Genomic DNA, 42,529 nt, shown 5'->3' with positions numbered 1-42,529 from the left:
CCGCCAGTCCGGCCCGAACTTCGGCGAAACGGCGATTGCGCAAGCCGATTTGGACGACTTTCTCGCCGCCGTCCGGGCCGGCGACCTTGACGCGATAGGCGTCTCCCAAGTCGCTGTCGTTGCGGCGGTCGCGGGCGCCGAGCACGTTGATCGGTATTAGCGGGACTTGCTCGGCCTTGCCCAGCACGAAAAACATCTGGGCGCTCATGCCGGTCATCAATTGCCGGTCGCGGTTGTCGACATCGACCAACACGTTATACAGTACGACGTTGTTGATGACTTCCGGCGTCGGCAGTATTTGCCTGACCGTGGCTTGCCAACGCCGCTCGCCCGAGCCCATCGTCGTGAAATATACCGCCATGGCCGGGCGGAGCCGCATCACATCGGCTTCGGCGACTTGGGCGCGTACCGTCATCGTGTCCAGTTTCGCCAACTGCAGGATCATCGGCGTGGTTTGATTGGCGTTTAACGTTTGGCCCTCGCGGGCCTTTTGATCGACCATCGTGCCGGCCATCGACGCGTAGATTTTGGTGTATCCCAAATTGGTTTTATCGCCGTTCAGCGTCGATTGCAATTGCTCGATTTGCGCTTCCAGCGCCGCGACGGTGGCGTCGGCGTTTTTCAACGTGAATTCGCTGTTTTGAAAATCCTGGACGCTGACGCCGTGGCTGACCAGCAATTCCCGGTTGCGTTCGTATTGCTGACGGGCGAACAGTGCTTGCGCTTGTTGACCGCGCAATTGCGCTTGCAGGTTCTTGATATTGGCTTCGTCGGCGGCGACCCGAGCCGCGTAAATTCGCGGATCGATCTGCGCCAGTAGTTGGCCGGCCTCGACATTGTCACCGATTTTGACTTGGATTTTTTGTAACTGACCGGTGACTTGGGCGCCGACATCCACGTATTCCTTGGGCTCGAGTTTGCCTTGAGCGGTGACGGTTTCCTCAATGTCCCCGAGCGTGACGGTCGCTAACGCGGGGCGGTCGGCATCCGTGGACTTATTAGTGGGCGTCAGCCAGCGATAAGCCGCGATCGCGGTAGTCAACAGCAACAGCAAAATGATCGCGGGCCGACGTTGACGGCTACGGTTATTCTCCGGGTTTGGCGGCATGGCAACGGTATCGGTTGATTACGGTTGGTACTAGTAAACATTCCGACCGGCAGTAGTGGCGATGGCTTCGACAGCGGTAGGTGGGTAAATCTTCCCGAGCCTGAACAATTCGGCGGCGGGATCGCGGCTCGCTAGTGAGCCGGTGTTCAGTTTAGGTGTTGCGCGGACGCTTGGCAAGACGGTCGAGCCGTAGCTGGGTGTAAAGCTTGGTAAAGGTGGGCGAAAATCATTGGCGCGGTCAACGCGCCGTTTCGAACTCGAGTGGGATGGGAGGAGTCTTCACTCCGTCATTAGGGTGGGGGCGGTCCCTTGCGACGGCCGCCCCTCTTTGGAGTAGCGACTAACCCGTTAGCCGGCCGAACGTGCGGATCGCGAGCGTTTCATGGAACCGACAGCCAGCAATCCGGAGAACATCAGCAGTCCGGAAGCGGGCAACGGCACTTGGCTGACCAGCGGTGTTTGAGTCAGGCTGACCGCGCCGGCACCGACGAAGGTCAGACCGGTTACGAAGGCTTGCGGATTGTTGGGATCCAGGCCCGCGCTGACTTCGATGCCCAGAATTCGGAAGCGGCTGACGCCGCCGGGTTCGAAGAAGTACTCAATGCCTGCGGTCAATGCCGCCGCGAACACGTACTCCGTATTCTCCCAAAGGTACAGATCGTAAATTCCGTCCCCGAGATTGGTGGGCAACAGAACGGAAGCAATGTTGGGACCGGATGTGACTTCGTAGTCGTAACCGACCGCTACCTCAGGGTCGATAAAGATGGGTTGTTCCGGCTGAACATTGAAATCGAAGACAAAAGAGCCGTCTACGACAACCGGCAACAACGGGTTGGACGGCGTTGCGCCGGGCGTCAAACCGTTGCGGATGCTGAACGACCAGAAGCCGGGATCGCCGTTGACGACATTGGTGTTATTGGCAATATCGAGAATATCGCTGGTGAACGAACCCGGCAGCGTGAAGTAATTGACGTTGTCGCCGGCGTCGAAACCGGCTTGCGCGGGGGTGCCGCCTAGGCCGTTGTTGCCGTTGCTGGCGTCGCCGGTGGTCCATTCCAGCCGGTCGTAGCGAAATTCGACGTCGAAGTCGCCGTTTTGCTGGTTGCGCAACACCAGTTGGAAGTTATTGGTTTTGTCGGCGTGTTCGCTGTAGTAACCGACGTTGTTCCAGGTGACGATGGTCGTATTGCTGTTCGGCGCGCCGACGTAAACGTTGCCGCAACCGTCGCAACGCGTATCGACATCGGCCCAATAGGGCGCGATCATCGGTTGTTCGGAGATCGGGAAACTGCTGGGCGTGAATTCGGATAGCGGCGACTGAAACGTGATATTGCCGTTGTTGTTCACGTAAAAGTTGTTGAACACGTTTCCGTAAAAATTAACGGCAAACGGCAGATTCAACATCGAACTCGATTCGTCATCGTTAGGGGTCAGGGCTATCTCGCCGAATGTGCCGTCCGCCAGCGTCAACAACGAAACGGCGTTTGCCGAACCGGGTACCGCTAACGTCAGGGACAGAATTCCGCCGACTATCAGTGCTTTCATTCCACTCTCCTTGCTGCAATTGTGATGGACTGGTGTCGCGCAAGTGTTTGCTCCCGATTGTTTTCCAGCTCTTCGCCTTGTATTTATGACAATCGTGTGACAATTATTGCGACGGTTCCATTCTATCGAGCGAAATTTTGTGATGTCAATCAAAATTTTTGATAGAAACTCGGCTGGCTGGCTAGGTGCGCGCTGCGGCAAGCGGTTCCGGTAAGCCTGCATTGGATGTTGACGGTGCGCGCGGACATTTCCGCATTCGTCCGGCCGGACGCTACACTTAATAGGTATCCCGTTGGCACAATTATCGCTTTTACTGGGACAATAGCGTTTTTCACCGGCAAGCGACAAAAATATGACGGACAAATACGGCATCGACAGTCATAAATTGGTGTACCACCCCAAGCGCGTCGCTCAATGGCTGGACGGCAGGCAGGACTGGGAACTCGCCAAATCGGTCTACCCGATCTACATGGAAATCTCGCCGGTCGGTGCCTGCAACCATCGTTGCACTTTTTGCGCGGTCGATTACATCGGCTATCAGGCCAAGCGATTGGACGTCAACATTCTGGCGGATCGTTTGGCCGAGATGGGCCGGTTGGGCGTCAAAAGCATTATGTACGCCGGCGAAGGCGAGCCTATGCTGCACAAGGAGATCAACGAAATCGTCAAAGCCACCGTGGATGCCGGTATCGACGTGTCGTTCACCACCAACGGCACCCTGATGAACACTAAATTTATCGAGCAATCGTTGCCGCTGACTTCGTGGATTAAAGTCTCCTTGAACGCCGGTAGCGCCGAGAACTACGCGGCGATACACCGTACCAAGGCGGCCGATTTCGACTTGGTGCTGAACAATTTGCGAGCCGCCGTCGCGCATAAACGCGCCTATGGCCTGACTTGCACGCTAGGCGCGCAGATTTTGCTGTTACCCGAAAACCGCGGCGAAATCGCCATTTTGGCCGGGATTTGCAAGGACATCGGCCTGGATTATCTGGTGGTCAAACCCTATTCCCAACACCTGTTCAGCGAGACTCGGCTCTACGAAAATCTGCGCTACGACGATTTGCTGGGCATGGCCGAAGAACTGGCGGCCTTTAACGGCGACGGCTTCAACGTGGTGTTTCGCGAACAAACCATGAAAAATTACAGCCAGTCGGACGAGCAACGTTACCAAACCTGTCACGCCACGCCGTATTTTTGGGCCTACATCATGGCCGACGGCGAGGTTTACGGCTGCAGCGCCTATTTGACCGACTCGCGTTTTGCCTACGGCAATATTGCCGAACAAAGTTTTCAGGCGATCTGGGAAGGCGACAAGCGCCGGGCGAACTGGCATTACATCGGCCACGAACTGGACATTCACGAGTGCCGCAAGAACTGCCGGATGGAAGCGGTCAATCAATATTTGGACAAACTGGCCGACAACCAACCCGCCCATGTCAATTTCATTTAAGGACAAATCATGAAGGTTATTGTTACCGGCGGCGCCGGGTTTATCGGCAGTCATCTCAGCCGCGAGCTGTGGCGCCTGGGCCATTCGGTCCAAGTCATCGATAGCCTGATCGGCGGCCGCAAGGAAACCATCGCCGATTTGCTGGGCCAGGACCGCTTCGCGTTTCAACAGGCAGACATTCGGGAATTTGCCGCCATCGCACCCTTATTCGACGGCGCAGATTGGGTGTTTCATCTGGCCGGTTTGGCCGACATCGTACCCTCCATCGAAAAGCCGCGCGCCTATTACGAAACCAATGTCGACGGCACCTTCAACGTACTGGAAGCTTCCCGCGCCGCCGGGGTCAGGCGTTTTGTCTACGCCGCTTCGTCGTCCTGCTACGGCCTGGCCGAACAGTTCCCAACGCCGGAAACCGCGCCGGTCAAGCCGCAATATCCCTATGCGCTGACCAAATATTTGGGGGAAGAATTAGTGCTGCACTGGGCGCAGTTGTACGGCCTGCCGGCGCTATCGCTGCGCTTGTTCAACGTCTACGGCCCGCACGCCCGCACCACCGGGGCTTACGGCGCGGTGTTCGGCGTGTTTTTGGCGCAAAAGCTCAACGGCAAGCCGTTTACCGTGGTCGGCGACGGCACCCAAACCCGCGACTTTACTTACGTCACCGACGTGGCCAATGCCTTTATCGCCGCCGCCGAGTCGGGCTTAGCCGGCGAAGTGATGAACGTCGGCAGCGGCGGCACTTACAGCGTGAATCAATTGGTCGGCTTGTTGGGCGGCCCGGTGGAATATATTCCCAAACGACCCGGCGAGCCGGACTGCACCTTCGCCGACACTTGCAAGATTCGCGAGAAACTGGGCTGGCAACCGCAAGTCAGTTTCGAACAAGGCGTCGCCAACATGCTGGCGCACATCGATTATTGGCGGGAAGCGCCGCTGTGGACGTCGGCGTCGATCGCCGACGCCACCGCCGATTGGTTTAAATACCTGGATAAATAGGAGGTCGCGATGCCATTAGTACAAGCCGCGGGACAATTCGCCGAACTGATGGCGGGCTGCCGTTTCAACGCGGCGGACGGGGCTGCTTTGGACGGCGAAGGCGTTGTAGCCGACGTTTTGTCCGAATTCGCGCGGGTCAAGCAGCAACAGGCCAAAGTCATCATTTTAGGTAACGGCGGCAGCGCGGCGATAGCCAGCCATGTCATCACCGATCTGCGTAATGTCGGCGGTTTGTGCGCGTTGACCCTGCACGAAGCCGCGCCGCTGACCTGTTTTACCAACGATTTCGGTTACGAACAGGCTTTCGCCAAGCAAGTCTCGGCCTTCGCTTATCCGGACGATGTGCTGATCGCGATCAGCAGCTCCGGGCAGTCGGCCAACATCGTCAACGCGGTGGCGGCGGCCAATGCCAAGGGCTTGGCGGTGCTGACCCTGAGCGGTTTCAAGCCCGACAATCCGTTGCGCCGGTTAGGGCGCTGGAACGTCTGGCTGGACAGCAACCATTACGGCATGGTCGAGTTGGCGCATTTGTTCGTGCTGCACCACATTACCGATCAATTGATTAAAAAGTAGGCTTATGTCCACGTCCAAAATCGTCTCGATCGAGCAACTGGCCCAGCGTTCCGCCGAATTGAAGGCGGCAGGCAAAACCGTGGCGCTGTGTCACGGCACTTTCGATTTATTGCACATCGGCCATATCCGCCATTTACAGGCCGCCGCGCGCGAGGCCGACGCGCTGCTGGTCAGCGTCACCGCCGACGAATACGTCAACAAAGGTCCCGGACGGCCGGTGTTCAACCAATATTTGCGCGCCGAAAACATTGCCGCGCTGGCTTGCGTGGATAGCGTGGCGATCAACCATGCCGTGACCGCCGTCAACGTGCTGGATGCGGTCAAGCCGGATTTGTACGTCAAGGGCAGCGACTACAAGAGCACCAGCGACGATTTGACCGGCAATATTCAGCACGAGCAGGACGCGGTCGAGCGCCACGGCGGCAAGGTGTTTTTCACCGACGAACTGACCTCCAGTTCCACCCGTTTGCTGAACGAATATTTCGAGGTGTTCTCGCCGGAAATTTCCGCCTATCTGGACGAATTCAAGGAACGGATTTCGGCCAACGCGATGATAGAGCAGCTGAAAGGTTTGCAAGGCCTGAATGTGCTGGTGGTCGGCGAGGCCATCGTCGACGAGTACCATTACACCTCGGCCTTGGGCCAGTCCGGCAAGGGCAACGTGTTTTCGGTCAAATACAACGACTACGAACGCTTCGCCGGCGGCGCGATCGCGGTCGCCAACCACGTGGCCGAGTTTGCCGGCAACGTGACCTTGTTGTCCGGGTTGGGCGCGACGAAAAGCCACGAAGACTTCATCCGCACTAATTTGAATCCCAACATCGATCCGGTGTTTTTCTTTAGCCAGGATCGGCCGACCATCGTCAAGCGCCGCTACGTCGATGCCGACATCGCCAAGTTGTTCGAGGTGTATTTTTACAACGACGCCCCGTTGCCGGTGGAAGTCAACCGCAAGATCGTGGCCTGGCTGGAACGGCATTTGCGCGATTTCGACGTCGTGATCGTGCCGGACTTCGGCAACGGTTTCATTTCCGGCGACATCGTCGCGGCCTTGTGCGCCGGCGCCAAGTTCCTGGCCGTCAACGCCCAAGTTAACAGCGGCAATCGCGGTTACCATTTGATCACCCGCTATCCGCGCGCCAATTTCCTGTCGATGAACGAACCGGAATTGCGTTTGGCGGTACACGACAGAGGCGGGGCGATCGAGGAACTGGCCGGACAGTTGGCCGACAGGCTGGCGGCCAGCCACATCGCGATCACCCGTGGCACCAAGGGCGCGTTGCTGCTGGATCAAGCCAAGACCCAGTACAAGATTCCGGCCCTGTCGTCCAAAGTGGTGGACCGCATCGGCGCCGGCGATGCCTTCTTGTCGCTGGCCGGCTTGTGTCTGGGCGCCGGCTTGGCGCCGGACGCGGCCTTGTTCGCCGGTAGCGCGGCGGCGGCGCTGGACGTGCAAATCGTCTGCAACCGCGAGCCGGTGCGGGCGGTGGCTTTGTTCAAATACATCACCACCTTGCTCAAATGAACGTGCCGACAACCGCCGAACTGCAAGATTTGTATTACCGCATGCTGCGCATCCGCCGTGCCGAAGAGGCCATCGCCGCCCGTTACGCCGAGCAGCACATGCGTTGCCCGACCCATTTGTGCATCGGCGAGGAAGCCATCGCGGTCGGCGTTTGCGCGCATCTGACCGAGAGCGACAAGGTCTTCAGCAACCATCGCGGCCACGGCCATTATCTGGCCAAGGGTGGCAGTCTGGTCGGCCTGATCGCCGAACTGTACGGTTTAGCCGCTGGTTGTTGCGGCGGGCGTGGCGGTTCGATGCATTTGAGTGATTTATCGGCCGGCTTTATCGCCTCCACACCCATCGTCGGCGGCACGGTGCCGGTCGCTGCCGGCTACGCCTGGGGCGAACAGCGCCGGAATTCAAACAACGTCGTGGTGGTGTTTTTCGGCGACGGCTGTTTCGAGGAAGGCGTGTTGCACGAGACCATGAATTTCGCGGTGCTGAAAAATCTTCCGCTGGTGATGGTTTGCGAGAACAACCAATACTCGGTGATGACGCCGTTATACGAACGCCAGCCGGCTCGCGACATTTATCAAATTGCTGCCGCCCACGGCTTGCAGGCCGTCAGCGGCGACGGCAATAAAGTCGAACACGTCCATGCGCTGGCGGAAAACGCCATCGCCGCCGCCCGCAACGGCGAGGGCCCGCAGTTCCTGGAATTGCATACCCATCGCTGGCCGGAACATTGCGGACCGAACGAGGACGACGAGCTGGGCTACCGCATGCCCGGCGAACTGTTGGCCTGGAAACAGCGCTGTCCGCTGTTGCATACCGGGCGGACCTTGGCCGATGCCGGCGTCGGCGCCGAGGTATTGCTCGAAATCGAGCAACGGGTCGGCGCCGAAATCGCCGAAGCCTTCGCCGAAGCCTTGACCGGCCCGGCACCGGCGTGGGCGAGCATGGAGCGGTATCTGTATGTCTGAGACCTTGACCTTGAGTTACGGCGCGGCGATCCGCGAGGCCTTGGACGACGGGTTGGCGCGGTTTCCGGACTCGCTATTGATCGGCGAGGGCGTGCCCGATCCGAAAACCATTTTCGCCACCACCCAAGGCTTGCGCGAGAAATACGGCGCCGAGCGGGTGCTGGACATGCCGCTGGCCGAAAACGGCATGACCGGCATCTGCATCGGCGCGGCGCTGGCCGGCATGCGGCCGGTGCTGGTGCATCAGCGCATCGATTTTGCGTTGCTGGCGATGGATCAACTAGTCAACAACGCGGCCAAATGGCATTACATGTTCGACGGCAAGCAAAGCGTGCCGCTGGTGGTGAGAGTCATCATCGGCCGCGGCTGGGGGCAGGGGCCGCAGCATTCGCAAAGCTTGCAAGCGATGTTCGCCCAGGTTCCCGGCCTGAAGGTGGTGATGCCGACCACGGCCGGCGACGCCTACCATTTCATGCTGGACGCGATCGCCGACGACGGCCCGGTGTTGTTCGTCGAACACCGCTGGCTGCATCATGTGATCGGCCAAGTCGATAAAGACCGGCCCGCAGCCGGCTTGAGCGGCGCGGCGCGATTGCGCGAAGGCCGCGACATCAGCATCGCCGCGTTCTCGCATATGACGATTGAAGCGCTGAAGGCCGCCGCCGTACTGGCCGAACACGGTATCGAAGCCGACGTGGTGGACATGCGCTGCCTGACGCCGCTGGATGTCGATACTGTCGCACGCTCGGCCGCCGAAACCGGCTTGTTGCTGGTGGCCGATTGCGCGCCGGAAATGGCGTCGCTCGGCCATACCTTGATTTCGCGCTTGTATCAACGGCAGCCGCACCCGTTAAAACAAGCGCCGCGCCTGATCGCCTATCCCAACCATCCGGTACCGACCACGCATTATCTGGCCAACCATTACTACCCCGGCGCGGAGAGCATCGCCGAGACGGTGTTGGAGTTATTGGATCGCCGGCCGCTACTAGACAGCATCCGGCGGCAATTGCATTCCGATTTGGCCAAGGATCAGCCCGACCGCAGTTTCGTCGGCCCGTTTTAACTTATTCGAGAACTCGCCATGTCCAAACCCGAGCAAATCAACCGATTCGGCAATGCCGCAGTCACTTCCATCCCGGAAGACGCGCCGTTGTTCAACAAGCCCGGCCACAAGCTGCGCACCTCCAATCAGATCGTCGATCGCAGTGCCTTGTCGCAAGACTATCAGGTCATCGACACTAGCCAGTTAAGCCGTTTGCCGGGGCAGAAATTCAAGACCGTGTCGCACGACGGCCAGGAAGGCATCGTGCGCCTGGAGGCCGGTTGCGAACACGAGCCTTCGGTGCCCAACCAGTTCACCGGCCCCAGCTTCCGTACTCAGCGCGAACGCTTCCGCTTCGACGGCCACAAGATGATGCATCACTTGGACCGGGTGCAGGCTTGGCAAAACGGTGAGCGTTTCGCGCCAGTGCATATCGACATGGGTTTGACCAAGTTTTGCAACACCGCTTGTCTGTACTGTTACGCGGTAGTGCAGAACATGACCAAGGGCGCGATGATAGGCCGCGATGCCTTGCTGAATTTCGTGCGCGACTGCGGCAAGCTGGGCGTGCGCTCGTTGGGCTTCATCGGCGACGGCGAGCCGACCCTGAATCCGACGCTGTACGACGCAACCGTGTTGGCCGGCGAATTGGGTATAGACACCGCGATGGCGACCAACGGCATCGCCTTGGATATGAGTCGCGCCCACGACTTGCTGAAAAACATGAGCTACATTCGCTTCAATTTGTCCGCCGGCACGCCCGAAGGTTTTCGCCGGGTGCATCAGTCGGTGGAAGGCAATTTCGACTTGCTGATCGTCAAGATCCGCGAACTGGTCAAAATCAAGAAAGAAAATAATTACAAATGCACGATAGGCCTGCAAATGGTCCTGATCCCAGAGTGCTTCGACGAAGTATTGGCCGAAGCCAGGCTGGGCGCCGAATTGGGCGTGGATTACTTCGTCATCAAGCATTGCTCGGATTCCGAATACAAGGAAATCGGCATCGACTACGACGCCTATCTTAACGTCAACGACCTATTGAAACAGGCCGAAGCACTAAGCAACGAGCACTACGTGGTGCAGGCCAAATGGAACAAGATCAACGCGGCCGGCGAAACCAATCTGTACAAGGACGGCTACCGTAAATACGACCAATGCTTCGGCACGCCGTTTCTATTGCAGATTTCCGGCAACGGCAAAATCTATCCGTGCGGACCGTTCTTCAACAAGGAACGGTTTTACATCGGCGATCTGCACAGCGATTCGTTTTACGATCTGGTCGCCAACAGCGAGCGCTACTGGCAGGTGCACAAAGACGTCTCCGAGTCGGTCGATGTACACAAAGATTGCGCGATCGGCTGCCGCCAGGATTATGTGAACAAATTCCTGTGGGATTTAAAAAATCCGCCGGAACATATTAATTTTATTTAATATCGACCAAACCGGGTGCGCGATGAATCAAGTGAGCGAGACGCAAAGCCAACACGATTCGGCGAAGGATGCATTTTTTATGAATATAGAAGATGCCTACCTGACCGCACTTAAACAAAATCCGGTGGTCGAAAACGGCCGGACTCGGCCGCAATATTGCTATTACGACGGTCCGCTCACCGACATTGTATTGCAGAACTTTATTCAGGTACCCGCCGACAATTTTAGCGAATTCTTTTCGCATAATCATTTGCCGATACCTGAGTTAATTGCTATTTCGCACGAGGGCGTCGTGCATTTCAACGAGATGCCGGCCGATATTATCGACGAAATTCACCAGCAGCGTACGCAATATAAAGTCGTCGATTATATTCATGCGGACAGTTTTTTCGCCGATCCGTTATTAGCGTTAAATGTCGCCAAACAACGGAACCGAATTTATTGCGGACATCCGACGATAGACGGTTTGCAAATCTGTTATTACCGCGGGGAACTACCCGAGCACGGCATAGAAAATCTGCTGCATTTGGAATTGGATCAAGCCATCGAATTCTTCGTCGATACCGCTTACCGGTTGCCGACGAAAATCGAATTGCCGGACGAGTTGGAAGACGAGTTAAAAACCTCGATTCGGAGCGGATTCGAGACGATCGTTAACGAGGTTAAGCAACGGAGGCGGACCTTGATTTCGCAATTGCTGGCGCAAGCGAAACAAGTAACGCCTAAATTTCACGACGGCGAGCCACTGAAAATCATGCTGCCGTCGAGCCGATTGACCACGGTTATGCAATATTGCTCGCGGGCGGTCGCCAAGGCCTTCGAAAAGCGCGGATACCAAGTATGGTTTTACATGGAAGACGGGGAAATGGAAACCAATAACCTGATTAAGTTCTACCGAAACTATATCGAATTTAATCCCCACGTTATTTTTTACGTCAATCAATTAAATAATTTGGCGCTTAACGATAATGTCACGCATATCTCTTGGTGGCAGGACAGCATGCCGCAAATTACCGAACATAAAGCACTACGTTGGCGAGGCAATGACTATGTGTTTTCGATTTCGCCGGTACTCGACCGCCATTTGGCGTTAACCGGTGCGAAAAATATCGTTCGCCAACATTTCGCGGTCGATGACGAGATATTCAATACCGATGGCGACATCGGGCGGCAAAACAAAGTGGTATTCGTCGGTAGTTCGTATCTCAACTCGGTCGATTTAAGTCGTCCGGAGCAGCGCGAAATTGTAGAGGTTTTTATCGATAAAATAGATAACGGCGAGATTGTCACCGAGGCGATGGCCGGGGAAATCGCGGTACGCTTTGGATTGCCGCCCGCCTTCGTATTTTGGAATTTATTGCATTACGCAATACGCGATTATTCGGTGAAATGGCTGTGCGAATCCACGGCAATGCCAGTAGAAATTTACGGGCGCTACTGGGAGCAAGATCCCGATGTGGCCGACCATTTCAACGGCGAGTTGAAACACGGCACGCAGGTTGCCGATGTGTATCGTTCGGCGCGTTACGCGCTGGTGTCCCATCCCTTCGAAATCAATTCCCAACGGTTGGCCGAAGCCGCGGCCTGCGGCTGCATTCCGCTGGTCTACGATTGCCGAGACGTGGCGGAAAAGCCGCACTGGGACGACGCCTGTTTGTTTTTTAAAACCCGTCGGGAATTGCTGGAGATATTAAAAACACAAGCCCGGCCGGCGCTTTCACCCACGGTTATTGCCGAACGGTTTACTTATACCGCGGCCGTCGATAACTTTATTAAACACAGCAATATCGGTGAACTTAGCCAAGCCAAGCAGAGCCGGATTTCAATGTTTGTCGGCCGCTAATCCAACCTTAAATGACGCCATGGCCGTTAGACCGGATTGCTATTTTCTCGATCTGAAATTGGCTTTGCTAGAAGCCGAGCGGCAAAACCGTTGCGTCGACGAAGCCGGCGTGGAGCGCTTGCAATATTGTTATTACGACGGGCCGCTAAGCGATAGCCTATTGCCGAATTTAATTTATGTTTCGCAATATCAATTTAGCGAGTTTTTTGCGAATAACACGCTGCCGATACCGAAATACGTCGTCGACCAAGACGGTCGGGAGCATGATTTAACGGCCGATCCCGGCAATATGCTTGAAGAAATTCTGGTATTGCGAAACGCGGACAATCACCGGCCGAATCATAAGGATACCGACTTTTTTAATGCCTTGGAGGCCTTGAATACCGCAAAGCAACGCAATGTTCGGATTGCCGACGACGGTAGTACCGGTTTGCAGCTTTGCTATTACCACGGCGAAAAACTGGCAAGCGATTTGGAAAATCTGATCCATGTGGATTTGGACCGTATCCTGGAGTTTTTGGTATTCAGCCGATTGCGTTTGCCGGAAGAATTGCGAGCGGACCCCGAGTTAATGGCCGACTACCAACAGGTGCTGGATTCGGTGTTCGAAACCAGGGCGCAATTCACTGCTGAGTTGGAACGGCAAGCGCTGGATCAGCAACCGGATTTCGCCGCCGATCGGCCGTGGCGTGTTCTTATCTACGCGGCCAATTCTTCGTCGGTATTATGTCCACTGGCGGAAACGCTGGCTAAAAGCGGATACTCGGTGATGTTATATGTGGTTAGCGATACCCTGCATACGCTAAACAGGGTTGATGCGCTGAATCAATATGTCGAATTCCGCCCGCATATTCTGATTCAGGAAAATCAATTGGATAATGGTTTTCTGGCGGATGATGTCATTAATATGGTTTATTGGCTGGCCGACGATGTGGGATTCGAATCCTTGGCGTCGCTGCCGTTTAGAAAAAACGACTTTAATTTCTGCCGGGCGGAAACCGTTTTCCAACATTTAAAACGTTGCGGGGCCGACAATGTTGTTCGGATCGAGCCGGAAGCCGACGAGCTGACTCTACCGATACTGTGGTGTAATTTCAATCATGCGCGGCCGAATTCACGTCGCGAGATACTCGAACTGCCGATCGCGTTGGAAGGGCCGGCGGAGGACATTAATCAATGCGCGGAACGCTGGTCCGGTAATTTGCAGGTCCTGAAACAATGGAGGCCGACACTTTATGAAGACCTCAGTGTTTATTTAGCCGATCGCCAAATTAACGTATTTGTCGGCGAAGCCATCGCGGGCGAATTTTATTCGGTCGCGGTATTTGCCGGCGAGCAGCGGCTTTACCAATTGGATTTGCCGAAAAAAGCCGAAAACATCAGGAATATACGCGCCCAGGCGAAGGTGGCTCAACGCTTTAACGTGCCTTGTTACGGCTTGGCCGGCATCGGCGACGGCGGCGAATTAGCCGCAATATTTTCCGCCACATCGACACCGATCGCGGAAATGCCGAATCTCGAGATTCCGATTTATCTGGTCGATGCCGATTTCGGCGGCTTGCTGGCTACTATGTTAGTCCGGGATATTCGAGACGTGCTCGCCGAGAATAGAGTATGGTTGTGCTTTCAAGCGTCCGGTTTTAGCGAGTTTGTCGCCGAATTGAATGCTAAGCAATCGATTTTGCCGGAAGTGACGATTAATGTTAGCGCGACGGAAACCGAGTTTCAGCAAATTCAGCACGCGGTGGACGAGGCCAGGGACAATAGAAGCGATTCCCACGCGAAATTGCTGGCGATAATCGACGACTACTACCGGCAAATGAGTTTGGAAACTTGGCGCGACAAATTCCGGCCTAACCCGGCAACGCCAATTCGAGTGATGGGCTTTGCCTCGCGATTTACCAGCTTTTTGCAATATTGCATGCGGGACTTGCTGGATGGTTTCGCCAGAGCCGGCGCGGAAATTCAGCTATCCACCGATACCGCCAATTTCCGCCGTAACGGCATGGAAAGTATCGTGGCGCAAATCGCCGAGTTTAAACCGGACCTGATACTGTCCATCGATCATTTTCGCCACGAATTTGCCGGCTTGCCGGAACCGGTGCCGTTCGTCAATTGGATACAGGATATGTTGCCGTCGATCACCCAAAATCGCCGCGCCGTCAAATCCAGGGATTTTACCTTCGTATTTTCCAAGGATTGGTTGGCGATAAATCGCAATCCATTATATGCCAGTTTTCCGGTCGAATATTTACCGCTCGGCTTTAACGACGCCTATTATTATCCGATCCAAAACCGCGCCTACCAATACGACTTCTTGTTTATTACCCATCTGATCGATCCGGCAAAAACGCTGTCCCCGTTTCGATCCGGTCAGGGAAGTTTTAATAATTACGACTCGACCGAATTGAGCTTACTGAAACAGCGGAAACTGACTGTCGATATTTTAAACAGGATATACCGGGTTATTTTAGAATATACCGATCAGTTGCCTATCGATCAATTTCACCGCTTTTGTCTAGATAATCAAATCGGTAAATTTAAGTTGGTGGAACAATTATTGGGCGACCACGGTATAACCATCACGATTGACGTTATTAATCAATTAATGGCCGGCAGCGGCAGTCGATTCCATTATCACTATTTAACCGAAATGAAAACCCGCCCGATCGCCGCGTTGCTCGATGCCGGGCTGAGTATTGAGCTAGCGCTATACGGCAGAAATTGGGATAAATTTGCTAAGTTTTCGCCTTATGCGCATGGCGTCGCCGAAAACGGCGAAAATATCAACGAATTAATGAATCGCTCTAGGATTTGTTTTAACGGCAGTCCAGGCACCAGTTTGCACATGCGCGCGCTGGAAATCATGGCGGCGGGTTGTTTTATGCTGTCCCGGCGTATTTACAAGGATGCCGCGCCGCTGTCGGAATATTATTCCGACGATGAGGTGGCTTATTACGCGGATGAAAAAGACTTGATCCGGCAAGTCGAGTTTTATCTGCATAACGAGGGCGCCCGCGCGGAAATCGCCGACAAGGCTTATCGAAAAACCTTGAGCTTGTTTTCCTATCGGAGTATCGCGGAACGTATTCGAGATTCCGTTGCACTGCGCTTGTCCGAGCCTGTTTAACTGCTAAATCAGGAATACGCTATGTTAATGAGTCGGACCGAGTTCAAGCAAATGCTGGGCATACGCACGTTACCCAGTCTACATTTGGAAGTGTCGTTGGGCTGTAATATCAGTTGTGCGATGTGTACGTTTCACGATGACTTGAAGAAATTCCGGTGGATGCCAGCCGATCGGCTGAAAACCGTAACGCAAGGTTTTGATGGCTTTGGCTTGGTGCATATTGGTGACGGTAGCGAACCGCTGATCAATCACGATATTTTCGAAATTATCGCTTATTTACGGACGCACGATATTCCGGTATCGCTGCAAACCAATGCCAAACTGATTCGTAATGCCGGTGATGCCGAAAACTTGGTTAGGTCCGGTTTAACTTTGTTGTCGATTTCGTTGGATGGTGTCACCGATGTCACGGTCAAAAAAATCCGCGGGGGTTTGGGATTCTCGGAGATCGCCAGAGCCATAGACTTAATCAACGAAGCGAAACTTCGTTTGGGATCGGACACCCCCTATCTGGCGTCGAATGCGGTCGCGATGCGTTGCAATCTCGACGAGCTTCCGCAACTTGCGGCTTATTTGTTAGATCATCAATTTCGCAGTTTCAGGGTCGGTTTTCTAGAGTTACGCAAACCCAACGATCAACTGGTCGGAGAATTGTTAATCTACGAAAAGTTGAGAGCTTATCAGGTAGTAAAAGAGATTAAATCGATTATTGAGGCCCACCAAAATAGCATGAGTTTTAATGACGGGTTATTCGATACGGACAACAGCCAATCACGCCGAGATACTTGCACCGGCTATAAGGACCGGTTTTATGTCGATTGGTCAGGGGCAATGACAACCTGTTACGGTAAGAAATATTTAGGAAATATCTTTGAACAAGGCTTGAGCGCATTGATTCTGTCCGAAGAGTACAAAGGCTACGTTCGGGAAGTGACGGCGCCAAATAACTCGACCTGCGCGTTGTGCCGGTTTTGCGAGGTGATGAGCTTCGATAGGATATCCGATCATTTCGGCCGCCGAGCAGTGGAGCATTATTCGATGGACGCAATTATTCAGTCTATTGAGTACGCGAATCAAGGCGGCGAAGTTCGAGAGTTCTGGTTGGCTCAATCGGCTTTGGCTTAGTCTCGTTACGCTTTATAGGGCAATCGGTTTTTGAATAACATTTCGATTTTCTTGCCCAAGGATACGGCTTTTTATCGACGGCTGTACTCGCATTTGTCCAAGGCGTTTTTGCAAGCCGGGTTTAGCGTAAGCGGCTTATGCCGAGTTCTTGACAATCAGGAGATGTCGGATTGGGTAAAGTCGTATCGGCCGAAGTTTATATTCGAAATGAATCGGGTCAAGAACGAAATACCGGTGCTGCACGATTTAAAAATTCCGCACATCACATGGATCGTGGATTTTCAAGGCCGTAATGAGCACTCGATTTTAGGTAGCGATATTACTTATTTTTTCGATTCTGGGTGGGACGATAATTACTCGACCGGCGGGTTTCAAGATTGGTTACCGCCAGGCACCTGCGTCGATACCTATAAGCCGATCGACGAATATGTACCGATTATCGAGTTCAGTTTTATCGGCCATATTCCTTTACCCTGGAGTCAATCGGAATTAAATCGACCGATTATTGGCGAAGGTGCTGTCGATACCGGTATGCTTTTCGGCGAGTTGCTGGAGATTTTTAACCGACGTATGAATGAAATCAGCTATTTCGGTCAAACGCATGCGTCCTTGTTGAATATTATCGATAATATCGTTTTTCAACGTTCGGGTTTACATACCGAATTAACGCTGGATATGCGTTACGATTTGTTGGAACGGGTAAAGCGCGTTAAAAATCGCACGCAGATCATCGCGTTTCCACTGTCGAAAACTCGGTCTGTGGCCATATACGGTTCGGAACACTGGCGGGCCTGGCCAGAGTATCAAGGGTATTATCGATATTATATCGATGACCCGACTGAGTTAAACAGAGTGCATCAAATTAGCCGGTTTAATTTGCACGACGGGGTTGGCTTTCATTTTCGGGCCATCGATTGCATGGCCTCCGGCGGATTGTTGTGCTGGTATAATGAAAACTCCGGCGACAAGTACAACCGCTTGGGTTTGGACCCGCACAAGCGGCGCGGTTTGCATAGTTTTTTCGATAATTCCAGACATTATGTCGAATTTTTGTGGCACCAGTTCGATGAGGCTTATGCGCATGCCTTGGCGCTTGATTATCGGCACGGAAAGCAGCGCCTGGAGACGATCGACCTTATCCGACAGAATCATACCTGGCGACATCGGGTCGAAAAAATTGTTCGTGATTTTAACGCCTTATAGCCCATCCTAGGCGTCGTGACGGATACTAGCGTTTCGCTGTTTTTCCCGCGTGACAATGCGTGGTACCGCCATCTGGCCGGCCAAATTGCCGGCGGATTCGCCGGCCGCGACGTTCGCCTATCCTGGCATTGCGGCCCGCTGAGCGAGGCGGAAATGCTAGCCTGGATCAAGGAGCGCGGTACGCGCGTCATTTTCGATATGAATCGGCCCAGAAGCGATTTGCCTTGCTTGCCCGCAGACATCGTCCATATTTGCTGGGTCGTGGATTTTAACGGCAGGCCGATCAATGACTTTCATGGCAGCGAGATTACTTATTTATTCGGCCCCAAGTGGCTGGAAAAATACCCGCATCATGCTTTTTATCGTTGGTTTGGACCCGGCGCGTGCCCGAAGAGCTACTACCCTAGCGTCGCCGCGCCGACCGGCCGCGCCGCCTTCGTTGGACATATTCCGCGGCCCTGGCGGACTGAGGAATTGGCGAGGGACATTTCCCAATCCGGCCCGCCATTAAAGTTTGGCGAATTTCTGCCGCATATAGAACAAGCCTTGCTGGAACATCGGGCGAGTTTGAAAGTGCATGAAGACTATATGCGTTTGCTGTCCGACTTGGCGTCGAGTGTGTTCGGTGTCGAATTAGCTTCCGACCGGACCTTGGCATACGACATGACCGGCCGGCTGATACGGCTGGTGAATCGTCGGGAATTACTGGATGCGCTGGTCGATTTGAACTTGCCGCTGGACATTTACGGTCCGGAAAATTGGCGCGATTGGCCGGCCTATCGCGATGATTATCGGCGTTTTTTGAATGATCCAGGCGATATGCGAGCGGTATACGAGTCGTCGATGAATTTCCATGAGGGAAACGGCATGCATTTTCGGGTAGTGGACTGTATGGCGTCGGCCGGTTTGATATTCGTTCGAAAAGGCGAATACGACGAAAAGCCCGGTGGAATTAAAACCTTTTTTACGCCAGGTGAGCATTATATCGAGTTCGATATCGATGATTTATCCGATAAGGTGGAGTTTTATCGCGACAATCCAGGTGAGGCGGATCGAATCAGAAATAGTGCCGCGAGAGAAATTCTGAATCATCACACTTGGCGGCATCGCGTCGATTCTATTTTCAACGATTTAAAAACGATAGGCTATTCGTCCGTGTAATTCGATGAATATTCAATTTACCTTACCCTAGTTCCGGGATCGCCATTGTTCCAAATTAACGAATCCAGTCATGTGTTTTATGTGCTAGCTTGGGGATATGCCGGCGACCATTGGTTTAGCTGGTTTGCCAAGGCTTTAAACGCACATCCGGAAATATTCGCGCTGATGGCTCACGAAGGCTCGCGACCGAAATATTTAGCCGAGCGTAGCCGATCCGAACGTCCGCCGCTGGACGCCTTCACGGCATTTTTGGAAGATATGGGTACCACCTATCAAGCGATCGGCGATTGTTGGTCGTATCGGCCTTGGCATTTTCGCGACGTGATCGACCAATATATCGATAAAGTTCCGTTGCTGTTTCTGGCTCGCCATCCCTACGCCTGGCTGGAGTTTTACGTAAGTTGGCGGGCCGGTAACATGCGCATGCCGGACGGCAGTTTCGGACCGATAGAACACGAATGGTCGATAGCCCAGCACGATTATTTCAAGGCGTTGGGGCTTAAAGCTTATCGAAAAGACGATGTCGAAATATGGTCGGCCTATCAGGGGATGTATCAATTAAATCGTCACCGGGTCGATATCGATACCCGCATCCGGCGAGTTGCTTTGGAAAGTTTGGTGACCTCGCCGCGCCATTTCGCGGAGATTGTGGCGTATTTAACCAAGAATCGCGTCGAGTTTTCCGAGGCCTTATTAGCCGATATTTATCGCTGGGTTTACCGGCCGTTCCGCGGCGAGGCGCGGGTGTCGGCCAAGCCGGATAATCTGTATCGGGCTTGGCCGGATTGGAAAAAACTGGCGTTCGAGCGGATTGTCGAACCGCAAACCCTGGCGTTTTACAGCGATATAGGCGGGTATGAATACTTTAAATAAGTCGGATTCGCCTATTGTGGTTGGAACGCCATTGAAATGCGGCACGTGGATGATACGCCAAATCATATCCGGCATGACCGGGCTAACGTGGTTCGAGCCGGCGCTGGTTAAAGGTATCGATCCGAGCGACCCGGCGAATATTGTATTTAAAACCGACGCCTTTTATTCGTGGCATTTCGTGCCGGTAGCGGAAATTCAGCGAAAACTCATCGAAAACGGTGCGCGCAGTATCTTTGTGGTCAGGAATATCTATGCGATGACCTTATCGATGTACCATCATTTTGCCGATAATATCGACTGGGAAATTGGCCGCAGTGCCAATAAGTCCGACTTCTTCGGGAGTTTGAGCAAGGATGAAGGCATTTCCAGGATTATTTGTCGCAGGCAGTCGGATGGTTTTAACTGGCAGGGTATCGGCGGGCAATTATTTCAAATGCAAAAAATGCTTGAGTTCGCGGCGGCCGGGTCAGCTTTAATATTGACCTTCGAACAATTGGTCGAAGATAAAGCGGTTTGCGTGCGGCGATGCGCCGAGTTTTTAGGGGTGACGCTGACCGAACAACAAGTCGAGGCTATTTGTCTGGATTCGGCGTTTTCGACGATGCAAAAAAAAGCCGAAAGCGACGGCGGCGGCTCGCATTTTAGAGCCGGCTTGACCAAGGGGTATTTCGATTCGATTTCCGCGGAGAATAAAGAGCTGATTCAGGAACAACTAGACCGCTCCGCGCCGGAATTGGCCGGATATGCCGCCAAATTGGGCATTCCGTTTATCACCGACTGGCATAATGGATACGAATGGGCGTGAGAAGCGATTTTTTTGAAGAGATATTTTTCTCGTCTTTCGAGAAATTGACTGTCGTTAGCGAAGAGGCTAAGGATGTGCTCGGCGGCTCGTCTATCGAATTATTAAAAGAAGAGGGTATCAATCATCAAGTTATCAAACAGTGTTACGGCCTATTGCCGGAAGAATCCGAGCCTAAAAACCGGCGTTGGTTAATCGATGGGGTTTCCGGACTCAGTATTGCATTATTGCAGGCGTTGAAACCGCTGCATCGGAATCTGGGTGTGTTGAGTGCGTCCCATCGGTCCAATACCTTCATGGGCACCCCGGTGGTGCGCGAGATCGGCGACGGCGATATATTGGTAAACGACGTATTTTCCGGCGAACGGCTGGGCCAGCAATATAAGACCTTGCTTAAACAGCACCGCCGGAAATTGGAAGAAGCGTTGGAGCAGGCAACCGGTCACGATGGCTCGGTCATAGTTTTCGCGGCGAAAAAGGTTTATTTCAATCAATTGCGGCTGAGCAAGGTATTGCGCGATTGCGGCTATAAAACCGTGGCATTGGTATTCGACCATAACATGGTTAAACATCAAGCGGGTTTCTTCGACGATATTATTTATACCGATTTCATCAGCTTCTTAATGCTGCTGAATTCGGTCGATCGCAAACTATTGCTGCATACTCAGGGCTGGCTGTTTCGATATCATATTCCGGTGTTGATCGATACGTATAAGCCCAAGCATTGTCGGCAGATTATCGAGATTATGGACAGCCAATCGTTTTACCTGCCGGAGGCCACAGTGTCGAAAATTCCCGATACGATGAAAATGGCCTGGGGCGAAAATGTCATCGAAAACCATCAATTGCAACTGGCCTGCGAGAATTATATTGTTCACCATGCCGATGGCGTGATTTTTAATGGCGACGACGAATATCGGCAGCCCTTGGTCAAGCGCGATTCACCGCATTTACGGAACAAGCATTTGGCGTTCCCGGCCTTACCGGTCAAGGATTTTTTCCACGCCTCGAATATCGTTAATCAAGAGAAAAGGCTAGTGTTTGTTGGGGGGGTGCCACCGTTTTCAGCGAATAGGCCGCATGAATTATTTGGGGACTCGCAGTTGCTGGGACTGGTCATGAAATTAATCGCCAGGGGATGTTATCTGGATATTTACAATAATCCGTTGATCGCCGCCGAGGAGGAGTACGCCAAGTTATATCCGGATTTTGTCGAGTTAGCCAAGCGCCACCGCAATTTCAATTTTTTTATTGGCGATATGCCGCAACATATCAATCAAAAAATCGCCCATTACGATTTCGGTTTAATGGTTTACGATTTTGGCGGTATTTATACCGGCGATTTGCATTTCAAACATTTGATACCGACCAAGTTGTTTAATTATTTGGAAGCCGGATTACCGGTTTTGGTTAGCGATCGCTTTAGCGCGGTTTGCAGTATCGTTAAGGAATACCGGATTGGCGTGATTATTAATCAACGCGAAATCGAGTTTTTGCCTGAGATTATCGAGATGTTGGATGTGGCCGAGCTGAAGCAGAATGTCGTGGCGGCCCGCGAGGAATTACAAATGCATAACAATATTCATCGATTGACCGGCTTTTACGAACAAGTGATGGCCTGAATGGCGGTTTTTTTAATTTTGCGGGTTCGCGGGTTGCCGGACTGATGTCGATCTCCACGCTGATCGTCGTGCCGGCCCGCGCCGGTTCCAAGGGGTTGCCGGATAAAAACATCCGGCGGCTGGGCGATAGGCCGCTGCTGGCGTGGACCGCCGGAGCCATCGCCGAGGCGGACTTGCCCGATTGCTTGAGTATTCTATCGACCGATTCCGAGCAGTATGCCCAGATCGGCCGGCAATACGGTTTGCCGGCGCCGTTCATCCGACCGGCGGCCTGTGCGACCGATAGCGCGTCGGCGTTGCAAGTTGCGCAACATGCGTTGCGATGGTTTCGCGATCAATACGGCTATTTGCCGGAGCGCCTGATGTGGCTGCAACCGACTTCGCCGTTTCGTTCGCCGGATGCGCTTCGGCAAGCCGCGCGGATGATGGCGGAGCCGGATGTCGATGCGGTCGTGGGTTGCAAGGAAATCCATCGCGACCCGACCACGCTGTTTCGCGCCGACGACGGCTATCTGGTGGCGTTGGACAGTCGGCAACCGACTCAGACCAGCCGGCAACAAAGTCGTCCATTGCTAACCCCGAACGGGGCGATGTATCTATGCCCCAGCGAATATTTGCTGGCGCGGCTATCCTTTTATCCGCCCAACACCCGGCCGTTAATCATGAACGCGGTGCAAAGCCTGGACATCGATACCGAGGAAGACTGGGCCATCGCCGAGGCGTTTATTAAACAAGGTTTGGTATGAACAAAGTGTTAGTGACCGGCGCCGATGGCTTCATCGGCTCGCATTTGACCGAAATGCTGGCGGCGCGAGGCTGCGAGGTGCGGGCGCTGGCCCAGTACAATTCCTTTAACAGTTGGGGCTGGCTCGACGACGCGGCGTGCAAGAACGACATCGAAGTGGTCTGCGGCGACGTGCGCGATCCGGCGTTCTGCCGGGCCATTTGCCGGGACATCGACACGGTGTTTCATTTGGCCGCGTTGATCGCGATCCCGTATTCCTACCAGGCACCGGACAGCTATGTCGATACCAATATTCGCGGCACCTTGAACATCTGCCAGGCCGCCCGCGATGCCGGCGTACGCCGGGTGATCCATACCTCGACCAGCGAGGTTTACGGCACCGCGCGATACGTGCCCATCGACGAAAAACATCCCATGCAACCACAATCGCCGTACAGCGCTTCCAAGATTGCCGCCGACGCGATGGCGATGAGCTTTTTCAACGCCTTCAATCTGCCGCTGACCATCGCCCGGCCGTTCAATACTTACGGTCCCCGCCAATCGGCCAGGGCGGTGATTCCGACCATCATCACCCAAATCGCCGCCGGCAAAAAGCAAATCCAGCTGGGCGACGTTTCGCCGACTCGCGATTTCAATTATGTCGAAGACACCTGCCGGGGCTTCATCGCACTGGCCGAATCGGATAGTACCATCGGCGAGACGGTCAATATCGGCTCGAATTTCGAAATCTCGGTCGGCGATACGCTGAATTTAATCAAGCGCATCATGGCCAGCGATGTCGAATTTCTGGTGGACGAACAGCGTTTGCGGCCGGAGAAATCGGAAGTCAATCGGCTTTGGTGCGACAACGCCAAGCTCAAGGCCTTGACCGGTTTTGCGCCGCAAGTCGGTTTGGAGGAAGGCTTGCGCCGGACCGTGGCTTGGTTTGGCGAGGCCGACAATCTGAAAAAGTACAAAACGGATATTTACAATGTTTGAAGGTTTGCTCGGTTTCGTGCGGGAGATTTACCAAACCGACGCCTTCATCCCGCTGCACGAGCCGCGTTTCGGCGGCAACGAAAAGCGCTATTTGAACGACGTGATCGATAGCACCTTCGTGTCCAGCGTCGGACCTTTTGTAGGGGAATTCGAGCACAAGATTGCCGAATACAGCGGCGCCAAGCATGCGGTGGCGACCGTCAACGGTACCGCCGCGCTGCATATTGCCTTGCTGTTGGCCGGCGTCCGGCCGGGCGACGAAGTGGTCACCCAGGCAGCGACCTTCGTCGCCACCTGCAATGCGATTGTCTATTGCGGCGCCGAGCCGGTGTTTGTTGATATCGATGCCGCGACCTTAGGTCTGGCGCCGGCCGCGCTGGCCGAGTTTCTGGAACGCGGCTGCGAGCGGCGGGCCGGCGTTGTTTACAACAAAACCAGCGGCCGGCGCGTCGCAGCCTGCTTGCCGATGCACGTCTTCGGCCATCCCTGCGACATGGCGGGTTTGCTGAAAGTCTGCGACGGTTATGGCATACCGGTCGTCGAAGACGCGGCGGAGGCCTTGGGCAGCCGCATCGGCGAGCGCCATTGCGGCACCTTCGGCCGGCTAGGCGTGCTTAGCTTCAACGGCAATAAAATCATCACCACCGGCGGCGGAGGGATGATTTTGACGGACGACGACGATCTGGCTCGGCAGGCCAAGCATCTGACCACCACCGCCAAACTGGCGCACGCCTGGAAATTCGAGCACGATCAAATCGGGTACAACTACCGGATGCCGAATCTGAATGCCGCACTGGGTCTGGCGCAACTGGAACAATTGCCGGCCTTCATCGACAGCAAGCGGGCTCTGGCCGGGCGTTATCTGGATTGGGCGCGCGCCAATGGCGCCGAGATTGTCCAAGAGCCGGCCGGCGCCCGCTCCAATTACTGGCTCAACGCGCTGTTACTGGACGATGCCGCGCAACGCGACGCGTTTCTGGAATATAGCAACGCCCACGGCGTGATGACCCGGCCGTTGTGGGCCTTGATGCCCGACTTGCCGATGTACCGGCATTGCCAAACCGACGGTTTGAGCCAATCGCGGCGCCTGGCGGAACGCTTGGTCAATCTGCCCAGCAGCGTGGCGATCTGATGGCCGCGCGTAAAATTTGCGTCGTCACCGGCTCGCGGGCCGAATACGGCTTGCTGTATTGGCTGCTCAAGGAAATTCAGGCCGACCCGGATTTGACATTGCAATTGGTCGCGACCGGCATGCATTTGTCGCCGGAATTCGGTTTGACTTGGCGGCAAATCGAAGCCGACGGTTTTAGCATCGCCCGCAAGGTGGAAATGTTGCTGTCGTCGGACACGCCGGCCGGCATCAGCAAGGCGATGGGCCTGGGCTTGATCGGCTTTGCCGATGCGTTCGGCGAGCTGAACCCGGACATCGTGGTCGTGCTCGGCGATCGCTTCGAGATTTTCGCCGCCGCGCAGGCGGCGATGAACCAGCGGATTCCGATCGCCCATATTCACGGCGGCGAACTCAGCGAGGGCGCGGTCGACGACGCGATCCGCCATGCCTTGACCAAACTGTCGCATCTGCATTTCACCGCCGCCGAAGTCTACCGGCAACGGGTCATTCAACTCGGCGAACAGCCGCAGCGGGTATTCAACGTCGGCGCGCCGGGTTTGGACAATATCGTTCGACTGCCGTTGCTGGATCGCGCCGGGCTAGAACAAGCCATCGACTTTAAATTGGCCGAGCGTAACCTGTTGGCGACTTTCCATCCGGCGACCTTGGAAGCCGAAACCGCTGCCGAACAATTTCAACAGCTGCTGCAAGCCTTGGATGCGTTTCCGGCGGTTCGCGTCATTTTCACCTACAGCAATGCTGACGCCGGCGGCCGGGTCATTGCCGGGTTGATCGAAGACTATCGGGCGCGCTGGCCGGAGCGGGTCGCGGCCTTCGTCTCGCTCGGTTCGTTGCGCTATTTGTCGGCGATGCGCCACGTCGACGCGGTGGTCGGCAACTCGTCCAGCGGCCTTCTGGAAGCGCCGGCCTTCAAGATTCCGACCATCGACATCGGCGACCGCCAACGCGGCCGGCTGTGCGCCGCCAGCGTATTGCATTGCCCGCCGCAAGCCGAAGCCATCCGAGTCGCGCTGGAAAAAGTCTGGTCCGGCGAATTGGCCGAAACTATGGCTAATCTCGATCAACCCTACGGCACCGGCGGCGCGTCGGCCCGGATCAAGGACTTGCTCAAACGCAGCGATCTTGACGATTTGCTGAAGAAGCGGTTTTATGATATTGGGGAATAAACGTAAGCGATTGAATAACCACAAATCGAAACCGTAGTGTAAATCCGCGAAACGATCAGGCAATCAAACAAGGAGATTGCCGATGACAGAGTCACCCTTATCCGAAGCCACGCTGACCATCGCGCAGCGACGATGGCTTGAACATTTCAAACAGCAGCACTCAGGCTTGAGCATGGTGGCTTACGCGCGTCAACAGGGTTTGGCGATTAGCACGTTCTACGCGATGAGTCAGCGTTTGTCGGCTTGGGCGGCATCAGGTGCTTGGCCACAGCGACCATTGTTTCAAGCAGTCGCATTGGTTGAAGCAAAACCGCTTGCGTCTGGCCCGCTGACGTTAGCGTTCGATTTGCCGGGCGATTTGCGTTGCCAGGTTGGTGCAGATGTAGCGACGGGCGCGGCGCTGTTACAGACACTGGCTCGGCAAGCCTCATGATGCGGCCTCGGGATGAGCGCCTGTCGGTCTATGTCTGTACTCAGGCGATGGATTTCCGCAAGGGTATGGCCAGTCTGGCGGTGCTGGTGGAGGCGCAGTTGGGCTTGAATCCGTTTACGAAGAGCTTGTATGTGTTCCGCAACCGCTCGGCGACGGCGGTGACCTGTTGTATTGGGAGCGCAACGGCTTTTGCTTGTGGCAGAAACGCTTGGAGCAGGAACGATTTTGTTGGCCCAAGGGGAATGCTTCCGGTACGCTGGCGTTGACGAAGCAGCAGTTGAATTGGCTATTGGAGGGCTATGACATCAACCGGATGACGCCGCGTAAGACGCTGGATTTCAAGTCGGTGATTTGATGTTTTTCCATTGAGCTTCAATGGCTTATGGGTTTTCCATGCGGTATAATAGGCCCCCATGGAAACCGATCTGAAACTGCCCGACGAGATGGATGCACTACGCCGTTTAGCCGTCGATCTTGCCACGGAACTTGCGCAGTTGAAATCGGATTACAGCACGGTGTTGGGCAAGAGCGCCGTTTTGCAAGAGCAGATCAATCTGCTGCTGCACAAGCGATTGGGTGCCAACAGCGAAAAATACCGCGCCGAGCAAGCCGATCTGTTCAACGAAGCGGAAGCCTATGCCGAGGAAGGCGGCGAAGCCGAAAACGAGGACGCCGATTCCGCGGTAGTGGAAACCCCCGTTGCAACGGCGACCGCGACCGAGCCAACGGCACCTCGCAAACCCGGCCGCAAAGCCTTACCTGCCGAACTGCCCCGCGTCGAGATCGTCCACGACCTGCCCGAAGACCAACGTCTGTGTAGCGAAGGTCACGCCCTGAAGGAAATCGGCGAAGAGATCAGCGAACAACTGGACATCATCCCGGCCAAGGCGCAAGTGTTGCGCCATATTCGCAAGAAGTACGCTTGCCCTTGTTGTCAGGCATACGTCAAAACCGCGCCGTTACCGCCTCAGCCGGTTCCCAAGAGCAACGCCTCGTCCGGCCTCTGGCCTATGTCGCCGCCTTGCCGCTCAATCGGCAGAGCAAGCAGTTTGCCCGGATCGGCGTCGAATTGAACCGCGCCACCTTGGCGACCTGGATGATCCGCAGCGGCGGGTTGATTCAGCCCTTGATCAATTTGTTCGAAGAACATCTGCTGAATTATCCGGCGCTGCAGATGGACGACGACCCACAGGGATGTGGGAAGTGCAGAAAATGCAGGAGCATTTTTCTGCCCCGACCCTGCAGGTCCTCAAAGAGCCCGACCGCGCGGCCGAAAGTCAGTCTTACCTCTGGGTCAGGCGCGGTGGCCCGCCCGGCCAGCCGGTGGTACTGTTCAACTACGCGCCCAGTCGCAGCCAAGCCGTTGCCGACCAACTGCTGCAAGGCTTTTCCGGCACCGTTCAAATCGACGGTTACACCGCCTATGCGGCCGTGTGAGCCAAAAATGGTTTGCGCCACGCCGGCTGCTGGGCGCATGCCCGGCGCTACTTCGATGAAGCGCTGAAAGCCACCGGCAAAGGTCAACCCAAAGCCGGCAAGGCCAGTAAAGCCTTAGGCTTCATCCAAAAGCTTTATCGTATCGAGACACAGATCAAGCATCTGCCAGCGGCGGATAAATACCGCATCCGCCAGGAACAGGCTGTGCCGTTATTAAACGAGATCAAGGTCTGGGCCGATGTATCCTTAACTCAAGTCGCCCCGACCAGCCTGATCCAAAGCCTTGGCTTATTTGGGCAAGCAATGGGCCTCGCTCACCGTCTACTGTGAAGACGGGCGGCTGGACATCGACAACAACGCCACGGAACGCGCCATTCGTCCTTTCGTGATTGGTCGCAACAACTGGATTTTTTCCGATACTGTGGGCGGCGCCAAGGCCAGCACCAACCTCTACAGCCTGATCGAAACCGCCAAACTCAACGGATTGGAGCCTTATCGCCATCTGCAGCCTATTTTTACGGAACCGCCCAAAGCTCAGACGCTTGCAGACATCGAGAAACTGCTGCCTCGGGCTGTCGATCCGGCCTATATTAACGGATTGAAGTGAGCGGGGTAGATGGGGTTTATGGATCGTTTACGATCGCCGGTGCCGACAACCCGCTGTCCGCGCCGATCTACCTGGTCAAACTCGACACCGTCAACGCCAAAACCGTCGGCGACCAAGACGTCACGTTGACCCTGCCCAACGTCGACGGCCACAAACCCGGCGCGCAAGTGGAAATGTACTCCTACGACCACGACCTGGAAGAATTCGTGGCGATTGGGTTAGGGACGGTCAGCACCGACGGCAGTATCATTAAATCCAATGACGGCGTGGGAGTGATTAAGTCGGGCTGGCATTGTGGGTCTCAGCCGGGAGGGGGGCGGTGTACGCTTAATTGTGGGGAATGTCAGAGTTGTGATACTAGTTGCACTTGTTACTGGGATAACAGCAAAACGCCGACGACTCTGACGAATATCCCTCGGGATGTGGACGGATAGTTCACTTTGCACGGTTTGTTAGCAAGCCAAAGGCCGGCGGCAAATTCCAATCATAGTGGTGGTACAGCTTTTGATGCGCGCGTGACTTTGCCTGCCGATCAAAATGTTGATGCGATTGCAGGAACAGTTAATTTAACTGGGTTTGATCCTGTGCATGACCGTGTTTCTTTTGGTCTTTGATAGAAGTAAAAGTCACATCTTAAAACGCCGAGATTTTGTTGATAAATATTGTTGACAATGGAAGGTGGTTTTGGTTTATGTGGATTTTAAAATTTATTTTCTGGATAGATAATGTGATGCGCTATTTTTATGTTGTTTTAATATGTTGTTTGTTATTTTCAGGATTTTGTCGTGTTTGTAGCGCTGAGTCTTCCAAAGAGGAAATTGTTAGAAGTAATGTTGATACTCAATGCATTGAATCGGGTGGTATTATTGGTATAGGCGTGGTTAAAGCGTCAAGCTTAAGTTACCGCTACTCTGTGGACAGTAAGTCTAAAGCTCCATTAGTTCGCCTCGTTTTCGGTGATGGATTAAATATGGATATGCCAATTGTTCCTATACAAATGCCTACCATAATAAAAGTGCCACATAAATGGTTGGGTAATATCGTGTATAAAGAAGATGGAAAGCATATGATTGTATATTTCTCAAATAGTTCTGAAAAATCCGCTGTAAAAGCTGAGGATCTAGTGTTTGAAATTGGTGTTCCGAAAATAAATAAGGATATTAAAATGTTTCGCTATGAGGATGGGTCCTTAGTTGTTGCTGTTGATTATTTAAATTTACCCTATTTAGCATATTTTAAAGATGGTTCATGTGTTTGGGGCAAAGCCCATAAAATGGATTTCGATGGCCCGCAGATGGTTAACCCGTAACCCGTAACCCGTAACCCGTAACCCGTAACCCGTAACCCGTAACCCGTAACCCGTAACCCGTAAGGCGAGTACTCCATGGGATGAGCCGCCGAATGTTGGCTTCAACTGTACTCGTCTGTTTCGGGTAAGTAGCTGGCTCCGACATGGCGGAACGCCTGACGACTTCCGCCAGAAATATGAAAATATATTGGGTGTGGTCGGATTAAGTTAAAGCCGTACCCCGTAGATGGGTAGAGACTATAGCTGAAATCCATCAGATAAGGCCGAAATCATTTGTTTAACTTAAATATGTTTTTTGGTCAGATGTCGATTTTGACATTGGGTTTCGGTGGGTTTGATGTTCTCGTGATGGGTTTCGCTCCGCTCTACCCATCCTACACGACTGGTTGTATAGGTGGTAAACCTTCGCCAAAAGATAATGATGATAAAGACTTACTGAGTTGCAAATGAAAGTATTAGTCATGAAAATATTTTTCCGATTTCTAGTTTTTATTGTTTTTCCACAGTTAGTAAATGCTGAAATTTTAACGGTTTCAAATATTAAAGAGTTTTCTGATTTGAGGAATGATTATATTGTTCGTAATGTTTTTTTTGCTCCAGATAAACAGAAATTATGGATTACGTTAGATGAAAACGAAAGAAACAGTTCGAAATTGATAGGTAAAAAAATATGGAGAGTTAATGCTTCTGGCGTTATTGAGTCAGACTCAATCTATAGTGAGATTAAGAGCAAGTATCTAAATAATGAAACTCAGGATTTCAGTGTAGAGTCTGTGATTGAAGATGGTCATGTTTCTATTTATTTAATTAAAAAAAGTTCTGGTTATTTAATTATTCGAGATGGATTTCCTGTTATTAGGCTTGATTTGTTTAAATTGTTTCATATGCCAGTATTTCAGAGGCTGTTAGTCCTGAATAAAGGCTATTTGTTGATTGGAAGTTCCGAGGGTAAAGGTGCGGCGCTGAAAACAGGCTTGGACGGAGCCATTGAATGGGAGCGTTATTATGAGTCCAATATTGATGTTCATAATGGATTGTTTGCAAAAGACGGAAAAATAGTTTTGCTTGGTTCTGGTTTTAGCTCGCAAGGTAAAGATTCAATCTGGTTTGGTTGGTTGTCATCGGATGGCGAATTAATTAAAAGCAAATTCATTGAAGGACGCAATGCGAGTTTTGAATTAAATCAAACTGGTGATGTTGTAATTGCGTATGAGAATTTCAAGTCTGGTTCATTAAACAGAGTTGTCAGTTTGTTCGGTTCTAATTTTAAGGAGAAATGGGAGAACGTTGTCTTTTCGATAAAAGCCAATAAAGTAGCTGATATGGCAGGGGGTGTAAGTTTTTATAATGATCGAATTGTTGTCGTTTATGGATTGCCGGAAAATGGCATGAGGCTTGATATATTAGATGGCAGAGGTCGAAAGTTAATTGAAAAGGAATTTGTAGAGAAAGGAATGATATTTAACCTTTCGACTAAGATTTTTTTATTTAAAAACGAAAATGGTCTTTTTGTCGTTCAAAATAATTCGAAAGCTGTTATTGAAGGAGGTAAATTTATTTTGTATAAAATCATTAGTCTTAGCGATCTACGGCTGTAACTGATCTGGGTATGATGGGGGTATGTAGGATAGTTAACCCGAATATGAGTAGGGGCTATAGCTCGCGTAGGGCGCATTGGCAATAGCGTAATGCGCCGAATGATTAAAAGTCAACATGCGGCGCAATACGGTTTCGCCTCTCGACGCCCTAAGATTACGCCTTGCGGCCTTTTCTAGCAAACGAAATGCTGCCGCGCATTGCTCAACTTCAGTAGCAAAAAACTGCGTCCCTTAATAATTTATTTTGGCTGGATTAATGGATATTTTAAATAAACTATTTTGTTTAGACGGTGGCTCAAAAGATCGTATTGACTTGATGCAAAATGCATTTATTTCTGTTCTGGAAAACTCGACTTGGTATTCATGTCAAGAGATATATGGATTGCCAGGAAATGAGGAGTTAACTCTAATGGCAGGCAACATGGTGCAATACGTAATTACTAGGCCGGATGTATTATACGCAAATGAAGAAACTCTTTATTTATAGCGAAAAATATTCTAAGGCAAATGCTTTTAAGTTAGCAAAGGAGTATTCAAGTGATTTTATTTTCGAGTCCGCATATTCGTCTATAAAAGAAAAGAATTTATCTTTCCTCTATTCGCATAGAGATAGATTAAGTGCGGCTTGCCTATTTCGTTATAAATTTTGCGTTATCCATGAAGAGTTGTTTCTACTATCGCTTATTTCTCAGTGGGTAAAATTATCAAACCTAATAAATGAATTATCTGGCAATTCAGAGTGTCAAGTTGATACATTGCTTGATGCACTTAAATTTTTGGAATCCTGGTCGGATAGCCAATAATGAATAATAGGGCTAGAGTAACATTGTATTTAACTTTTCTCTGATCCCCGTTGCTGAGTGCTATATGGAATTTAGATGAAGATAAATCACATATTTATATTGTTGTCGCTGTTGTTTACAGATGAGCATTTGTTTGCAACGGAGATTAATAAGGATATTTTTTTTATTAGTTCGACACCCACGCCTTTGAGTGAAGGGACGTTTCCAACGCGATTATATTCGTATGATAACAATGAGCAGGCGCTGAATTTGTGCCGTGAAGTCGTATCTAAACAGCTTGGTGCGGAATTTCTGAAAGTTTATTACGATGAAAGATTGATTGTAATTGGCTCGCCTCCAGTTAAGCCGGATACGGTTAACATTCTTGAAATGGATGACCCGATGAAGGAAAAACGTATCAAAACTGCTGTTTTTGACAAATGTTTGGTATGTTCGGAATTAGAAACCCATTTGGTCAAGTTGCCTAATAAACAGTTGGCTTATACTTATTTTCTTGGCAAGAATGATTCCGATGTAACAATGTCATGGGGGGTGATTGACGGCAAGCAGATTGATTATCAGTTGAATAGTAAAGCCGAAATAAAGGCCGGTGGTATTCCTGGTGGAGCTATTCCTGGTGATTTTTTTTATATTAAAGTTGAGTCTGATTCTAAATTGTCAATTTTGGTGGGTCGTGAAAAATTGAATACCAATTGGAGGCTTCCAGAAAATATTGTTTTTAGTCAAGGCGATAATGTTGTTGCTTACGTCAATACAAATAATATGCTGGTATTAAGTTCAAGAGAAAATAAGCAAAGAAATACCGCTGAAGAGCTGGGGAAAAGTACCTGCTATGTTTTCAACAAGCTTTCCTCTAAATGGAAGATTATTGGTTTTCCGGGAGGGAGAACAGAGGTGCGAGGTTTGAATGAGTGGCTTGTGGGCTATGTGGCAGATATAGCTAGGAAAACACAAAGCCCTGGATCTGATAGAAGAAGAAAACATATGGCAGAAACCGGCACGCCGATCGATTGGCGATTTGATAGCGCTAATGTTTTTTTCTCGGGAATTTTAATGTTGCACAATATCAATACAGGCAAAGAATATAAAATAATTACTAGTCAAGGGGATAGTGAAATTCTCTGGGTAAGCGATTCATATGTCTACTATAGAGTTAACGATGAGCTAATAAAGGCTAGAATTCTCGATCAGACAATCGACACAGGTCAAGTTTTAGCTAAGGAGGATTTTATAGCGGATATTCATTGGGCTTTTGAAGGTCGATAGAATGAGTTTCGCATCGTTACGCTCGCCTCCATGTTTCCGCGATGCATGGCATCGGAAATAACTGATTTGTATAGCGGAAAACGACGGATAAGTGCTTAGCAATAAGTCAGCGAGCGCGATTGACATCTCTAGGAGCGCATGAATTGGTAATAAACATAATAGATGTGAACTTTTGCAAGGTGCTTATCAGGTGGTAATTTTGTCAGACCATTTGCATTCGATGCGGACATTACCCGAATCCGACGATGATTTTGGTTTGTGCCGACACCAAATATAATCTGCATTTATATGACGATTGTAATAAATGGTCGAAATCAAATTAGGCGGACACAAAAAGCAAACGTAGATTTTGCCGGCGGCGCTTGCTTCGACAAATTCGGTACTGGTTTGGGCGTGTGGCATTCGGTACTCGTGGCGTTACTGCTGGGAATGGTAGGGTAAAGGCCAGCGATTGCCAACGGCTTGGATCAAAACTGCGTCGTCAATATCCTCAACCGAACCGTGCAAGTTGGCAAGGATGGCGGATGGTCGATGCCGAGCGTACAGTCAACTCGGCCGGTCCCCTCGGCGCCGGTGCGTTGGGGGAGGTAAGTCATTGGCGGGCGGCGAGTCCGTTCAGTATACTGAGACCGTCGTCGGCTGGGGCCGACGGCGGCGGCATCGGGAAGGGGCCGCCTTTAATCGTCCCAGGACGGATTTAACCAGACCGGGAAGGACACCATGTCCAGTCTACGCATCGCGGCGTTCGCCACTCTCGCGGCGGCCGGTATCGCCGCCGCAGGGTTTCATTGGCGGCATTCCGAATCGCCGCCCACCCAGCTCAAGCTTTACGGCAATATCGATATTCGCCAAGTCGAACTCAGCTTCCACGATTCCGAACACGTCGCGCAAATTCAGGTGCAAGAGGGCGAGAGGGTCAAGCGCGGCCAATTGTTGGCGGTGCAGACCCTGGAACGTTTCCAGTATGCCTGGGATGCGGCGCAAGCCCGAGTCGAGGTCCAGCGCCACGTGGTCGATAAGGCCTTGAACGGCTCGCGGCCGCAGGAAATCGGTAAGGCCGGCAATGACGTCAAGGGCGCCGAAGCGGCATTGGTATTGGCCAAGAAGGAATTGGAGCGCATGCGCAATTTGGCGGAACGCAAATTGACCTCGGTGGAGTCGGTCGATCAAGCCAAGGCCGCCTACGACGGTGCCCGCGAGACCTTGCAAGCCCTGAAGGAACAATACCAGTTGACCGCGATCGGCCCGCGCCGCGAGGACATTCAAGCCGCCCAAGCTCAACTTCGAGTCGACGAAGCCGAATTGCTGTTGGCCAAGAAATCCTGGGAAGACGCTCATCTCTACGCGCCGGCCGACGCCGTCGTGCAAAACCGGATTCTCGAACCCGGCGACATGGCCAACGCCCAGACGCCGGTGCTGACGTTGGCCCTGACCGAGCCGCTGTGGGCCCGAGCTTACGCGGCCGAGACCGATCTCGGTAAATTGCGCCACGGCCTGCCGGCCCGCATCGTCAGCGACAGTTTTCCCGACCGGCATTACGCCGGTTGGGTCGGATATATCTCGCCGACCGCCGAATTCACGCCCAAGTCGGTCGAGACTAGCGAGTTGCGGACCAGTCTGGTCTACCAGGTGCGGGTTTACGTCTGCAATGCCCAAGATCAACTGCGCTTGGGTATGCCGGTCAGCGTCGAGATCGATGTCGACGCTCCGCCGGCCGGACAGCCGGGCTGCGCCGAGCGGCCGTGATCTCGCCGACGAACGCCCCGGCGCTGCGGTTCCAAGGCGTCGATAAATCGTTCCGGGCCGGCGACCGCGAAGTGGCGGCCTTGCGCCGGATCGATTTCGAATTGCCCGGCGGCGGCATCACCGCGCTGGTCGGGCCGGACGGCGCGGGCAAGACCACCTTGTTGCGTCTGGCCGCCGGTTTGTTGCTGCCGGAAGCCGGCAGCGTCGAAAGCTTTGGTAACGACACCGCGACGGCCGGGCCGCTGTTGCACGCCACCACCGGTTACATGCCGCAGCGTTTCGGTTTGTACGAAGATCTGAGTCTGCGCGAGAACCTGACGCTGTACGCCGATCTGCACGGTATCGCCCAGGCCGACCGACCCGAGCGCTTTGCCGAATTGCTGGCGATGACCGGGCTAGGCAAATTCGAAAGCCGCTTGGCCGGACGCTTGTCCGGCGGCATGAAACAAAAACTGGGTTTGGCTTGCACCTTGCTGAACCGGCCGCGTTTGCTGTTGCTCGACGAACCGTCGGTCGGCGTCGATCCGCTGTCCCGCCGCGAACTGTGGCATATCATCGACGCGCTGGTCAGCGACCACGGTACCACGGTCCTGCTCAGCACCGCCTACATGGACGAAGCCGAGCGCTGCCAACATGTTATCGTACTGGATCATGGTGGAATACTCAGACAGGGCGCGCCGGCCGCGCTGCACGAATTGGTGCGGGGGTGCGGCTATCGTCTAACTAGCGCGGTGTTGTCTAGTCGGCAACTGCGTCAACGCATCGTGGGCCAGCATGGCGTCATCGACGCGGTAGTGCAGGGCGATGCGGTCCGGGCGGTCATGGCGCCGGGTGCCGCGCCGGACTGGGCCGGCTGGTTTACGGCAAGCGACTGCGTGACGGCGCGGGCGGTGCCGGCGCGCTTGGAAGATGCCTTCATTTGGCTATTGACCGAGCGCGACGGCGGCCACGGCGTCGTCGAGAACGTTTGCCCGTTGGCGGTTACCGGCCCGGCCGCCGCGCCGGTCATCGAGGTTGAGGCGGTGGATCGCTGGTTCGGCGATTTTCAGGCGGTCAAAAAACTTTCCTTTCAGGTCGGACGCGGCGAAATTTTCGGTTTGCTGGGCGCCAACGGCGCCGGCAAGACCACCACGTTTCGAATGTTGTGCGGCTTGCTGCCGGCCAGCAACGGCAGCCTGAAAGTGGCCGGCGTGGATTTGCGGCGGGCGGCGGCCCAGGCCAGGGGCCGTTTGGGTTATATGTCGCAGAAATTCTCGTTGTACGGGCAATTGTCGGTACGGCAAAACCTGGATTTTTTCAGTCACGCCTACGGCTTGCGCGGCGGCGCGCGCCGGGAACGCATCGCTTGGGCCCTCGGCGAGTTCGGCTTGACCGAGTTCGCCGACACAGACAGCCGCGATTTGGCGCTGGGCTACAAGCAGCGTCTAGCGCTGGCTTGCGCGCTGATGCACGAGCCGGAAATCCTGTTTCTCGACGAGCCGACTTCCGGTATCGATCCGTTGGCCCGCCGCGAATTTTGGGCGCGTATCAACCAACTGGCTGCCGGCGGCGTGACGGTGCTGGTGACCACTCATTTCATGGAAGAGGCGGAATATTGCGACCGCCTACTGATCATGCGCGAGGGCGACATTCTGGCGGCCGGCACGCCGGCGCAAATCGTCCGCGCCGGCGGAAGCGAAGCGGCCTCGAATATGGAAGAAGCGTTTATACGCTTGGTGGAAGCGGCCGGCGGTGGAGGGGCAGCATGACGGCGACCCGGCAACGGCTGATCGGTTTGATCCGCAAGGAGTTCCTGCAGGTCTGGCGCGATCCCAGTAGCCTGGCGATCGCCTTCGTGATGCCGGTGTTCTTGCTGCTGTTGTTCGGCTACGGCGTGTCGCTGGACGCCAAGCGGGTGCCGATCGGCTTGGTGGTGGCGGCCCCAAGCGCCGAGACCGCCGCGCTGACCGCCGGATTCGAGCAGTCCGAGTATTTTCGCAGTCGTTATTTTCCGGATATGCCGGCCGCCGCCGCTGCGTTGCAGGCAGGCGAAATCAATGCCATCGTCAACTTGCAGGACGACTTCGACCGGCGCTTGCACGGTACCGAACCGGCGCCGATACAATTGATTCTGGACGGCGTCGATGCCAATACCGCCCGGCTGGTCAGCGGTTACGTGCTCGGCGTTTGGGACCGCTGGCTGAACGCGCGCGCCGAAAGCCGCGGCTTGCGGGCGGTACGGCCGGTGCAATTACGGAATCGGGTTTGGTACAACAGTGCGCTGCGCAGCCGGAATTTTTTGGTGCCGGGCTTGATCGCGGTGATCATGACCTTGATCGGGGCCTTGCTGACCGCGCTGGTGGTGGCGCGGGAATGGGAGCGCGGCACGATGGAGGCCTTGATCGCTACGCCGGTCAGCGTTCGCCAGGTTTTGCTCGGCAAACTGATACCGTATTATTTGCTAGGCATGGGCGGTATGCTGCTTTCGATCGCGATGGCGGTGTGGCTGTTCGAAGTGCCGCTGATCGGTTCGTTGTGGGTGTTGCTGGTGTGCGGCTCGTTGTTCCTACTGGCGGCCTTGGGCATGGGCTTGGTGATTTCGATTGCCGCGAAAAACCAGTTTGTCGCCGGCCAGATCGCCATCATCATCACCTTTTTGCCGGCGTTTTTGTTGTCAGGCTTCATCTTTAACATCGACAGTATGCCGACCGTCGTCCAGTGGGCGACCTATTTGATCGCCGCCCGCTATTTCGTCGCGATCTTGCAGACGGTGTTTCTGGCCGGCAACGTCTGGGAAGTCGTCGTCCCCAACGCGCTGGCGCTGGCCTTGATGGCGGCACTGTTCATGGCGCTGGCTTGGTGGCGGGCACCGCGCCGCTTGGAGTGAACGATGTTTTGGCGGATTTACGCAATGCTGGTCAAGGAGTTCCTCGATCTGGTCAAGGACAAGAAAAGTCGTTTCGTGTTGATCGCGCCGCCCATCGTGCAATTGTTCGTGTTCGGCTACGCCGCCACTTACGATCTCAACCAAGTGCCGATCGCGGTGTACAACGAAGACGCCGGCATCGCCTCGCGCGAGTTGATCGCCCGCTTCGGCGGCGCGCCGGCGTTTCGGGAGGCGCGCCGCTTGCGGCGCGATGCCGAAGTCGCCGAAGTGCTGGATACCAAGCAAGTATTGCTGGTGTTGCATATCGGCCGGCATTTCAGCCGCGACCTGCTGAGCGGCCGCCAACCGGCCGACGTGCAAATCCTGCTGGACGGCCGCGATTCGAATACCGCCCAAATCGCCCAAGGCTACGCGCAAACGGTGATCGCCGATTTCAACATCGCCTGGGCCAGGGACCACGGTTTGCCGCTGCCGGCCGCGGAGTTGCGGACCCGAGCCTGGTTCAATCCCAATCTGGAAAGCCGGTGGTTTATCGTGCCGGGCATCGTCGGTCTGCTGACCTTGGTGGTGACGATGTTGGTGACTTCGCTGTCGGTGGCGCGCGAGCGCGAGCAGGGCACCTTCGACCAATTGCTGGTGACGCCGCTGACGCCCAGGGAAATCGTGGTCGGCAAGGCCGTGCCGGGCTTCCTGATCGGCGTGTTCGAGGCCACCTTCAGCATCGTCATGGTGGTGCTGTGGTTCCGGGTGCCGCTGCTGGGCAGTTTGACGGCCTTGTATATCGGCATCGTGTTCTACGTGTTTGCGATCGTCGGCGTCGGCCTGATGATTTCCTCGCTATCGACGACTCAGCAGCAAGGCTTGCTGGGCGGCTTTCTAGTCATCGTGCCGGCGGTGATCCTGTCCGGCTATGCCACGCCGATCGCCAACATGCCGGAAGCCGTGCAAACCCTGACCTTGCTCAATCCGCTACGCTACTTTCTGGTCATCGTCCGCGGGGTATTCCTGCAAGGCCTGGACAGCCCGGCGCTGCTGCATCAATACTGGCCGATGGCCTTGATCGGCTTGGCCTCGCTAACCTGCGCGGGTTGGCTGTTTCGCAAGCGGATGTATTGAGGGGGCGAGTCTGGTCGTTTAAATCCGGCATCGGCATTGAATGGGGTGCCTGGCGAGTACTTGAAGTTTGAATAAGGAACAGGATTGTAGCCGTTGATGTTTTCGAATAACCAATAGCGCTCGGTGAATGGGAGTCTAGCGTTGACAGTTAATAACTGTAATCGACCCTAAGCAGGTCAATGACGATGAAATTGAATAGACAAAAAATGCAGATAAGCTGTCTTCAATTGTGAAATTAGCTTGCCAAATCGCTCGTTTCGAAGTCAACATAGCTCCGATTATGCTATCGCTAATCGGAGCTCGATTAGTTAGAGGTTCACCATGGCACGACGGAAGGAACTCAAAAACATCGCATCCGGGTTATATGGTTCGTTCATAAGCCGCAACAACGATGTAGGTGGCTATTGGGGTATTGGAAAACTTTGTCTTCTTGCGCAACAGAGTGGTGTTCAAATAGTTCGCCTTGATCTCCTTACGAAATCAATATTCCCAGCAAGTTCAGAGTTTTCAAAACTGGTTTCCGGCTACAGATCAATCCTAAATAAGCATCTTTCTGCGAAGGGCATTCCGGGAAACTGGTTAGCCTCCGCGATCATTGAGCTCGATTTCAAGCCTGAGCACCCTTCCGGAAAGCACATTCCAATTGCAACGTGGGGTAGTCTATTCAAGCTTGTGGTGAACATTTCAGACGACATGAAGAAAAATCATACTGTTTCCGGCTACAGTTTTTGCGGGCCACATAATCCGAGAAAGGAAGCCAAAAGTGCAGGTACGGAACGCTTCTAATTCGGCGCTCAACCTCGCTCCTTTCAGTTGCTGGATGCAGCGGGATAAAGCTGCGCAGAGCCGGTTAGCTCCACTACATGGACTATCCCTATCTATGCAAGGACTTTGTTTGTCGTTTAGGCTATACGGATGACTGATGAAAAATGCACGTTTCACTTAGCCTCATTTAGAGTGCCGTCGAAAAATCCGGACTCCGACGCCTTAGATGACATGGTCGCTACGGCAAACCAGTTTAGGGACGCGTCGATTAGGTGCTTTAACTCAACCGTTCCAATTGCTGAGCAGAACCAGCTGTTAGTGTTTCCCCATGTCGTTTGTGGGTGTTTTGCTTGTGAAATGTATCTGAAATTTCTGTTAAAGAAGGATGGCAAAAAAGCTCCAAGAAATCACTCTCTGATCGAATTATGGGCTATGCAGTCAGACATAATTAAAAATGGATTTCAAGCTAAGTATTTAACAACAAACATCGATGATTTAATAAGATCCATATCCGATCATTTTATTAAAATCAGGTATAACCACGAGATGCAAATGGAGACCGTTCATTTTGGTGAAGATAAACTTGCCATGATTCTTCCGTACCTCTCTGATGTTTGTAATAAATAAAGATGCAAAATGGGCCTAATTTAGGTGGTGCAGACGGAGCCCGCAATAAAACGCGTAGTCCAAAAACGGGGTCAGGTCTTGCAATAGAGCCTCCCTCAGTTAACCAAAAATGAGAAATCCCCCGGCTCTGCCGGGGAGACAGCAGGAGTTTGACATTTAGAGGGATGAAACGATGATACGGGAGTATATCCGTCATCAAGAACAGGAAGACCAACGAGTCGAACAAATGAACCTCTGGCAATGAGTCGCCGCCTATTGGCGGCTAAAGTTAAAGGGCCGCGTCAGCGACCCTATTTACCGCTTTGAGCGGTTCACAACATAAAGCCCCCGGCTTTGCCGGGGGATATTTACTATGAAATGCTGGTGATCATTGAATTACGGTTACTGATCGTCAGAATTCAGTCGTTCGCAACTCCATGTCTCTGGCGCCGGTGTGCTTTTCGGTGCTTTCCACTAGCGGCCTGCCGGCGTCGAGCTTGCTACCGAGACCATTTTGCTCCCGCGACCGGCGATTTTCTCCGCCGCGCGCCAACTAGCCTATAATTGCCGATCAAACCGTCGATACCGTCACTTATTCAATCATTTTCCCCGCCTTCATGCTCGACCACCTAACGATAGCCGGAACTCAGGACACCGGTTTCGACGATCCGTTGCTGGCCGCCTTATTGACAGTTTGCCGGCACCTGCATATTTCGCAAACCCCGGCGGCGTTGACCGCGGGACTCCCCTTGGTCGATCACAAACTGACGCCGGCGCTGTTCGGGCGGGCCGCCGAGCGGGCCGGCATGTCGGCGCGCTTGCTGCGCCGGCCGCTGGCCGACATTCCGGCCTTGAGTTTGCCGGCGGTACTGTTGCTGCGCGACGGTCACGCCTGCGTGTTGATCGGCAAGGATGGGACGAACTGCCGCATCGCCGTGTCTGAAACCGGCGGCGAGAAGACGCTGCCCAGCGCCGAACTGGAGAATCTGTATGCCGGCCGGGCTTTCTTCGTTCGAGTCAATCACCGCTTCGATGCCAGAACCGCCGATCTCGGCGCGGCACGGTCCGGCCATTGGATACGCAATGTGGTCTACGCGGCTTGGCCGATCTACGCCGAGGTGTTGGCCGCGTCGTTGCTGATCAATTTGTTCGCGTTGGCGGCGCCGTTGTTCTTCATGAATGTTTACGATCGGGTGGTGCCGAATCACGCGCTGGAAACGCTATGGGTGCTGGCGCTCGGGGTGTTGATCGTGTTCGGCTTCGAGTTGGCGATGAAGCTGTTGCGCGGCTACTTTATAGACGCCGCCGGCAAGCGCGCCGACATCGTGTTGTCGGCCGGCATCTTCGAAAAATTGTTGAACATTCGCCTGGAAGCTCGCCCGGCCTCGGCCGGCGCATTCGCTAACCGCTTGCACGAATTCGAGGCCTTCCGCGAGTTTTTGACGTCGGCCACCTTGGTGACCTTGGTCGATCTGCCGTTTTTGCTGCTGTTCGTATTGATTGTGTACAGCATTGCCGGCCCACTAGCCTGGATTCCGTTGGCGATATTGCCGCTGGCG

General features: G+C 53.6%; 37 protein-coding genes and 2 pseudogenes (1 of these 39 running past the window's edge). 37 read left to right on the top strand and 2 right to left on the bottom strand.

The features are described 5' to 3' along the window. Together BJL95_RS20375 and BJL95_RS20370 are read right to left on the bottom strand one after the other, a co-directional pair. A partial coding sequence (locus tag BJL95_RS20375; protein ID WP_083386180.1) for an efflux RND transporter periplasmic adaptor subunit occupies positions 1-1,108 on the bottom strand: 1,108 nt, incomplete at its 3' end. A gap of 348 nt (positions 1,109-1,456) precedes the next feature. After that, positions 1,457-2,653 (bottom strand): nidogen-like domain-containing protein, encoded by a 1,197-nt coding sequence (locus BJL95_RS20370; protein ID WP_064030659.1) that lies wholly within the window; start codon positions 2,651-2,653, stop codon positions 1,457-1,459. Between the two features lie 352 nt (positions 2,654-3,005). Here BJL95_RS20370 and BJL95_RS20365 point away from each other — a divergent pair, with 352 nt between their 5' ends. From BJL95_RS20365 to BJL95_RS20200, 37 genes and pseudogenes are all read left to right on the top strand, one after another. After that, positions 3,006-4,106 carry a radical SAM protein gene (locus BJL95_RS20365; RefSeq protein WP_064030658.1) on the top strand — a complete coding sequence of 367 codons (1,101 nt, stop codon included), beginning with the start codon at positions 3,006-3,008 and terminating at the stop codon, positions 4,104-4,106. A 9-nt stretch (positions 4,107-4,115) separates the two neighbouring features. Beyond that, on the top strand, positions 4,116-5,102 hold the full coding sequence (locus BJL95_RS20360) for an SDR family oxidoreductase (protein ID WP_071160524.1): 987 nt from the start codon (positions 4,116-4,118) through the stop codon (positions 5,100-5,102). Between the two features lie 9 nt (positions 5,103-5,111). Then, a complete protein-coding gene (locus BJL95_RS20355) occupies positions 5,112-5,675 on the top strand; it encodes an SIS domain-containing protein (RefSeq protein ID WP_064030656.1) in 564 nt (187 codons plus the stop codon). Positions 5,676-5,679: 4 nt separating this feature from the next. Next, positions 5,680-7,200: a PfkB family carbohydrate kinase gene (locus BJL95_RS20350; RefSeq protein WP_071160523.1), complete on the top strand. Its 1,521-nt coding sequence runs from the start codon at positions 5,680-5,682 to the stop codon at positions 7,198-7,200. Beyond that, positions 7,197-8,165, top strand: coding sequence for a thiamine pyrophosphate-dependent dehydrogenase E1 component subunit alpha (locus BJL95_RS20345; protein ID WP_071160522.1), 969 nt, complete (start codon positions 7,197-7,199; stop codon positions 8,163-8,165). Before BJL95_RS20350 ends, BJL95_RS20345 begins: the two co-directional genes overlap by 4 nt. Next, complete coding sequence (locus BJL95_RS20340) at positions 8,158-9,228, top strand: alpha-ketoacid dehydrogenase subunit beta (RefSeq protein ID WP_071160521.1); 1,071 nt, start codon at positions 8,158-8,160, stop codon at positions 9,226-9,228. The genes BJL95_RS20345 and BJL95_RS20340 overlap by 8 nt, the downstream gene beginning before the upstream one ends. A gap of 18 nt (positions 9,229-9,246) precedes the next feature. Further along, positions 9,247-10,638 carry a radical SAM protein gene (locus BJL95_RS20335; protein ID WP_071160520.1) on the top strand — a complete coding sequence of 464 codons (1,392 nt, stop codon included), beginning with the start codon at positions 9,247-9,249 and terminating at the stop codon, positions 10,636-10,638. Between the two features lie 79 nt (positions 10,639-10,717). Next, entirely contained in the window at positions 10,718-12,481 is a 1,764-nt protein-coding gene (locus BJL95_RS20330) for a glycosyltransferase (protein WP_254786858.1), read from the top strand. 19 nt (positions 12,482-12,500) lie between these two features. Next, positions 12,501-15,611 carry a glycosyltransferase gene (locus tag BJL95_RS20325; RefSeq protein ID WP_071160518.1) on the top strand — a complete coding sequence of 1,037 codons (3,111 nt, stop codon included), beginning with the start codon at positions 12,501-12,503 and terminating at the stop codon, positions 15,609-15,611. A gap of 27 nt (positions 15,612-15,638) precedes the next feature. Continuing rightward, positions 15,639-16,736, top strand: coding sequence for a radical SAM protein (locus tag BJL95_RS20320; protein ID WP_071160517.1), 1,098 nt, complete (start codon positions 15,639-15,641; stop codon positions 16,734-16,736). 30 nt (positions 16,737-16,766) lie between these two features. Further along, entirely contained in the window at positions 16,767-17,939 is a 1,173-nt protein-coding gene (locus BJL95_RS20315) for a hypothetical protein (protein ID WP_071160516.1), read from the top strand. A 15-nt stretch (positions 17,940-17,954) separates the two neighbouring features. Further along, positions 17,955-19,100, top strand: a complete 1,146-nt coding sequence (locus tag BJL95_RS20310) for a glycosyltransferase (protein ID WP_071160515.1) — start codon at positions 17,955-17,957, stop codon at positions 19,098-19,100. Between the two features lie 45 nt (positions 19,101-19,145). Further along, positions 19,146-19,973, top strand: coding sequence for a hypothetical protein (locus BJL95_RS20305; RefSeq protein WP_071160514.1), 828 nt, complete (start codon positions 19,146-19,148; stop codon positions 19,971-19,973). 49 nt (positions 19,974-20,022) lie between these two features. Further along, entirely contained in the window at positions 20,023-20,778 is a 756-nt protein-coding gene (locus BJL95_RS20300; RefSeq protein ID WP_071160513.1) for a sulfotransferase domain-containing protein, read from the top strand. Beyond that, complete coding sequence (locus BJL95_RS20295; RefSeq protein ID WP_139306360.1) at positions 20,775-22,397, top strand: glycosyltransferase family 4 protein; 1,623 nt, start codon at positions 20,775-20,777, stop codon at positions 22,395-22,397. The genes BJL95_RS20300 and BJL95_RS20295 overlap by 4 nt, the downstream gene beginning before the upstream one ends. A 44-nt stretch (positions 22,398-22,441) precedes the next feature. Beyond that, positions 22,442-23,143: an acylneuraminate cytidylyltransferase family protein gene (locus BJL95_RS20290; protein ID WP_071160511.1), complete on the top strand. Its 702-nt coding sequence runs from the start codon at positions 22,442-22,444 to the stop codon at positions 23,141-23,143. Next, positions 23,140-24,120, top strand: a complete 981-nt coding sequence (locus BJL95_RS20285; RefSeq protein WP_071160510.1) for an NAD-dependent 4,6-dehydratase LegB — start codon at positions 23,140-23,142, stop codon at positions 24,118-24,120. The genes BJL95_RS20290 and BJL95_RS20285 overlap by 4 nt, the downstream gene beginning before the upstream one ends. Further along, entirely contained in the window at positions 24,113-25,252 is a 1,140-nt protein-coding gene (locus tag BJL95_RS20280; RefSeq protein ID WP_071160509.1) for a LegC family aminotransferase, read from the top strand. Before BJL95_RS20285 ends, BJL95_RS20280 begins: the two co-directional genes overlap by 8 nt. Further along, complete coding sequence (gene neuC, locus BJL95_RS20275) at positions 25,252-26,418, top strand: UDP-N-acetylglucosamine 2-epimerase (protein WP_071160508.1); 1,167 nt, start codon at positions 25,252-25,254, stop codon at positions 26,416-26,418. Before BJL95_RS20280 ends, neuC begins: the two co-directional genes overlap by 1 nt. A gap of 82 nt (positions 26,419-26,500) precedes the next feature. Next, positions 26,501-26,851 (top strand): hypothetical protein, encoded by a 351-nt coding sequence (locus BJL95_RS20270; protein ID WP_071160507.1) that lies wholly within the window; start codon positions 26,501-26,503, stop codon positions 26,849-26,851. A 166-nt stretch (positions 26,852-27,017) separates the two neighbouring features. Next, a complete protein-coding gene (gene tnpB, locus BJL95_RS25320; RefSeq protein ID WP_071160506.1) occupies positions 27,018-27,206 on the top strand; it encodes an IS66 family insertion sequence element accessory protein TnpB in 189 nt (62 codons plus the stop codon). 58 nt (positions 27,207-27,264) lie between these two features. Beyond that, positions 27,265-27,924, top strand: a complete 660-nt coding sequence (locus BJL95_RS24910; RefSeq protein ID WP_139306359.1) for an IS66 family transposase zinc-finger binding domain-containing protein — start codon at positions 27,265-27,267, stop codon at positions 27,922-27,924. Then, a pseudogene (locus BJL95_RS26125) lies at positions 27,909-27,974 on the top strand (hypothetical protein); the annotation flags it as partial. The gene BJL95_RS24910 and the pseudogene BJL95_RS26125, both read left to right, overlap by 16 nt. A gap of 71 nt (positions 27,975-28,045) precedes the next feature. Next, positions 28,046-28,664 (top strand): annotated as a pseudogene (locus BJL95_RS25830) (IS66 family transposase); the annotation flags it as partial. A gap of 9 nt (positions 28,665-28,673) precedes the next feature. Continuing rightward, a complete protein-coding gene (locus tag BJL95_RS25825; protein ID WP_368086616.1) occupies positions 28,674-28,895 on the top strand; it encodes a transposase domain-containing protein in 222 nt (73 codons plus the stop codon). Further along, positions 28,892-29,329, top strand: a complete 438-nt coding sequence (locus BJL95_RS20255) for a hypothetical protein (RefSeq protein WP_071160505.1) — start codon at positions 28,892-28,894, stop codon at positions 29,327-29,329. Before BJL95_RS25825 ends, BJL95_RS20255 begins: the two co-directional genes overlap by 4 nt. 6 nt (positions 29,330-29,335) lie before the next feature. Then, entirely contained in the window at positions 29,336-29,509 is a 174-nt protein-coding gene (locus BJL95_RS25315; RefSeq protein ID WP_168032592.1) for a hypothetical protein, read from the top strand. 77 nt (positions 29,510-29,586) lie between these two features. After that, complete coding sequence (locus tag BJL95_RS24885; RefSeq protein WP_139306355.1) at positions 29,587-30,204, top strand: hypothetical protein; 618 nt, start codon at positions 29,587-29,589, stop codon at positions 30,202-30,204. 446 nt (positions 30,205-30,650) lie between these two features. Continuing rightward, complete coding sequence (locus BJL95_RS20245; protein WP_139306354.1) at positions 30,651-31,802, top strand: hypothetical protein; 1,152 nt, start codon at positions 30,651-30,653, stop codon at positions 31,800-31,802. 256 nt (positions 31,803-32,058) lie between these two features. Continuing rightward, positions 32,059-32,289 carry a hypothetical protein gene (locus BJL95_RS24880; protein ID WP_139306353.1) on the top strand — a complete coding sequence of 77 codons (231 nt, stop codon included), beginning with the start codon at positions 32,059-32,061 and terminating at the stop codon, positions 32,287-32,289. A 391-nt stretch (positions 32,290-32,680) separates the two neighbouring features. Further along, complete coding sequence (locus tag BJL95_RS20240; protein WP_071160502.1) at positions 32,681-33,871, top strand: hypothetical protein; 1,191 nt, start codon at positions 32,681-32,683, stop codon at positions 33,869-33,871. A 720-nt stretch (positions 33,872-34,591) separates the two neighbouring features. Continuing rightward, entirely contained in the window at positions 34,592-35,617 is a 1,026-nt protein-coding gene (locus BJL95_RS20230; protein ID WP_064026699.1) for an HlyD family efflux transporter periplasmic adaptor subunit, read from the top strand. Continuing rightward, positions 35,614-37,365, top strand: coding sequence for an ATP-binding cassette domain-containing protein (locus BJL95_RS20225; protein ID WP_217631716.1), 1,752 nt, complete (start codon positions 35,614-35,616; stop codon positions 37,363-37,365). Before BJL95_RS20230 ends, BJL95_RS20225 begins: the two co-directional genes overlap by 4 nt. Further along, positions 37,362-38,483 carry an ABC transporter permease gene (locus BJL95_RS20220; RefSeq protein WP_071160501.1) on the top strand — a complete coding sequence of 374 codons (1,122 nt, stop codon included), beginning with the start codon at positions 37,362-37,364 and terminating at the stop codon, positions 38,481-38,483. Before BJL95_RS20225 ends, BJL95_RS20220 begins: the two co-directional genes overlap by 4 nt. A 3-nt stretch (positions 38,484-38,486) precedes the next feature. After that, on the top strand, positions 38,487-39,599 hold the full coding sequence (locus BJL95_RS20215; protein WP_071160500.1) for an ABC transporter permease: 1,113 nt from the start codon (positions 38,487-38,489) through the stop codon (positions 39,597-39,599). A gap of 321 nt (positions 39,600-39,920) precedes the next feature. Continuing rightward, positions 39,921-40,385 carry a hypothetical protein gene (locus tag BJL95_RS20210; protein WP_071160499.1) on the top strand — a complete coding sequence of 155 codons (465 nt, stop codon included), beginning with the start codon at positions 39,921-39,923 and terminating at the stop codon, positions 40,383-40,385. A gap of 1,202 nt (positions 40,386-41,587) precedes the next feature. Further along, positions 41,588-42,529 carry the 5' portion of a type I secretion system permease/ATPase gene (locus BJL95_RS20200; protein WP_071160497.1) on the top strand. It continues 1,206 nt past the right edge of the window, so only the first 942 of its 2,148 coding nucleotides appear in the window; the start codon lies at positions 41,588-41,590; its stop codon lies beyond the right edge, outside the window.

This window comes from Methylomonas sp. LWB (assembly GCF_001856095.1).
Taxonomy (GTDB): domain Bacteria; phylum Pseudomonadota; class Gammaproteobacteria; order Methylococcales; family Methylomonadaceae; genus Methylomonas; species Methylomonas koyamae_A.
Note: the sequence above shows the minus strand (reverse complement) of the source record. Positions and strands in the feature narration are given on the sequence as shown.

Excerpts from the sequence above, each read along its gene's own strand:
- BJL95_RS20300 (WP_071160513.1), top strand. The coding sequence starts at position 20,023 with ATGATACGCCAAATCATATCCGGCATGACCGGGCTAACGTGGTTCGAG.
- BJL95_RS20335 (WP_071160520.1), top strand. The coding sequence starts at position 9,247 with ATGTCCAAACCCGAGCAAATCAACCGATTCGGCAATGCCGCAGTCACT.
- BJL95_RS24910 (WP_139306359.1), top strand. The coding sequence starts at position 27,265 with ATGGAAACCGATCTGAAACTGCCCGACGAGATGGATGCACTACGCCGT.
- BJL95_RS20365 (WP_064030658.1), top strand. The coding sequence starts at position 3,006 with ATGACGGACAAATACGGCATCGACAGTCATAAATTGGTGTACCACCCC.
- BJL95_RS20360 (WP_071160524.1), top strand. The coding sequence starts at position 4,116 with ATGAAGGTTATTGTTACCGGCGGCGCCGGGTTTATCGGCAGTCATCTC.
- BJL95_RS20340 (WP_071160521.1), top strand. The coding sequence starts at position 8,158 with ATGTCTGAGACCTTGACCTTGAGTTACGGCGCGGCGATCCGCGAGGCC.
- BJL95_RS24880 (WP_139306353.1), top strand. The coding sequence starts at position 32,059 with ATGGATATTTTAAATAAACTATTTTGTTTAGACGGTGGCTCAAAAGAT.
- BJL95_RS20220 (WP_071160501.1), top strand. The coding sequence starts at position 37,362 with ATGACGGCGACCCGGCAACGGCTGATCGGTTTGATCCGCAAGGAGTTC.
- neuC (WP_071160508.1), top strand. The coding sequence starts at position 25,252 with ATGGCCGCGCGTAAAATTTGCGTCGTCACCGGCTCGCGGGCCGAATAC.
- BJL95_RS20325 (WP_071160518.1), top strand. The coding sequence starts at position 12,501 with ATGGCCGTTAGACCGGATTGCTATTTTCTCGATCTGAAATTGGCTTTG.
- BJL95_RS20320 (WP_071160517.1), top strand. The coding sequence starts at position 15,639 with ATGAGTCGGACCGAGTTCAAGCAAATGCTGGGCATACGCACGTTACCC.
- BJL95_RS20290 (WP_071160511.1), top strand. The coding sequence starts at position 22,442 with ATGTCGATCTCCACGCTGATCGTCGTGCCGGCCCGCGCCGGTTCCAAG.
- BJL95_RS20230 (WP_064026699.1), top strand. The coding sequence starts at position 34,592 with ATGTCCAGTCTACGCATCGCGGCGTTCGCCACTCTCGCGGCGGCCGGT.
- BJL95_RS20215 (WP_071160500.1), top strand. The coding sequence starts at position 38,487 with ATGTTTTGGCGGATTTACGCAATGCTGGTCAAGGAGTTCCTCGATCTG.
- BJL95_RS20345 (WP_071160522.1), top strand. The coding sequence starts at position 7,197 with ATGAACGTGCCGACAACCGCCGAACTGCAAGATTTGTATTACCGCATG.
- BJL95_RS20350 (WP_071160523.1), top strand. The coding sequence starts at position 5,680 with ATGTCCACGTCCAAAATCGTCTCGATCGAGCAACTGGCCCAGCGTTCC.
- BJL95_RS24885 (WP_139306355.1), top strand. The coding sequence starts at position 29,587 with ATGTGGATTTTAAAATTTATTTTCTGGATAGATAATGTGATGCGCTAT.
- BJL95_RS20330 (WP_254786858.1), top strand. The coding sequence starts at position 10,718 with ATGAATATAGAAGATGCCTACCTGACCGCACTTAAACAAAATCCGGTG.
- BJL95_RS20210 (WP_071160499.1), top strand. The coding sequence starts at position 39,921 with ATGGCACGACGGAAGGAACTCAAAAACATCGCATCCGGGTTATATGGT.
- BJL95_RS20240 (WP_071160502.1), top strand. The coding sequence starts at position 32,681 with ATGAAGATAAATCACATATTTATATTGTTGTCGCTGTTGTTTACAGAT.
- BJL95_RS20370 (WP_064030659.1), bottom strand. The coding sequence starts at position 2,653 with ATGAAAGCACTGATAGTCGGCGGAATTCTGTCCCTGACGTTAGCGGTA.
- BJL95_RS20245 (WP_139306354.1), top strand. The coding sequence starts at position 30,651 with ATGAAAGTATTAGTCATGAAAATATTTTTCCGATTTCTAGTTTTTATT.
- BJL95_RS20355 (WP_064030656.1), top strand. The coding sequence starts at position 5,112 with ATGCCATTAGTACAAGCCGCGGGACAATTCGCCGAACTGATGGCGGGC.
- BJL95_RS20270 (WP_071160507.1), top strand. The coding sequence starts at position 26,501 with ATGACAGAGTCACCCTTATCCGAAGCCACGCTGACCATCGCGCAGCGA.
- BJL95_RS20285 (WP_071160510.1), top strand. The coding sequence starts at position 23,140 with ATGAACAAAGTGTTAGTGACCGGCGCCGATGGCTTCATCGGCTCGCAT.
- BJL95_RS20280 (WP_071160509.1), top strand. The coding sequence starts at position 24,113 with ATGTTTGAAGGTTTGCTCGGTTTCGTGCGGGAGATTTACCAAACCGAC.